54 protein-coding genes (1 of these 54 running past the window's edge) are annotated in these 57671 nt (G+C 47.0%); 20 read left to right on the top strand and 34 right to left on the bottom strand.

The features are described from left to right. From VNN20_11460 to metK, 5 genes are all read right to left on the bottom strand, one after another. On the bottom strand, window positions 1–633 hold the 5' portion of the coding sequence (locus VNN20_11460) for a segregation/condensation protein A (GenBank protein HWP92798.1). It extends 126 nt beyond the left edge of the window; only the first 633 of its 759 coding nucleotides appear in the window; its start codon is at window positions 631–633; its stop codon lies beyond the left edge, outside the window. Between the two features lie 26 nt (window positions 634–659). Further along, entirely contained in the window at window positions 660–1343 is a 684-nt protein-coding gene (locus VNN20_11455; protein HWP92797.1) for a site-2 protease family protein, read from the bottom strand. 30 nt (window positions 1344–1373) lie between these two features. After that, complete coding sequence (gene xerD / locus VNN20_11450) at window positions 1374–2261, bottom strand: site-specific tyrosine recombinase XerD (GenBank protein ID HWP92796.1); 888 nt, start codon at window positions 2259–2261, stop codon at window positions 1374–1376. 18 nt (window positions 2262–2279) lie between these two features. After that, a complete protein-coding gene (gene ahcY, locus VNN20_11445; GenBank protein HWP92795.1) occupies window positions 2280–3536 on the bottom strand; it encodes an adenosylhomocysteinase in 1257 nt (418 codons plus the stop codon). Between the two features lie 96 nt (window positions 3537–3632). Then, window positions 3633–4787, bottom strand: a complete 1155-nt coding sequence (metK, locus tag VNN20_11440; GenBank protein HWP92794.1) for a methionine adenosyltransferase — start codon at window positions 4785–4787, stop codon at window positions 3633–3635. 84 nt (window positions 4788–4871) lie between these two features. Between metK and rsmB the strand changes: the two genes are divergently transcribed. The 4 genes from rsmB to VNN20_11420 all read left to right on the top strand — a co-directional run bounded on the left by rsmB (window position 4872) and on the right by VNN20_11420 (window position 8502). After that, the gene (rsmB, locus tag VNN20_11435) at window positions 4872–6275 is read left to right on the top strand and encodes a 16S rRNA (cytosine(967)-C(5))-methyltransferase RsmB (GenBank protein HWP92793.1); all 1404 of its coding nucleotides are present in this window, start codon (window positions 4872–4874) and stop codon (window positions 6273–6275) included. A 6-nt stretch (window positions 6276–6281) separates the two neighbouring features. Beyond that, window positions 6282–6968 carry a ribulose-phosphate 3-epimerase gene (rpe, locus tag VNN20_11430; GenBank protein ID HWP92792.1) on the top strand — a complete coding sequence of 229 codons (687 nt, stop codon included), beginning with the start codon at window positions 6282–6284 and terminating at the stop codon, window positions 6966–6968. Window positions 6969–7084: 116 nt separating this feature from the next. Then, on the top strand, window positions 7085–7666 hold the full coding sequence (locus VNN20_11425; protein HWP92791.1) for a hypothetical protein: 582 nt from the start codon (window positions 7085–7087) through the stop codon (window positions 7664–7666). A gap of 11 nt (window positions 7667–7677) precedes the next feature. Next, complete coding sequence (locus VNN20_11420; protein HWP92790.1) at window positions 7678–8502, top strand: ATP-binding protein; 825 nt, start codon at window positions 7678–7680, stop codon at window positions 8500–8502. Here the strand turns inward: VNN20_11420 and VNN20_11415 are convergent. From VNN20_11415 to VNN20_11405, 3 genes are read right to left on the bottom strand one after another with little or no spacing between them, the layout of a single operon-like run. Continuing rightward, window positions 8499–9533 carry a histone deacetylase gene (locus VNN20_11415; GenBank protein HWP92789.1) on the bottom strand — a complete coding sequence of 345 codons (1035 nt, stop codon included), beginning with the start codon at window positions 9531–9533 and terminating at the stop codon, window positions 8499–8501. The two genes, VNN20_11420 and VNN20_11415, sit on opposite strands and share 4 nt — an antisense overlap. Before the next feature lie 60 nt (window positions 9534–9593). After that, window positions 9594–10847, bottom strand: coding sequence for a folylpolyglutamate synthase/dihydrofolate synthase family protein (locus VNN20_11410; GenBank protein HWP92788.1), 1254 nt, complete (start codon window positions 10845–10847; stop codon window positions 9594–9596). A gap of 39 nt (window positions 10848–10886) precedes the next feature. Then, window positions 10887–11231 carry a histidine triad nucleotide-binding protein gene (locus VNN20_11405; GenBank protein ID HWP92787.1) on the bottom strand — a complete coding sequence of 115 codons (345 nt, stop codon included), beginning with the start codon at window positions 11229–11231 and terminating at the stop codon, window positions 10887–10889. A 192-nt stretch (window positions 11232–11423) separates the two neighbouring features. Here VNN20_11405 and VNN20_11400 point away from each other — a divergent pair, with 192 nt between their 5' ends. After that, on the top strand, window positions 11424–11885 hold the full coding sequence (locus VNN20_11400) for a transcriptional repressor (GenBank protein HWP92786.1): 462 nt from the start codon (window positions 11424–11426) through the stop codon (window positions 11883–11885). 25 nt (window positions 11886–11910) lie between these two features. Here VNN20_11400 and acpS read toward each other — a convergent pair whose 3' ends face one another. From acpS to VNN20_11355, 9 genes are all read right to left on the bottom strand, one after another. After that, entirely contained in the window at window positions 11911–12309 is a 399-nt protein-coding gene (gene acpS, locus VNN20_11395) for a holo-ACP synthase (protein HWP92785.1), read from the bottom strand. Continuing rightward, a complete protein-coding gene (locus VNN20_11390) occupies window positions 12293–13006 on the bottom strand; it encodes a pyridoxine 5'-phosphate synthase (protein ID HWP92784.1) in 714 nt (237 codons plus the stop codon). The genes acpS and VNN20_11390 overlap by 17 nt, the downstream gene beginning before the upstream one ends. Before the next feature lie 3 nt (window positions 13007–13009). After that, window positions 13010–14383, bottom strand: a complete 1374-nt coding sequence (glmM, locus tag VNN20_11385) for a phosphoglucosamine mutase (protein ID HWP92783.1) — start codon at window positions 14381–14383, stop codon at window positions 13010–13012. Window positions 14384–14398: 15 nt separating this feature from the next. After that, the gene (locus VNN20_11380) at window positions 14399–15352 is read right to left on the bottom strand and encodes a CdaR family protein (GenBank protein HWP92782.1); all 954 of its coding nucleotides are present in this window, start codon (window positions 15350–15352) and stop codon (window positions 14399–14401) included. After that, on the bottom strand, window positions 15345–16178 hold the full coding sequence (gene cdaA / locus VNN20_11375) for a diadenylate cyclase CdaA (GenBank protein HWP92781.1): 834 nt from the start codon (window positions 16176–16178) through the stop codon (window positions 15345–15347). The genes VNN20_11380 and cdaA overlap by 8 nt, the downstream gene beginning before the upstream one ends. Window positions 16179–16195: 17 nt before the next feature. Further along, window positions 16196–16981, bottom strand: a complete 786-nt coding sequence (folP, locus tag VNN20_11370) for a dihydropteroate synthase (GenBank protein ID HWP92780.1) — start codon at window positions 16979–16981, stop codon at window positions 16196–16198. 215 nt (window positions 16982–17196) lie between these two features. Beyond that, window positions 17197–19071: an ATP-dependent zinc metalloprotease FtsH gene (ftsH, locus tag VNN20_11365; GenBank protein HWP92779.1), complete on the bottom strand. Its 1875-nt coding sequence runs from the start codon at window positions 19069–19071 to the stop codon at window positions 17197–17199. Between the two features lie 82 nt (window positions 19072–19153). Continuing rightward, window positions 19154–20095 (bottom strand): cysteine synthase A, encoded by a 942-nt coding sequence (gene cysK, locus VNN20_11360; protein HWP92778.1) that lies wholly within the window; start codon window positions 20093–20095, stop codon window positions 19154–19156. A 92-nt stretch (window positions 20096–20187) separates the two neighbouring features. After that, window positions 20188–20394, bottom strand: a complete 207-nt coding sequence (locus VNN20_11355; protein HWP92777.1) for a hypothetical protein — start codon at window positions 20392–20394, stop codon at window positions 20188–20190. Between the two features lie 36 nt (window positions 20395–20430). Between VNN20_11355 and VNN20_11350 the strand changes: the two genes are divergently transcribed. Beyond that, the gene (locus VNN20_11350; protein ID HWP92776.1) at window positions 20431–23070 is read left to right on the top strand and encodes a PBP1A family penicillin-binding protein; all 2640 of its coding nucleotides are present in this window, start codon (window positions 20431–20433) and stop codon (window positions 23068–23070) included. Here the strand turns inward: VNN20_11350 and VNN20_11345 are convergent. The 4 genes from VNN20_11345 to VNN20_11330 form a co-directional block, all read right to left on the bottom strand. After that, entirely contained in the window at window positions 23067–23591 is a 525-nt protein-coding gene (locus VNN20_11345) for a helix-hairpin-helix domain-containing protein (GenBank protein HWP92775.1), read from the bottom strand. The two genes, VNN20_11350 and VNN20_11345, sit on opposite strands and share 4 nt — an antisense overlap. A gap of 25 nt (window positions 23592–23616) precedes the next feature. Continuing rightward, window positions 23617–24408, bottom strand: coding sequence for an SDR family oxidoreductase (locus VNN20_11340; protein HWP92774.1), 792 nt, complete (start codon window positions 24406–24408; stop codon window positions 23617–23619). A gap of 174 nt (window positions 24409–24582) precedes the next feature. After that, on the bottom strand, window positions 24583–24930 hold the full coding sequence (locus VNN20_11335; GenBank protein HWP92773.1) for a zinc ribbon domain-containing protein: 348 nt from the start codon (window positions 24928–24930) through the stop codon (window positions 24583–24585). A gap of 97 nt (window positions 24931–25027) precedes the next feature. Then, the gene (locus VNN20_11330; protein ID HWP92772.1) at window positions 25028–25213 is read right to left on the bottom strand and encodes a hypothetical protein; all 186 of its coding nucleotides are present in this window, start codon (window positions 25211–25213) and stop codon (window positions 25028–25030) included. Window positions 25214–25581: 368 nt separating this feature from the next. On the opposite strand from VNN20_11330, the gene VNN20_11325 reads away from it, so the two are divergent. After that, window positions 25582–26307, top strand: a complete 726-nt coding sequence (locus VNN20_11325; protein HWP92771.1) for an SDR family NAD(P)-dependent oxidoreductase — start codon at window positions 25582–25584, stop codon at window positions 26305–26307. A gap of 319 nt (window positions 26308–26626) precedes the next feature. Here the strand turns inward: VNN20_11325 and VNN20_11320 are convergent, their stop codons facing one another. The 3 genes from VNN20_11320 to VNN20_11310 all read right to left on the bottom strand — a co-directional run bounded on the left by VNN20_11320 (window position 26627) and on the right by VNN20_11310 (window position 29759). Then, window positions 26627–27316: a lactate utilization protein gene (locus VNN20_11320; GenBank protein HWP92770.1), complete on the bottom strand. Its 690-nt coding sequence runs from the start codon at window positions 27314–27316 to the stop codon at window positions 26627–26629. Between the two features lie 149 nt (window positions 27317–27465). After that, window positions 27466–28899 carry a LutB/LldF family L-lactate oxidation iron-sulfur protein gene (locus tag VNN20_11315; protein ID HWP92769.1) on the bottom strand — a complete coding sequence of 478 codons (1434 nt, stop codon included), beginning with the start codon at window positions 28897–28899 and terminating at the stop codon, window positions 27466–27468. Window positions 28900–29009: 110 nt separating this feature from the next. Beyond that, window positions 29010–29759: a (Fe-S)-binding protein gene (locus VNN20_11310; protein HWP92768.1), complete on the bottom strand. Its 750-nt coding sequence runs from the start codon at window positions 29757–29759 to the stop codon at window positions 29010–29012. 180 nt (window positions 29760–29939) lie between these two features. Here VNN20_11310 and VNN20_11305 point away from each other — a divergent pair, with 180 nt between their 5' ends. Beyond that, window positions 29940–30977, top strand: a complete 1038-nt coding sequence (locus VNN20_11305; protein ID HWP92767.1) for an isochorismatase — start codon at window positions 29940–29942, stop codon at window positions 30975–30977. Between the two features lie 292 nt (window positions 30978–31269). Here VNN20_11305 and ileS read toward each other — a convergent pair whose 3' ends face one another. Continuing rightward, the gene (gene ileS, locus VNN20_11300; GenBank protein ID HWP92766.1) at window positions 31270–34065 is read right to left on the bottom strand and encodes an isoleucine--tRNA ligase; all 2796 of its coding nucleotides are present in this window, start codon (window positions 34063–34065) and stop codon (window positions 31270–31272) included. 121 nt (window positions 34066–34186) lie between these two features. After that, window positions 34187–34531 (bottom strand): hypothetical protein, encoded by a 345-nt coding sequence (locus VNN20_11295; GenBank protein HWP92765.1) that lies wholly within the window; start codon window positions 34529–34531, stop codon window positions 34187–34189. 182 nt (window positions 34532–34713) lie between these two features. Here VNN20_11295 and VNN20_11290 point away from each other — a divergent pair, with 182 nt between their 5' ends. From VNN20_11290 to VNN20_11280, 3 genes are read left to right on the top strand one after another with little or no spacing between them, the layout of a single operon-like run. Next, entirely contained in the window at window positions 34714–35772 is a 1059-nt protein-coding gene (locus VNN20_11290) for a hypothetical protein (GenBank protein HWP92764.1), read from the top strand. 43 nt (window positions 35773–35815) lie between these two features. Further along, window positions 35816–36520 carry an SDR family NAD(P)-dependent oxidoreductase gene (locus VNN20_11285; GenBank protein ID HWP92763.1) on the top strand — a complete coding sequence of 235 codons (705 nt, stop codon included), beginning with the start codon at window positions 35816–35818 and terminating at the stop codon, window positions 36518–36520. Continuing rightward, on the top strand, window positions 36507–37799 hold the full coding sequence (locus tag VNN20_11280) for an MFS transporter (GenBank protein HWP92762.1): 1293 nt from the start codon (window positions 36507–36509) through the stop codon (window positions 37797–37799). The genes VNN20_11285 and VNN20_11280 overlap by 14 nt, the downstream gene beginning before the upstream one ends. Before the next feature lie 232 nt (window positions 37800–38031). Here VNN20_11280 and VNN20_11275 read toward each other — a convergent pair whose 3' ends face one another. Beyond that, window positions 38032–38892 (bottom strand): cytochrome c, encoded by an 861-nt coding sequence (locus VNN20_11275; GenBank protein HWP92761.1) that lies wholly within the window; start codon window positions 38890–38892, stop codon window positions 38032–38034. A 113-nt stretch (window positions 38893–39005) separates the two neighbouring features. Here VNN20_11275 and VNN20_11270 point away from each other — a divergent pair, with 113 nt between their 5' ends. After that, entirely contained in the window at window positions 39006–39623 is a 618-nt protein-coding gene (locus VNN20_11270; protein HWP92760.1) for an HAD family phosphatase, read from the top strand. Here VNN20_11270 and VNN20_11265 read toward each other — a convergent pair. After that, entirely contained in the window at window positions 39613–41121 is a 1509-nt protein-coding gene (locus VNN20_11265) for an ATP-binding protein (protein ID HWP92759.1), read from the bottom strand. The two genes, VNN20_11270 and VNN20_11265, sit on opposite strands and share 11 nt — an antisense overlap. Before the next feature lie 340 nt (window positions 41122–41461). Here VNN20_11265 and VNN20_11260 point away from each other — a divergent pair, with 340 nt between their 5' ends. Beyond that, the gene (locus tag VNN20_11260; protein HWP92758.1) at window positions 41462–42139 is read left to right on the top strand and encodes an HAD family acid phosphatase; all 678 of its coding nucleotides are present in this window, start codon (window positions 41462–41464) and stop codon (window positions 42137–42139) included. Between the two features lie 51 nt (window positions 42140–42190). Here VNN20_11260 and lpdA (VNN20_11255) read toward each other — a convergent pair whose 3' ends face one another. From lpdA (VNN20_11255) to aceE, 3 genes are all read right to left on the bottom strand, one after another. Next, on the bottom strand, window positions 42191–43615 hold the full coding sequence (gene lpdA, locus VNN20_11255; GenBank protein HWP92757.1) for a dihydrolipoyl dehydrogenase: 1425 nt from the start codon (window positions 43613–43615) through the stop codon (window positions 42191–42193). A 344-nt stretch (window positions 43616–43959) separates the two neighbouring features. Continuing rightward, window positions 43960–45453 (bottom strand): 2-oxo acid dehydrogenase subunit E2, encoded by a 1494-nt coding sequence (locus VNN20_11250; GenBank protein ID HWP92756.1) that lies wholly within the window; start codon window positions 45451–45453, stop codon window positions 43960–43962. 173 nt (window positions 45454–45626) lie between these two features. After that, window positions 45627–48326, bottom strand: coding sequence for a pyruvate dehydrogenase (acetyl-transferring), homodimeric type (gene aceE, locus VNN20_11245; GenBank protein HWP92755.1), 2700 nt, complete (start codon window positions 48324–48326; stop codon window positions 45627–45629). A 276-nt stretch (window positions 48327–48602) separates the two neighbouring features. On the opposite strand from aceE, the gene lpdA (VNN20_11240) reads away from it, so the two are divergent. From lpdA (VNN20_11240) to VNN20_11230, 3 genes are all read left to right on the top strand, one after another. Next, entirely contained in the window at window positions 48603–50039 is a 1437-nt protein-coding gene (lpdA, locus tag VNN20_11240) for a dihydrolipoyl dehydrogenase (GenBank protein ID HWP92754.1), read from the top strand. A gap of 381 nt (window positions 50040–50420) precedes the next feature. Next, window positions 50421–51173 (top strand): lipoyl(octanoyl) transferase LipB, encoded by a 753-nt coding sequence (gene lipB / locus VNN20_11235; GenBank protein HWP92753.1) that lies wholly within the window; start codon window positions 50421–50423, stop codon window positions 51171–51173. A gap of 114 nt (window positions 51174–51287) precedes the next feature. Further along, complete coding sequence (locus VNN20_11230) at window positions 51288–52379, top strand: sorbosone dehydrogenase family protein (protein ID HWP92752.1); 1092 nt, start codon at window positions 51288–51290, stop codon at window positions 52377–52379. Between the two features lie 308 nt (window positions 52380–52687). Here VNN20_11230 and VNN20_11225 read toward each other — a convergent pair whose 3' ends face one another. Together VNN20_11225 and VNN20_11220 are read right to left on the bottom strand one after the other, a co-directional pair. Continuing rightward, a complete protein-coding gene (locus VNN20_11225) occupies window positions 52688–53347 on the bottom strand; it encodes a response regulator transcription factor (GenBank protein ID HWP92751.1) in 660 nt (219 codons plus the stop codon). A 96-nt stretch (window positions 53348–53443) separates the two neighbouring features. Then, complete coding sequence (locus tag VNN20_11220; protein HWP92750.1) at window positions 53444–53896, bottom strand: response regulator; 453 nt, start codon at window positions 53894–53896, stop codon at window positions 53444–53446. A 124-nt stretch (window positions 53897–54020) separates the two neighbouring features. Between VNN20_11220 and VNN20_11215 the strand changes: the two genes are divergently transcribed. Both VNN20_11215 and VNN20_11210 read left to right on the top strand, forming a co-directional pair. Further along, window positions 54021–54335, top strand: coding sequence for a tetratricopeptide repeat protein (locus VNN20_11215; GenBank protein ID HWP92749.1), 315 nt, complete (start codon window positions 54021–54023; stop codon window positions 54333–54335). A 29-nt stretch (window positions 54336–54364) separates the two neighbouring features. Further along, window positions 54365–54973 (top strand): Yip1 family protein, encoded by a 609-nt coding sequence (locus tag VNN20_11210; GenBank protein HWP92748.1) that lies wholly within the window; start codon window positions 54365–54367, stop codon window positions 54971–54973. Window positions 54974–55312: 339 nt separating this feature from the next. Here the strand turns inward: VNN20_11210 and VNN20_11205 are convergent, their stop codons facing one another. Beyond that, complete coding sequence (locus VNN20_11205; GenBank protein ID HWP92747.1) at window positions 55313–55567, bottom strand: GlsB/YeaQ/YmgE family stress response membrane protein; 255 nt, start codon at window positions 55565–55567, stop codon at window positions 55313–55315. A 199-nt stretch (window positions 55568–55766) separates the two neighbouring features. Here VNN20_11205 and VNN20_11200 point away from each other — a divergent pair, with 199 nt between their 5' ends. Both VNN20_11200 and VNN20_11195 read left to right on the top strand, forming a co-directional pair. Next, window positions 55767–56567 carry a cobalamin-binding protein gene (locus VNN20_11200; protein ID HWP92746.1) on the top strand — a complete coding sequence of 267 codons (801 nt, stop codon included), beginning with the start codon at window positions 55767–55769 and terminating at the stop codon, window positions 56565–56567. A 118-nt stretch (window positions 56568–56685) separates the two neighbouring features. Continuing rightward, window positions 56686–57384, top strand: a complete 699-nt coding sequence (locus tag VNN20_11195; GenBank protein HWP92745.1) for an ATP-binding cassette domain-containing protein — start codon at window positions 56686–56688, stop codon at window positions 57382–57384. Window positions 57385–57671 lie beyond the last annotated feature (287 nt).

Here is a 57671-nt window from a genome sequence, read left to right as displayed (position 1 = left end):
CAGGAAGGTCAATACAAAATCGTAGCTCGACGTAAGCTCGTCGAAAAGCTCCTCAAAGAGTACAGTCTTATGAGACCGGACCTTGGAGGCCAGTTCCTCTATCTTTTCGTCTATGGTCGAGGTTTCCAACTCTAACCTTATGGGTTCAGGCCATATCTCGCTCCTGCGCTTGTATATGTCACGCAAGGCATCTATGAGCGACCACAGGTCTGCTCTGATTAAGGCATTTATTTTGTCCTCCTGGTCGTCCTGGAATACCCTCACAAAAACGTCTCTCTCCAGTATCTGAAACTCCGATAACTTCAACGCCGCCTCTTTATATCTCTGGTATTCGATAAGCCTTCTTACCAACTCTGCCCGGGGGTCTGTCTCATCCTCTTTTTCCGGCTCGGGTTGAGGAAGGAGAAAATGGGACTTAATCAAGCCAAGTTCGGCGGCTACCACCAGATAATCTCCGACTATCTCCAGGTTGAGATTCCTCATCATTTCCAGGTACTCCAGATACTGCTCGGTTATGACGGCTATGGGGATATCGTAGATATCGATCTCGTTCTTCTTGATGAGATGAAGTAGAAGGTCAAGAGGGCCTTCGAATGCGTCGATTTTTACCAAGCAGGGTTCGGCCAGTTCCAAAGCTCTCCTCGGTGGTTCAGCTAAAGTTAGGCAGAAAGATGCCTGACTACACTCCATAGCTCGAAGTAACTATAGCCGGATAAAAACTCGGTTATGATGGACACAGGATACCAGAGAACGTAGGTAAACACACGGCCTCCAAAAAAGAATAGGCCAAATAGTATTATTATTCCGTATGGCTCGAAGCGGCTATAGGCGTAAGCCTGCCTTTCCGGTAAAAGCCCGTAGACAACCCTGGAGCCGTCGAGCGGGGGCAGGGGAAGCATGTTGAATACGGCAAGCGCAACGCCGAATTGGAGCGTAAGTATTACCATCACCAGTATAGTAGGCATTATTCCGGTTACGGACGGGTTTATCACGATGCCCTTAACGTCTATAATCCCGAATTTTAGAATCATTCCGGCGACAATGGCCATGGCCAGGTTTGAAATCGGCCCGGCTATGGCCACTAAGAGCATCCCTTTTCTGGGGTTCTCGAAATTAAGCGGGTTAACCGGGACCGGCTTTGCCCAACCAAACCCAGCCAGGAACATGAGGATGGTTCCAAAAACGTCGAGGTGAGCGATCGGGTTAAGCGTGAGCCGCCCCTGCCTCTTGGCAGTGTCATCACCGAGCATATCTGCAACCCAGGCATGACAGAACTCGTGAACGGTGAGGGCAAAGAGGATAACCGGAGCCTGAATTAATATGAGTTTAAGATTAAAATCCATTCCGTGTACTTTTCCTTTTCTATCGCAGTCTTAGGACCTCGGATGATATTTCCTGTGTATTTCTTTTAATCTTTCCCTCTGGATATGGGTATATATCTGCGTCGTGGAGATGTCCGAGTGTCCGAGCATAATCTGTATGGTTCTCAAATCCGCCCCCCGCTCAAGGAGGTGGGTGGCGAAGGAGTGTCTGAGTGTGTGCGGGCTTATTTTCTTGCCGATCCCGGTCCTGCCGGCATATCCCTTGATCAGCTTCCAGAATCCTTGACGGGTCATCTTTCCACCACGCCTGGTCACAAATAGGTAAACCGATTTTCTGGACTTAAGCAGGCTGGGCCTGGAGATATTCATGTATTCTTGGAGGCTGGCTATGGCCTTATCTCCGATAGGCACTATTCTTTCCTTTCCCCCTTTTCCGTAAACCATCAGGTATCCAAGCTCGAAGTTGACGCTGTTAAGTTGAAGGGAGACAAGCTCCGTCACCCTTATGCCGGTTGCGTATAAAACTTCCAGCATGGCTAGATCACGCACACCCTCGGGAGTCTTATCATCGGGAGCGGAGAGGAGCTTCTCCACGTCGTCGAGCGACAGAACGCCGGGGATAGAGGTCCTAATCTTGGGGGTGCGTATAAGAAAGGTGGGATCTTTCTCTATGATTTTTTCGGCGAGAAGAAATCTGAAAAACTGTTTTATGGAGACCAGTATCCGAGCTACGGACCGGGCATTAAGGTTCTGCTCTCTTAGATGTGTCAGAAAATCAAGAATGACCTTGTAATCGACTTCTCTGATATCAACGATCCCTCTTTCTTCTAGGTAAACTACCCACTTCGAGACATCTCTTCCATAAGACTCCAAGGTGTTCTTTGAAAGCCCTTTCACCACGGCGAGATAAGAGATAAAAGAATCCTGGAGGTTATTCATGTTCGGAAAAATATAGTATTATGTGCCAACCTCCCACGAGCTTAGATATTTACTCTGCTCGGGGGTGAGCCTGTCGATTTTTACTCCTAGCGATTTCAATTTCATCTCCGCAACCATCTTGTCCACCCTCTCCGGAACGCCATAAACCTTGTTCTCCAGTTTTTTCCTGTTCTTCACCAGGTATTCAACACAAAGGGCCTGGTTGGCAAAGCTCATGTCCATGACGCTCGAAGGATGCCCCTCGGCTGAGGCCAGGTTTATAAGCCTTCCCTCGCCGAGGACGTTGAGCCGTTTGCCGTTTTTAAGGGTAAATTCCTCGACGTACTCCCTTATCTTCCTCCTGCTCCTGGATATGTTTCGCAGGCCCTTCAGGTCAATCTCCACGTTGAAATGGCCGGAATTGCAGATAATGGCTCCATCCCTCATTCTGGAAAAATGTTCCTTTCTGATAACGTTCAGATTCCCGGTGACCGTGCAGAAAAAGTCTCCTACCTTTGCCGCCTCATCGATAGACATCACCCTGAAGCCGTCCATTACCGCTTCCAGGGCTTTCAGGGGGTCCACCTCGGTCACGATTACATTTGCACCGAGGCCTCTTGCCCTCATCGCTACACCCTTACCGCACCAGCCGTATCCGCAGACGACAAAATTGGTGCCGGCGATTAAACGGTTCGTAGCCCGGATAATACCGTCGATGGTGCTCTGGCCGGTGCCGTATCGGTTATCGAAAAAGTGCTTGGTGTCGGCGTCGTTAACCGCGATGATAGGATAGCGCAATACCCCGCGCTCGGCCATGCTTCTCAAGCGGATAACGCCGGTGGTGGTCTCTTCCGTCCCGCCTATAACATTATCAAGAAGCTTGACCCTTTCTTTATGGAGGGTAGAAACTAGGTCTGCTCCGTCATCCATGGTCACGTTTGGGGCGGAATCGAGTGTGCTGATTATGTGTTGATAATAGGTCTTGGTATCTTCGCCCTTTATGGCAAAGACGGACATCTTGTGCTCTTTGACTAGGTATGCGGCAACGGGGTCTTGGGTGCTCAACGGGTTAGAGGCGCACAGGGTTACGTCCGCACCCCCCTCTTTCAAGGTTATGGCCAGATTTCCGGTCTCCGTAGTAACGTGAAGACAGGCGGCCAATCTGATTCCCTTGAGTGGCTTCTCCTTCTTAAACCGATTGCGTATCTGAGCAAGCACCGGCATCTCCTGAGCTGACCATTCCACTCGTAAGCGGCCTTCCTTGGAAAGGGCCAAATCTTTTACGTCGTATTTCATGTTTATCCTCCGTTTATCGACTGATAATGTGGCAACACTTCGTTGCCTCTGTCATCTTCGTAGTCTAAGGGGTTAATTATCGGACTCGGTGGAAACTTATTCAATTGCCTTTCTTAGCTCTTCCACCTTGTTTACTTTCTCCCAGGTAAAATCCGGCTCGTTTCTTCCAAAATGGCCGTAGGCCGCGGTGTTTTTATAGATCGGTCTCAGCAAGTCGAGGGTTTTTACCACTCCGGCCGGCCTCAGGTCAAAAACCTCTCTTATGGCCCTGGATATCTTATCCTCCGGAAAAATACCGGTGCCGAAGGTATCGACCAATACGGACACGGGCTCCGGCACGCCTATGGCGTATGCAATCTGCACCTCACACTCTTTGGCAAACCCGGCGGCGACGATGTTCTTAGCTATATATCGTGCCATGTAGCTTGCGCTTCTATCAACCTTGGAGGGGTCTTTTCCGGAGAAAGCCCCACCCCCATGTCTTGACCATCCGCCGTACGTATCTATTATTATCTTTCTTCCGGTTAATCCGGTATCACCCTTAGGGCCGCCAATCACAAACCGACCGGTAGGGTTAATGTATACCTTAGTCTTCGGGGATAGAAGCCTCTCCGGAATAACCGGCTTTATCACCTCCTCTAAAACCCCCTCGTATATGGTGGAGTTACCGACATCAGACGAGTGTTGAGTGGAGACAACTATCACATCTATACCCACTGGCTTGTGGTCTTCATATCTCACGGTTACCTGTGTTTTTCCGTCTGGCCTTAAGAACGGGAGTGTCCCGTTTTTTCTGGTCTCGGAAAGCCGTCTTGCCAGCTTATGCGCATACATGATAGGCGTGGGCATAAGCTCCGGCGTCTCATCTATGGCATAGCCGAACATCAACCCCTGGTCCCCGGCGCCTTGTTCCTTTTCTTTAGTTGCATCCACTCCCAGGGCAATGTCCGGGGACTGCCTTCCTATAGAAATCATCACACCGCAGTTATCACAGTCAAAACCCATAGAGCTATCCGTATATCCTATTTCCCTGATTGTATCCCTCACGATCGACGAAATGCTAAAATTGGTAGTGGTCTTGAATTCACCGGCTACGACCACCAGGCCGGTGGTGAGCAGGGTTTCACAGGCCACCCTTCCATGCGGGTCCTGAGATAAAACCGCATCCAGTATAGAGTCGGAGATCTGGTCCGCCATTTTATCGGGATGGCCCTCGGTAACCGATTCCGAGGTAAAAATAAAACTGCCCAGAGCCATATATTAGTTCCCTCCTTGGGACGATTAAGAGCGAAAAAACTATATACTTTTAGCCCTGTATGTCAAGAAAAGGTGCTTATGCTCAACCTACATGTTATTTTAAACAATATAAAAATGGCCACAAAGGACACAAAAAACGTAACCGCACGCGAGGCCGCTTTGATAGTATTGAGCAGGGTGCTATTGCAATCGGCTTACCCGGACCTGGCACTGGAGGGCTTTTTTGCCAAGAATACCCATCTTTCTAAGAAGGAAATCAGCCTGGTAACGGAACTGGTATACGGTGTGATCAGGTGGCTGGGAAAATTGGATTACATTATTAATCTCTTTACTACCAGTATTAAAAAAAAAGAAGTAGAGAATTTGTTACGGTTGGGAATATACCAGATTCTATTCTTGGACAGTATTCCCGATTATGCTGCTATAAACGAAACGGTGGGTTTGGCAAAAAAGCTTTATGGTGACAGGGTCGGTAATTTTGTGAACGCCGTGTTGAGAAGGTTGGTGAGGGATAAAGACGGCATTGTCTACCCCCGAGTGGAAGATGACCCGGTTAAATACATTAGTGTCAAGCATTCATTTCCCCCTTGGCTTGTAAGAAGATGGATTGGGACAATGGGGCACGATCAAACCGAGAAACTCTGCCATGCGTATAACCAGGTACCTCCTATTACCGTCAGGACAAATACACTGAAAACTATGAGAGAGAGGCTTATCGAGGCGTTTTCTGCAAGAGACATTCGCTCGGTCCCCACCAAATACTCTCCTGACGGCATAACATTGTTTTCCAAAATTGACCCCGCCTCGATCCCGGAATTTCAACTCGGTCTATTCACGGTGCAGGACGAGGCCTCTCAACTTATCTCCTATCTTCTAAACCCGCAACCGGGGGATATCGTTCTTGATGCCTGCAGTGCTCCTGGCGGAAAATCCACACACATAGCCGAGTTGATGGGAAACGAGGGCGAGGTAATCTCCCTGGATATCAATGAGTCAAGGCTAGGACTGGTAGAGCGTCAGGCAAAGAGGTTGGGAATTGGGATAATCAGGACTGTCTGTGCAGACCTTTCCGGTGAAGGCTGTGTGAGTGAATTTCAAAATCGCTTCGATAAAGTCCTGGTAGATGCCCCTTGCTCCGGCCTCGGCACTATCAGGCGGAATCCGGATATAAAATGGAGAAGAGGGGAAAAGGACATACTTGAACTATCAGAGATTCAGTTTAAAATCTTATCCCATGCTGCGCGGATGGTTAAACCAAACGGCGTTCTGTTATACTCTGTCTGCACTCTGACCGGCGAGGAAAATGAAGAGTTGTGCGAAAGATTCCTGAAGGAGAACCAAGGATTTCAAATCGATCAAGAGCAGATATCGGCGTTACAGTCTATTTCCCATCTCTTCGAGGAAAAGGGATTCTTTAGAACCAGCCCTCTAATCCCGGACATGGATGGATTCTTCTCAGCCAGATTCAGGAAGGTAAGCTGACCAAATATGAGAAAACTAATAGTTCCTTCTATACTTTCCGCGGATTTTACCAGACTGGGTGAAGAGATAAGAGCAGTCCAGGAAGGTGGCGCTGACTGGATACATGTAGACGTCATGGACGGGCATTTCGTGCCCAATATCAGCATCGGGATTCCGGTTGTAGAAGCGATAAAGAAGATAGAGCCGCCGCCCATGGATATACATTTGATGATAGATAGGCCAGATGAGTTTGCCGAGGTGTTTATAGAAGCGGGAAAGCCGTTTGTTAAATCGGTCACTATTCAGGTGGAGAGTTGCAAGCTCCTCTACAGCACCATAGCTAAAATCAGGTCGCATGGGGTGATGGCCGGCGTGGCCCTCAATCCGGCGACACCGCTTTCCACTGTAGAGGAAATCATTCCTTATGTGGATTTGATACTGGTAATGACTGTGGAGCCCGGCTTCGCTGGACAGGAGTTCATCCGGTCTTCCATCCCCAAGATAAGGCACTTGAGGAGTATAATCGATAGGCTGGATACTAAGCCTCTTATCGAGGTTGACGGGGGAATTAAATTGAACAACATCCGGGAAGCGGCGAGTGCCGGAGCCGACGTTTTTGTCTCCGGGTCGGGTATCTTCAAGACCAAAAATTACGCTGAAACCATCCAGGGGATGAGGAATCAAATAAGGGATTCTGGGGTAGCAGGTCTTTAGTTAAATCCTAGGTTAAGACTGGGTTTGTCCCAATCCTCTTGCTTGATATGGCCTACAAAACCTCCTATTTGAAAGAAATAGAGGGTTATTTTCTTTCGTTGATGGGAAAAGGTATCATGCTCTCATCCAAGGATTACGACCTGATTCTTAATTGGAGAAAGAGAAAAATCCCTAAAGAGATAGTGTTCAAGGGGATAAGAAACGCTTTTAGTGCCGGTTTAATGGAAAAAAAGGGCGGCGACCGGGCTCTCAGTCTCAGCCGGTTAGCCTCCTATGTCGAGGAAGAAATAAGGAATTATCGAATCACCGCCGGCGACGAATCCTCTGAAGAAATGGAACCGGGGCATAAGAGGGTTTCAGGAATAATCGAAAGACTGAATAAGACAATTAAATCGGAGAAGAGAGAAACAGTGCGAGGCCATTACCTCAAAGCTCGAAATAAACTTCTAGAGCTTCTCCACTCAAAAAGAGACGATATCTATGAAGTTCTTGAAGAAATAGAAGAAGATTTTTATAATGATTTTTACGAGGCTTTGCCGGAGAAGGAACAGGATAAGATAAATACGGAAGCCGAACGCCGGGTCAGTGGTAGGGCAAGGCAGATGACTGAAAAAGCCCGCCGGGATAGCTTACTATCGTTCAGGAACGAATTGCTGAAAAGGCATTATGGGTTGTCGAATATACTCGGAGATGATTGAGAAGTAGGGTAATGCTAAAACAATCTTCCATCGGCTGTGAAAAATGCTTTGGTAATGGATATCTAGTCGAAAAGCAACGCGACTTTGCCCTGGCCAGGTTGTGTGAATGTATGAACAATTGCCCGGAGTGTAACGGATCCGGGTCGATTATCTCCAAAAATGAAAAGGGATACAATTATGTCCGCTCATGTGGGCTATGTGGGGCGGTGAGGAGAAACATAAAGCTTTATAATCTTGCCGGTATTCCGGCCAGGTATGCGGACGTACTGCAGGTAGACGCCCACTTCAAGCCGAAATATCCAACACAGCAAACCGCCCTCAAGCATGCAAAGGATTTCGTGAAGCGGTATCCGCCCGACTCGGATAAGAAGAAAGGATTTCTCCTGATGGGAAAGGCCGGTCTGGGCAAGACTCATCTAGCTATCGGAGCCATATCCGAACTCACCCTCCAGCGCGGTGTGAGATGTTTGTTCAAGGACTTCTTCTATCTTCTGTCCGACCTTAAGGAGGGTTATTCCCAGGGCAAACCGGAGAATGAGGTATTGTCCCCGCTCATAGAGACCGAAGTCCTGGTGATAGATGAGCTGGGGAAGGGCAAAAGCAACGAATGGGAGCTGAACATACTAGACCAGCTTATTTCAAAACGCTACAATGCGTCCAGGTCTACCTTAATCACTACTAATTACGTTTCCGAGGATTACAAGACAAAACTTAACCTGGAAGACAGGGAAATACTAGAATATAGAGTTGGAGAAAGGATCGCATCCAGGTTATATGAAATGTGTGATTTTATCTATTTAAAGGGGGAAGACCTTAGAAGGCCAAAAAAAATCTAGAATTCCCAGTATGGCGATTGCACTTTCTTCACGGTCTCGATAATCGCATCTGCTTTTGTTCTTTCGCTCATGTCTCCGTAGTCTGTCTTTTTCTTCTCCAGCAGTTCTTCGATTACTTCCTTGGTGGATAGCCAAAGCCCGTCCAAGTTGTATCCGCCTTCCAGTATGTAGACTACCTTTCCTCCGCAGTGTTTTTTAGCCGCTTCCCTCAAAAACCTGGTCATTTGGGCAAACCCCTTTGGAGTGACCTTCATTCCCCCGAGAGGGTCTTCAAAGTATGTATCGAATCCGGCGGAGACAAGGATAAATTCCGGTTTGTACTGGTCTATGACCGGCCCGAGTATGCTCGAGAAGATTCTCATGTACTCTCCGTCTCCCATGCCCGCCGGCAAGGGGACATTGATGGTATATCCGACTCCGCCTCCTATGCCTGTCTCGTTTATCCCGCCGGTGCCCGGGTAGTAAGGATACTGATGCGTGGAGAAGTAAAGTACCTGGGGGGAATGGTAAAACATATTTTGTGTTCCATTGCCGTGATGGAGGTCCCAGTCCACGATTAATATGCGATTGAACTGGTACGATTTAAGGAGGTACGCTGCGCCGACGGCCACGTTATTGAATAGACAAAAACCCATAGCCCGGTTTTTTTCGGCGTGATGACCGGGAGGTCGGACAAGGGGAAAGGCGGTATCAACCTCTCCCCGTAACACGCTTTCGACCGCCGAAAGCATTCCCCCGGCTGCGCGCAATGCAGCGTCGAACGAGACCGGGCAGGTAGAGGTGTCCGGGTCTAGAAATACCCTCGGTCTTCCCTTAGTCGATAGGACAAAATCGTAATACTTGGGCTCATGGACGAGCGTTATCTCCTCCTTTGTGGCATCACGAGGCTCGATTCTCACCACCTCTTCCCAGAGTTTGGTGTGCCTGAGCATATCGATAATGGCCAGCAGCCGCTCCTGAGATTCGGGGTGCCCCATTCCGTTATCGTGGTCAACGTAGAGCTTATCTATAACTATTCCCAGTTTTTCCATCTTGATTTATTCCATCGGGTGAAAAAGATGTTAGCACAATATAGAGTACCATACAAAGATTTAGTCACTGTTTATAAGGGATTTGATAGCCCCGATAAGATATAGAGAGCCGGTGGCGCATGAATGGGTTGAGAGATTTTTTACCTTGCTAAAAGCCTGCTGGAAATCCTCTATGACCTCGATTTCCCGAGCGTGTCCCCTGGCTATCTCCGCTAATCTTTCTGCTTTAACCCCTCTTTTGGAGGGAAGGCCGGTTATTATGATTCTCTCCGCAACTTCAGAGATCTCTTCAAGGTACTTCTCATGGTCCTTATCGTTAAGCATACCTATTAGAAAAGTAAATTGGGCGTCAGGGTACATGGAACGGAGCGATAACCTCAATGCACGAGCACCGTCTTGATTATGAGCGCCGTCGAGAATAAACGGAGGATAGTGTCTTATAAACTCCATTCTCCCCTCCCACTTCACCGAGGAAAGGCCCTTCCTCAGTGCTTTTTGGTCTAGCTTTATTCCGTGGGATTCGGATATATTCTCCAGGGTAGCAATGGCAATGGAGGCATTCTCCAGCTGATGTATGCCCCGGAGGCTGAAATTCAGGTGCTCTAATTGCCACTTTTTTCCGTAATAGTCGAACCCTTCTGTGGTTTCACCCTGGAAGTAAAAGTCTCTTCCCATTACCCTAAGCGGTGAAGAGAACTCTTTGGCCGTGGTATGAATTACCTCTAGAGCTTCTCCTTTCGCCCCGGTTATTGCCGGAATTCCGGGTTTTATTACCCCGGCTTTTTCATGAGCTATTTCCTCGACGCTCTCCCCTAGAAATTGGGTGTGGTCCCTGGAAACGTTGGTTATGACCGAGCAAAGCGGTAATACCAGGTTGGTTGCATCCCACCGCCCTCCCATACCCACTTCCAGTACCGCGAAATCTGCTTCACTTAATGCGAAGTACATAAAAGCGGCCGCGGTCAAGACCTCGAAATAGCTGGGCTCGATAAACAAATGCTCCGAAACCCTTTTTACCTCTGATATAAGGGAAGACAACTCATCGACGGCAATTTCCTGACCGTTTACTTTTATCCTCTCGGTAACCCTTACTAGATGGGGTGAAGTATAAAGACCGGCCCGGTATCCCTGGGCCTCGAGCACCGAGGCAATCGCTGCGGCGACGGAGCCCTTACCGTTTGTCCCGGCGATTAATAGGCTAGGTATTTTATCCTGCGGATTGCCCAAGTGTTGGGCGATCTTCTTTATTCTATCTAGCCCGGGTTTCACTCGAAAAAGGCCAAGCGACTGGAGATAGGCAATTCCTTCATTCATATGATTAAAAATTAAAGATTCTTGGGCATCGTCCGATTTTTAACCGGGGGGCCAGGTCATCTTTCTTCCCCCTAAGACGTGTAAATGAATGTGCCAGACGGACTGCCCACTTTCCAGCCCGCTATTGATTACCAGCCTATACCCCTTGTTGCTGATGTTCTCTTTACGGGCGACTTCATTTGCTATGTGTATAAGATGGCCGAGGAGGGGAGCGTCCTCTTTTTCTGCTTCCACTAACGACCTTATGTGCTTCTTGGGAATGACCAGTATATGTACCGGCGCTTTAGGGTTTATGTCCCGAAAGGCAACCGACAAATTATCTTCGTGGACGATAGTAGCAGGTAACTCTCTTCTGGCTATCTGACAGAATATACACTCCTCCATTTTACTTCCCTCCTACTCATTCAAAGACGACCTTTATTATATCACAGCCTATCAACATTACGGCTAGCCGGAAAATGGCCGCCAAAATTTTCAGTGGTAATAATTTCCATCTGGTATTTGTTGTTGATATTGACCGAATCTTAGTGTAAATTTGATATTGATACTCAATTAAGCCAAATGAGGTGTGATACATTGACTCCGAAAATAAAACAAAAATCAGAGAGGAAAAAGGCTCTAGAAGAATTCATCTCCAAAAAAAGGCTCAAGTCCACCAAGCAGCGAGACGTGATATTTGATGAATTCTTCAACTATCTGGGACAACACGTGACGGTCGAAGACCTTTACGAAAAGATAAAAAAGCAACACCCGCGAATCGGATACGCCACCATTTATCGAACCCTGAAGCTCTTCAAGGAATGTGGCCTGGCCTTCGAGAGAAACTTTGGCGATGGAAGAACGAGGTATGAACCGGTAAAATTCGAGGGTGAACACCACGACCACTTGATTTGTCTTGGCTGCGGAAAAATAATCGAATTTGCCAATAATCAAATCGAATCGTGCTCCAATCAGGTAGCCAGGCTAAACGGCTTTGAGGTAGTTAACCACAAGCTCGAGCTCTATGGCTACTGCCCCTCCTGCCAAATTGACCATTGAGGTCATCTGAGTAATTATCCTTTCCCTATCGCTCCAGCACCACAACGGCCATAGAGTACTCGCCGTCATGGGTTATAGAGGTATGAATAATTCTTATTTCATTTCTCTCTGCGCATGCTTTAGCCCGGCCGTGAAGATTTATGTAGGGTTTCCCATGCTCATCTCTCAGGATTTCGATGTCGAGAAAGCGTACCTGCTCCTTCCCCAGGGCTTTGACAAAAGACTCTTTGACGGCGAAGTTCCCGGCAAAGTGCTGTTCATATCGGGCATGGCTCTCCGAATAGGCTATTTCCCGACCGGTGAACACCCTCTGCTTAAACCGCATCCCCCACTTTTTTAGAAGCTTCTCCATCCGGGGTATATGCACTAGGTCAATTCCTATTCCTGAAATCATATCAATATCGACGTCATCGACAAATTTCAATCATCTCTCTAACCGCTTTTTCCATCCCCACGATTAACGAACGGGCTATGATGCTGAAGCCTATGTTCAGCTCCTCTATATCGCTTATAGAAGCAATCATCCTCACGTTCTTGTAATCCAGGCCATGCCCTGCGGAGATCCTTAAATCATGGTCCAGAGCGATCTTCACTGAGTATTCGATCTTCTTGAACTCCTCCTTTCTTATTTGCTCATTTTTTGCCTCGGCGTAGTGCCCGGTGTGAAGCTCGACCATATCGGCATCGGTGTTCCTCGATGCCTTGATCTGTTCCTGGTCCGGGTCTATGAAAAGACTGACGAACAATCCACCCTCCTTGAGCCTTTTCACCACCTCGGACACCACCCGATGATTATCTATCACGTTTAATCCGCCTTCGGTGGTTATCTCCTCTCTCTTCTCCGGCACCAGCGTCACCATATTCGGCTTCACATCCAGTGCAATCCCCACCATCTCACTGGTGGGGGCCATCTCCAAATTTAGTTTTGTCTTCACCGTTTGTCTGAGTATATGTAGGTCTCTAATTTGTATGTGTCTCCGGTCCTCGCGTAGGTGCACCACAATACCGTCCGCACCAGCTATCTCCGCTAGGTAGGCTGCTAGAACCGGGTCCGGGTCCGTACCCCTTCTGGCTTGCCTCAAGGTAGCCACATGGTCTATATTCACGTTCAGTCTAGGCATGACTTAATCCCCTATCTCCTTTCTCAGTACAGACGCGATTTGTTCGGCAATTTCCCCTATGAGCGATTCACTCTCACCCTCCACCATGACCCGGGCTAGAGGTTCGGTCCCGGAGTACCGAAGATTTATTCTTCCGCGGGCCTTGAGCCTTTCTTCACACACCTTTATGAGCTTATCGAGCCCGTCTATGTTCTGGAAGGGTTTTTTCTCGGCCACTCGGACATTGATTAAGATCTGTGGGTATAGCTCTATTATCCTGGAAAGCTCGGAGAGCCTAGCCTGCTTTCTTCTCATGATAGCTAATATTTGCAGGGCGGCCAGCGTCCCATCCCCGGTGGTAGTGTGGTCCATGCATACTATATGTCCGGATTTTTCGCCGCCAAAGTTGCATCCCCTTTTCCTCATCTCTTCGACCACGTATCTATCTCCAACCGGCGTCCTGACCAGACTACCCCCTTTCTCTTCTAAAAAGGTTTCTAGAGCCATATTGCTCATTACCGTCGCCACTACGGTGTTTTTGCCCAGTCGTCCCTGCTCCATCAACTCATCCGCACAAATGGCCATTATTTTATCTCCATCTACTTCCTCTCCCATCTCATCGCATAAAATAATCCTGTCCGCATCTCCATCCAAGGCTATGCCCAGGTCGGCGCCGGTTTCGAGAACCCACTTTTTGAGTAAGCCCGGGTTTATGGCCCCGCATTCGGTGTTTATGTTTCTGCCATCGGGGTTAACCCCGATGGTGATAACATCTGCCCCTAGCTCCTGGAACACTATAGGGGAAACTTTATAGGCGGCGCCGTTGGCACAATCGAGGACGATTCTAACCCCTTCGAGTGTTAAGTCCTTGGGGAAGGTGTTCTTCACAAAAACTACATATCTACCAGCGGCGTCATCGATTCTGGTAACCTTTCCAATCTCTCCGGACGGAACACTCAGCTTGTTCACCCTTTTGCTCAGGATGAGCTCTTCTATCTCCAGTTCCTTTTCATCGGGCAGTTTGAACCCGAATCGGTCGAAGAACTTTATTCCGTTGTCCTCAAACGGGTTATGAGAGGCCGAAATTACCACCCCGGCGTCGGCGCGCATGCTCACCGTCAGGAATGCTATTGCCGGCGTGGGAAGCGGTCCCACCAGAAGCACGTCGGCACCCATAGAGGCAATACCGGCGGAGATTGCCTGCTCAAACATATAGCCGGAAAGCCGGGTATCCTTCCCGATCACCACTTTCGGTTTCTTGGAGTCCGACTTCTGCTCCTTCAGTATATGGGTAAGAGCCTTACCCAATTTGAGGCTCATCTCCGCAGTCATGGGCTCCAGGTTTGCTACGCCCCGCACCCCATCTGTCCCGAATAGGTGTTTGTATCGCTCTTTCAACCCTCCTTCCTCCATTCAGTTGAGTTTAACCTCTACCACTTTCGGTGTCTTTTTCTTCAACGTAATAAGCTCCGGATGCGGATAGATTACGTCTATCTGTAACTCTACCCGCTTCTGCTGACTGTTTTTTAGATTATGGCCATCGACATAAACGTTTATATCATCACTGTTCAGGTCCCGGATTATACTGTAGGGGCCTTCAAATTCCAATTCCGCTTTCATAGGACCCAACGGCTCCACTTCCCGGTCATCAAAGTTAACCAGTTTTATATCTATGTTTTTAAACTGCTTCTCCACTATCTGTTCCTGTATGTCCACCGTGACCCTTACAATCTCATCTTTGACGACGTCGACGAGCGGATTTACTGGCTTTAGAGGAACTTGGATGGTAAATTTCGACCTCACTCCGACCACCGATATCGAGTCGGTGTTCAAGCGCTCGACCTTGGACACGATGCTTCTTGGCCCCCTGATCTCCACCTTGCTGGGGTCTACGGTAGGCACACCGACCACCTCATATCCGGTATCGGCAGGACCCTCGATTACCGGCCTCACATCGACTTCTTTGACCATCAATTTGTCTATATCCACCTTGATCTCAGCCGGGGTTATTCCGGTGACGAGCACTCCCCGGGGCGTCTTGATTTGGTCTGTTTGCACCTCGAACTTAGAGAGACCGGGGGATGCGTTGGCCAGGTCGACGGTGAAGGCTATATTACGCGGAGAAATGGAGGATAGCTGGGTGCGGGAACCGCGAATCCTGATGTTGAGTTTCTCCGGGGGTTTGTTCACGATAACCAGGTCAGAGGGTAAGTTTACGTAATTCACATTTATGGACAAACTCTTCTCGATATCATGTTCAACGTTGGCTATAAACCAAAGAAATACGGCAATGGTGATGGCTAAGATTTTCTTACCAACATTCTTGAAAAATATATTTCGGGATATCTCATCGAGCTTTTTAAGCACTGTTTTTTTCTACTCGCTTTCCTTTAACGATGCGGTCAAAAATACCATAGTTTTCAGATTGCTGTCTTCCTATTACCAGAAGGTCGAGGAGACGATTATAGAGTGAAGTTGCATCCAACCCCCTGGTCAAGTTGCCCTCGGAGGCGAGAGATATTGTTCCGGTCTCTTCCGAGACCACAACCACGATTGCATCTGTCTCTCTGGATAGCCCTATAGCCGCTCTATGCCTTGTTCCCAGCTCCCTTTCCAGGTCCGGGTCTGTAGCCAACGGGAAAAAAGAACCGGCGGACAGGATCTTGTTACTACCGATGATCATTCCTCCGTCGTGAAGTGGGGAGGATGTGTTGAATATGCTTATGATAAGCTCTCTGGATACCCAGGCGTCTATTTTCATGCCGATTTCGACAAAGTCCGCCAGGCTGTTCGTTTTCTCGATGGCAATAAGGGCGCCGATTCGGCGATTAGCCAGGAAGCTGGTTGCTTTCACCACTTCATCAACGACCAACTCTTCCGATTTCCCACGGGAGATTTTTAGGAGAAGAGGATTCCTACCCAGTGCGGCCAGGGCCCTGCGTATATCGTTCTGGAATAGGATCACCGCAATTATAATGATGGAGCCCAGAAAATGTCCCAAGATCCAGTTGAGGGTAAATAATTCCCATCTCTGGGATGCGAAATAAAGTGCAAACAAAGCGATGAGCCCGGAAAGAATTTGGACGGCACGCGTTCCCTCGATCAGGCTGAGGAGGTAATAGATGATTCCGGCCACTAATAATATATCTACTGCATCCCAGAGGTATCTAAAATTAAAAATAGCGTCGAACATGGTTCGTTCCTGAGGTTTTAATTAGCGTTAATAACCGCATCCGTAATTTCCGCCACCCTTTTCATATAAAGCACATCGTGGACCCGAACAACCGAAGCCGAATTCATAATTCCGATGGCTATTGTTGCGGCGGTTCCCTCAAGCCTATCTTCCGGCAGGTCATGGCCCAGTACCCTACCGATAAAGGATTTTCTCGAAGTGCCGATTAATATGGGCTTGCCCAGGCCGAGAAACCGGCTTAGATGTTTTAGGAGCACCAGGTTCTGTTCGGCTGTTTTTCCGAACCCGAATCCAGGGTCGATTAAAATGCTCTCCGGATGTACTCCTTTATCCTCAGCCAACTCTATTGACCGTCTCAGGGAATTCATCACGTCATCGATAAGTGAACTATACCCTGTTTTATTCTGCATATCCCTGGGGCGGGAGGAGGTATGCATTAGAATTAGGCCGGCGCCATATTTTGCGGCTACCTCCGCAACTCTGGGGTCAAACAGTAGCCCGCTTATATCGTTCACTATAGATACACCCTCTTCCAAGGCTTCCTCGGCCACCTTTGCTTTAGTTGTATCGATCGATAAAGTAAGGTCAAATCTTTTTGTGACCTCTCTTATAACCGGGATTACTCGCTTTAGCTCTTCTTCCTCCGATACCCCCGTCGACCCGGGCCTCGTTGATTCTCCGCCAATATCTATTATGTCTGCTCCCTCATCTATCATCCTCTCGGCCTGCCTTAGCGCATCATCCGGCTTGAAGTGCCTTCCGCCATCATAAAAAGAGTCGGGGGTTACATTAAGTATGCCCATAATATATGTCCTCAGCCCCAAAACCACTTTTCTATCCCTGAAAATGAAGTCCTTTACGCAGCGCGGAGCAGGGGAGATTGGCTCAACTTGGTTTAAATATTTATCCTCGGGTCGAGGTTTGTATCCTGGGTTCATTCTTCTAAAGACTTTGAATTCAGTCTTTTCAGGAGTACGTAATGATTATGATACAGATCGGTTGATTAGAGTATTAGCTTTTACAGCTCGTCAACAGTTTTTGTCCTGAGTGCGACTGCGCCTTTTTGACTAAGCCCGCTTTCCCAAGATGGATACTCCGGTCTGATCTTTTTTACGATGTCGTCCAGTTCTTTTCCGTCGACTACTTCCTTATCCAGCAGGACTTCGGCCAGTGTGTGGAGTAGTTCTATATTCTTTTCGAGAACGGCCTTGGCCCTTTGATAGTTCTCGGTCACTATTTTCTTTATCTCGTTATCGATTTCTACAGCGGTTGCTTCGCTGTAGTCTTTATGTCTTGACAACTCCTTGCCCAAAAATATCTGCTCTTCCCCTTTGCCGAATGTCACCGGCCCCACCTTGTCGCTCATTCCCCATTCGCAGACCATCTTTCTGGCGATCTCCGTGGCTCTCTCCAGGTCGTTGCCCGCTCCACTGGTTTGCTCCTCGAATATTATCTCTTCCGCTGCTCTTCCACCAAGGAGAACCATTATAGTATTATTCAAATAAGCCTTAGAAAGGGTGTACTTATCCTCTATGGGCAGTTGCTGTGTGACCCCTAGGGCCAGCCCCCGGGGAATGATGGTTACTTTATGTATCGGGTCTGTTCCGGGTGTGAGTTTTGCCACAAGCGCATGGCCACCCTCGTGATACGCAGTTATCTTTTTTTCTTTGTCGCTGATGATGAGGCTCTTTCTCTCCACGCCCATGATCACCTTGTCTTTAGCGTATTCGAAATCCTCCATGTTGATCTGCGTCCTGCCCAGGCGTGCGGCATGAAGAGCGGACTCGTTCACCAGGTTCTGGAGGTCGGCACCGGAGAAACCAGGGGTGGAACGGGCAATAAGGGAGAGGTTAACGTCTTCGTTTAAAGGGGTATTTTTCGTGTGCACCTTCAGTATTTCTTCCCTTCCCCTGACATCAGGCCTGGGGACAACCACCTGACGATCGAACCTCCCCGGACGGAGAAGCGCCGGGTCAAGCACGTCCGGACGGTTGGTGGCGGCAATAACTATTATTCCCTCGTTGGCTTCAAAACCATCCATCTCCACCAGAAGCTGGTTTAGGGTCTGCTCTCTTTCGTCGTGCCCGCCCCCCAAGCCCGCTCCTCGGTGTCTTCCTACCGCATCCAGTTCATCGACGAATATGATACAGGGGGCATGACGCTTTGCTTGCACAAAAAGGTCTCTCACCCTCGATGCACCCACGCCCACGAACATTTCTACGAAGTCGCTTCCGCTTATGATGAAAAACGGCACACCGGCCTCTCCGGCTATAGCCTTGGCCAGTAGTGTCTTCCCGGTACCGGGAGGTCCTACCAGCAAAACTCCTTTTGGTATCCGTCCGCCGAGGCGGGTGAATTTCTTGGGGTTCTTCAGGAATTCAACTATCTCTTGTACTTCCTCTTTAGCCTCATCTATACCCGCTACATCCTTAAACGTGGTCTTATTTTGGTTTTCGTTGAGCATCCTGGCGCGGCTTTTTCCAAAAGACATAGCCTTGGTGCCGCCTGTCTGTATCTGCCGCATGAATAAAACCATTATTACTATCAATAAAATCAGGGGGGCCCAATTAAGTAGTATGTGCGTCAGCGAACCTTCTCTATTTTCGGAGAAGCTGAACGCAATGTCTTTTTCCTTCAGAGTTTTGATCAGGTCGTCGCTAGCCGGCCCGGTAGTCTTGAACCCGTTTTGAATTTCACCTTTGTATGTGCCCTTTATTTCCTCGCCCTTAAATTCAACCTTATCTATCTCTCCCTGGTCGAGGCTTTTGAGGAACTGGCTATAAGGTATATCTTTGTAGTTGCTCTGAGGGGTATTTATTAGTTGATATAAGGCAATTATAGCTATAAAAATAACTAACCATAAAAGCAGATTTTTAAAAAGCTGGCTGCTCAATTCTCCCTCGTTTCATTGGTAAATTTTAATTCAAAAAAAATGATAGCATACATACTAGACTTTTCAACATAAGATACAGTTTTTATTGAATTTCCTTGAATACCTCGGTGCTTAAATACCTTTCACCGGTGTCACAGAATATGGTCACAACCTGTTTACTCGGCCCGAGCCTTTCCGCTATTCTTACTGCCGCTAACCCGGCCGCTCCGGCAGATATACCCACCAGTAGTCCCTCTTCCTTGGCTAATAGTTTAGTGAACGCCCTGGCCTCTCGACCGCTTATGGTCATTATCTCGTCGTAGATTTTCGTGTTGAGGATGTCAGGAACGAAGCCTGCTCCTATTCCCTGTATATCGTGTACGTGTGGCTCCTTCCCGGACAAGACGGCGGATTCGGCCGGCTCTACCGCCACTATGTGTATTTGGGGAAAGTGTTTCCTCAGTATTTCTCCAACACCGGTGATTGTCCCACCGGTCCCGACGCCGCTGACGAAGGCGTGAATCTCCCCAGGGACCTGCTCCAGTATCTCCGGCCCGGTGGTTAATCTGTGCGCTTCCGGGTTGGCCTGGTTTTTAAACTGTTGTGGCATGAAGGCGTTCGGGTCCTCCTTTACTATATTCTCGGCTGCCCTTACCGCTCCCTCCATTTTCTCCTCGGCCGGGGTTAAGACCAGTTCCGCTCCGTAGGCTGCCAAGAGAAGCCTTCTCTCTAGACTCATATCATCGGGCATGGTCAGGATTAATCTATATCCCTTCACCGCGCAAAGGAGTGCAAGCCCGATTCCGGTGTTACCGCTCGTAGGCTCGACGATTACGCTCTTTCCCGGTCTGATCTTTCCCTCTCTCTCCGCCACTTCGATCATTTTCAAGCATATTCTTTCCTTAACGCTCCCCGCCGGGTTCAGGTTCTCCAGTTTTGCCCAGACCGTTGCCGCCATCTCCGGTACTGTTTTTTTGAGCCTTATCACCGGGGTATTTCCGATCAGGTCTAAGACGCTGTTTACACTGCGAAGGGTATTCACCATGTGTCACTAAGAGTGTTTGTTGTATTAATAATAATGGTAGGAATGTATAAAAACAACTGAGTTTGAATTTTTTTAGCCAGTAAATTTTACAGTTACTTTAATATAAGTAGAGCTACCTCTTTGAGAACTTCTTTGTCCTTATCCATCAAGGACTGCAGAATTTTCTTTATCGTCTCCCAGGGAACATCCGGCTTTCGCATCTCGTTTTTTAGCTTAAGCAGGATTCCTTTTAATTCCTGGTCTTCTATGCTGCGAATATAAGCATCGAAGGACACCTGGTTGTTTTTTATTTCTGCCATATTTAGTTATAATAACTGATTACAAATTGAGTTAACATGAGAAGAAAACAAAAAATCAACCTCAAGCGAAGGGGAAAAAGGGTTAAGCCTTATTTCCTGGGTTTTATCTTTCTCACTGTGCTGGTGCTATTATCGACCTACATTCTCTTTTGGTACTTTACTTACGACCTCCCTGACCTCACCAAAATCACCGGCTATAAGCCCCGCCTTATTAGCGAAGTTTACTCGGTCGACGGCCAGTTAATAGGAGAATTCACCACTGAAAAGAGAAAACTCATCCCACTTGAGCAAATACCCACCCATGTCCGAAATGCCTTTATCGCCGTGGAAGATAAGCGCTTTTTCAAGCACGAGGGTGTTGACTTCAAACGGATAATAGGCGCCCTGGTTAAGAACATTCAGGAAAGAGATATAGTCCAGGGAGGGAGCACCATAACCCAGCAGGTGGCAAAGAATCTGGTTCTATCCCCGGAAAGGAGCTTTACCCGAAAAATAAAAGAGGCGATACTGGCCTACCGAATGGAGAAGAATCTTTCCAAAGACGAAATTCTCTACATATATCTTAATCACATTTACTTGGGCGACGGCACATACGGGATCGAAGCCGCCAGCAGAAACTACTTTCACAAATCGGCACGGGACATAAACCTGGCCGAGGCGGCACTCCTAGCTGGGCTTCCCAAGAGACCGGAATACTATTCTCCACGCAAATATCCGGACAGGGCGATAGACCGTCAAAGATTAGTACTTAGAATCATGGAAGAAGAGAATCTTATAACCAAAGAGCAGAGAAAGGAGGCGGAAAACTACAAGATTAAGATTCTACCCTCCCGAACCCCCAATCTCCAGGTCGCCCCGTATCTGGTAGAGCTGGTCAGACAACACATAGAGAGAAGGTTTGGGACTAAGGCACTGATAAACGGGGGATACACGGTATTTACCACAGTAGACGTAGATTTAAGCCTGGCTGCACAATGGTCTCTGAGACGGGGAATACTGGAGCTCGAATCGCGGCGGGGTAGGGGCACCGTGGTGAGACATTTAAACAGCCAGAAGGAGATAAGCGATTTTTTAGAATCGCAGAAAATCGATGAAATTAAACCAGGAAACTCATACCAGGCGGTTGTTACCGAGGTATCCAACACTGGGATTTCTCCGAGTGTTTTTAAAGCCAGCTTAGCTATGGGGAAATGGCCGGACGAGCTTAGATTCGCGGTAAGCACACCGCTGGGCAAGCCGGTGGACGGGCTTTCCTTTCCACTTTCGAAGAACTACGCGCCCCTTAATGGCTACGGGGGTATTTCCCTGGTGCAGACCAAACTGAGGGTCGGCGACGTGGTCAAGGTAAGAGTGACAAGAGAGGTAGAAGGCATATACGAGGCGTCCCTCTATTATGAGCCGGAGACTCAGGGGGCAATATTAGCCATGGATACAAATGGCTACATCAAGGCTTTGGTTGGAGGGTTTGATTTTCGTGATTCTCAGTTTAACCGGTCAACTCAGGCTTTGAGACAACCGGGTTCTTCGTTCAAGCCTTTGGTATATTCTGCGGCCATAGATAAAGGGTATACAGAAACCACTATCGTTTACGATATTCCGGTGAGCGTTAAAAACTGGGAACCGCAAAACTATGACGGCGGGTACCTGGGGCCAATCCTGCTTAGGGAGGCGCTGGCAAAATCCAGAAATTTGGCCAGCGTGAGACTTTTGCTGGAAATAGACCCCAATTACGCCTTGGGCTACATAAAGCAGTTCGGCTTTACCTCAACCCTAAACCCTTATCCATCCCTGGTCCTCGGTGGGTCCGAGGTTTCGTTGATAGAGATGGTAAGAGCTTTTAACGTCTTTGCCACCGGGGGTAAACTAGTCGAGCCCAAGTTTATACTTCGAATATACGACCGTGACGGTAAGCTGGTCGAGGATACAACGAATAATCAATTTCTCTCTACCGAGGAGGCAGAGAGGGAGGACCGGGAAACAAAGAGACTGCAAATAATAAAAGAGATTGCCAGAAGGATAGGTAGAGATGTACGGACCGAGGATGAGTATGTGAAAGAAGATGTTCTCGCTCCGGACGAAGATTTTAATACCACTAGGGATAAAGTATTTCTGACCCCCCAGGAATTTTTAAAACGCTTGCGGAGTAATTCCATAAGTTTTCATTACGACAGTGGAAAGCGAGCCATTAGACCGGAAACGGCGTTCATCATGACCGACTTGCTCCAGGCAGTGGTCAGAGAGGGCACCGGGAGGAGGGCTTTTGAGCTTACCTCCCTAGCTCCGATTGCCGGAAAGACTGGCACGACGAATGATTTTACCGATGCATGGTTTATTGGTTTTAGCCCGAGGATAGTTACAGGCGTATGGGTGGGTAAAGATAACCACACTACGCTCGGGAAAGGCGAGGCTGGGGGAAGGGCTGCGCTTCCCATATGGACGGACTTCATGAGAGAGGCCTTGAAGAAGTTCCCCGGGGGAGAATTTCAAACCCCGGACGGGATACGTTTTGTCAATACTCCTTACGGCTTGATTCCGTATAACGTGGACACCATGGGTGACGACTTGTATTCGGAGGAGATACGGCAGGAGGTCCACGGATATCAAAGCACGACTGAACAAAGGGAATGGGAGGAAGAAGACAGCGTAAGTGAGATAGATTTCCTCATAAGGCGCTAATCCAAACTCACTAGAGGCCTTATGGCCTCCATTTTTTTCTTGCCGATTCCATCTACTTCCTCAAGTTCCTCAATACTCTTGAAGCCGTTATTTGAGTTTCTCCAATCCACAATCCTCTCTGCCAGCTTGATACCGATTCCGGGAAGTGACTGCAGGTCATCTGTGCTAGCGGAGTTTATTCCTACGGGGACACCGAGCGCCAGGCTCTTTATTCCACTCATTCGGGAGAACTCATATCTGCCGTCGCTATGAAGTATGATTCTATCTCCGTTTCTCGGTTTTTCGTATAGGCTTAACGAGCGAGCAATGTGCTCAAGCCCTGAGTCATTATCAAACCTGAGCACAACAGTAGGGCGATCAACTTCGGCTAGTTCAACATAGGTGTAACCGGAAGAGCGGTCCTGGCCGGTTTCGTGTTCGTCGTGTAAATGGTATTGCCTTATCAGATAAAAGATTAGACAGACAAAAGCCAAGCATAGAACCTGACGCTTCTGGTAAATATATGATACGTTTCTCATCATATATTTTATTTTCTTACTTGACACGTCAAAAAATGCTTTTAACCAACCCGCCATCAACCTGGATTGTCGTACCGGTAATATAGCTTGCCCTTTCCGAAGCCAGAAATACGACCAGGTCGGAAAGCTCTTTTGGCTTTCCGATCCGGCCAATCGGCACGTCCAGCTCCATAGAATTTATCACATCTTCGATGCTTTTATTATCTCTCTTTGCCCTTTCCTCCGCAAGATGGATTATGCGGTCGGTAAGTATTCGACCGGGGCAGACGCAATTGACCAGTATATTATCCCGGGCAAATTCATTCGAGACCGATTTAGCAAATCCTATTACTCCAGCCCTGGCCGTATTCGATAGTATTAGGCCGTCTATGGGTTGTTTTACGGCTATGGAGGTGATGTTGATAATCCTTCCCCATTTCTGTTTTCTCATATAAGGTATGACTTCGTTCGTCATCTGAACGGTGCTGAGGAGGTTGAGTTCAAGCGCCTTTTTCCAATTATCCAGTGTGAAGTCAAAAAGATTGCCGGGAGGGGGACCACCGGCATTATTCACCAATATGTGAACGGTGGAGTAAGAGCTTATGGTCTCATTGATTATCCTCTTAATGTCTCCCGTCTGGGAAACATCAGCCTCTAATGCCAGAACATCGACTCCGGTTTTATCTCTGATTTCATCCGCCGTTTTTTCTAGAGCCTCTTTCCCCCTGGCACATATAGTCAAATTCACTCCTTCCTCGGCTAACCCTATCGCTACTGCTTTTCCCAGCCCTTTACTCGAGGCCAGCACGATAGCCACTTTATCTTTGATGCCTAAATCCATTTTGTTTTCCCCTTCGATTAAGAATGCAAATATTATATGCCCGGGAAAGATTTAACAATATTCATCGTACAATTAAAAATGCGAGAAGAGGGGAGGGCGGTAAAAATTTCGGTTAATAAATACAGGTTTATTGCCGCCTTGTATGAATATTATAATGATTATAATAAGTTACGTTTAGACTTTGACGTCGTTCTTGCTCATGTTTGGCATACCGGACTTTTTGATTTTCTTTGGATCTGTAGTAATTGTTTCGGAAGCCTTTTCCGATGAGCCGTTGCCGTTTGAAGAGTCGGATGAAAGTGCCGGGTTGTTTTGCTCGGCAGCCTTAGACGGAATCCCGGGGTTTTTTGCATAGTCAGTAGCATACCAGCCGGTTCCGTTTAGCTGGAATGAAGAAAGGGATATTAAGCGATGCACTTTCCCTTTGCAGTACTTACACTTTCTCAAGGGGGGATCGCTGAAGCCCTGGAGTTCTTCCATCACCCGACCGCATTTTTCACATTCGTACTCGTATATAGGCATGATACTATCTCCTTGGATTTTCTAGCTTTAATTGGAGTGGAATTAATATAATAACTAAATTTAAGTTATGCAAGGGTAGGCAGGTTTTCTTCTATTGTTATAAAGTTAGCTTTAATTGGTTATTTTGACCGACATAATCGGCAATGGCCTTAAAACGTTCGTACTTTCTGGTGAGGTACATACCCTCAGGAACCCCATCATATAATACGTGATATAACTTAGCACAGTCCACACCTGTATGCCTGAAATAAAAAGCCCTACGCTTATCGGTATTGAGGGACATCTGTTGTACCTCGTATAGAAACTTTAATTCATGTATAGTGATTTCCTTCTCTAGTTTCCGCGACTTTCTATTAATATGAGATTTTTGTTTCTTTTCGAGGTTGTTGTTATAACAACGAGAACATAGTCCCCTAGACCTATGAGGATATTCTTGAGTTTCACATTTTAGGCATTTATCATGCTTTCTCGACCAGCTAGTTTTTTTAATATTTGTAGCGGATTGCATGGTAAGGGGAATTAAATCAACAAAAATTGCTTGGTAAAAGTATTCCTTTAATAGTTTACATAAGATTTCTTATCAGACTCTGTATACTGATAATGGGTCAACTCTAACCTGGTTATAGCCGCTTTTCTGGTATAATTTGCCCCATGAGGCTAAAGAATAAAAAAGCTGTTGTTACCGGAGGGGGCAAAGGGATCGGGAAAGCCATAGCAAATGCCTATGTAAAGGAAGGAGCTTCCGTAATAGTCTGTGGACGAGATGAGGTTACCCTCAAAAGATCGTGTCAGGAGATTAAGAAGTACGGCGAGATAGAATATGTGACAGCCGATATCTCGGAGAAACGGGATGCCGGAAAGATTGCTGGCCGGGTTCGGGATAAATGGGACAGCCTGGATATACTTGTCAATAATGCCAGTATCCTGGGTGTACGCTCAACCATTCTGGAGTATCCCGAAGATGTTTGGGATGAGGTAATTCAAGTCAATTTAAATGCTCAATTCTACGTAACTAAGTTCCTCCTTCCTTTTCTTCTCAAATCGGAGAGCGCTTCAATAATAAACATTAGTTCGAGCGTGGGAAGGCGCGGCAAGGCTCTTTGGGGAGCCTACGCTGCATCCAAATTCGGGCTTGAAGGTTTGACCCAGGTTCTTGCCGATGAATTGAGGTCTTCAAAAGTCAGAGTTAATTCCGTCAATCCCGGAGGAACCAGGACCGATATGAGAGCGGAGGCCTATCCGGATGAGGACCCAACGACCCTACCGACGCCGGAAGATATAGTCCCTGTATTTTTGTATCTGGCATCGGATGAGTCAATCGGTGTTAACGGAAAGGAGTTTGACGCAAGGGATTGGATTAACAAGACTGATTTCTAAAATCAGTCAAACCTGTCTAAAATAAGAGATTGCTTCGCGGGGATCCGAGTTAGTAATTCGCTGCAGTCAGTGTAAATACTAGCGCGGTAATAAACTCTATGAAGGGTCTCTACAATGACAGTTTTTTTACGTTTTTCCAGCGGATGTACATCCGCTCATTCCTTCGATGAACTCAGGACAGGCTCTGAGTCTAATCGAAGGATGTGGTTCTTAATGAGCGATCTTAAACTTCCAGTTCCCGGAGAAGCCTGAAACATGTTTCAAATAGTATATATAAATTAGGTTTCCAGTAAAGAAATATACAGTACAGACAGCAATCTTATTGTGCTAGAATCAGCACAAACAACTCCCTCGGCCCGTGCACACCTAGAGTCAGGTTAAGCTCGATATCCGCCGTTCTGCTGGGGCCGGTGATAAAGGTCAGACAGCTCGTACTCTCTTCGGTTGAATTTTTCTCTGAAATTAAATTTACCAGCATAGCAAATAAATCGTTTATGTTTCTCAGGATTAAGCTTGATTTGACGATTGCCAGGTGAATTGGAGGAATCAGAGAAACGGTTCGAGGCTGTTTCTCACCTGCGATTAAAACGATTGTGCCAGTATCAGCTATAGCAAAGTCGGCCTCGGTAATCCCGATACCTGCATTTGACATTTCCTCTTTTTTATCTGGGTGAGCTAGTTTCAGACCCTTGCTCTGAAGGTCATCACCAATTTCAAGTCTTTGTATTAACTCAGATTTCCAGATAGCGAATGAGCTTATGCCTCGCTCCTCCACAAAGCTCATGATAAAATCCTTAACCGCATCCTCGCTCTCTACTATTTTTGCATTCCCGCTTACTTTGGTAAGTTCCTCTACGAACTGATTTACTAAAATCGATTTCTCCATCGTAGGCTCTGCAGAAATGCCAGTTGATTTGCGTGTTATTTCTTTTTGTTGATGCACGCCAGTAGAACCGTAAAGCCCGGTTCTTATCCGTGTTAATATTTTTTCCCTAGAGCTTTTGTTCATTTTCATTCTCTAGGTAGAGACGGCATTAATGCCGTCTCTACATCAATCATGAATAATGTAGGGAACGCATATATGCGTTCCCTACAAAACGCATTTTATTCACATTGTTTCATACCATCTGAACTCGTTGCCTACCATTGCGTTGTTAACTAAATTTTACTAATTTCTTTCCATCTTTTTCTAAAAGGTATTTTTGCCACCGCCGGAAAGTCACGATCATTTGTCCATTCAGAGAATGGATATGGCAGCGAACTTAGTTTTCTATTTTTGGAGAGCCAAGGAAACTGCAGGAAATAGGACAAAGTGGAGAGTAAACTGTAGGCCGTTTTACTCTCCATAGAGATCCGCCACAATCTCACTAAAAGACGTTCTAATAATCCTGCCTCCCCTCCCCTTCCATCTTTATTCTCTCCTTCCACCACTCTCTTTCTAAGCTCGAGTAAAACTTTGGGGAAGTCAATTTTCACCGGACAGACATCCTTGCACGCTCCACATAGAGACGACGCAAATGGAAGCTCGGGCGCTTTTTCCGCGCCGAGAAGCTGAGGGGTAATAATTGCTCCTATCGGCCCTGAATAGACCCATCCGTAGGAATGACCCCCTACCTGCCTGTATACCGGGCATATATTAAGACAGGCTCCGCATCTTATGCAGTAAAGCGATTCCCTCGTCTCCTCTGATGCCAGTATTTTCGCCCTCCCGTTATCCACGATAACCAGATGAAACTCCTCCGGGCCATCCATATCGCTCTTTCTTTTAGGACCGGTTATGAAGGAAACATAAGTGGATATCTTTTGCCCGGTGGCGCTGCGGACAAGGACGGGCAGAAAAATGGACAAGTCTCCATAACGGGGAATCACCTTTTCAATTCCCATAACTGCCACGTGAACTCTGGGGACGGTGGTGGAGAGTCTAGCATTTCCCTCATTCTCTACCACGACGATAGTCCCGGTCTCGGCTACGGCGAAGTTAACACCGGAGACGCCCATATCGGCGCTCAAGAACTCGCTTCTTAATCTTTCTCTTGCCACCCTGGTTAACTGCTCCGGTTCGGTATAGTAAGGAATGCTAAGCTTCTCTGAAAAGAGTCTAGAAATATCATCCTTGCTCTTGTGTATAGCCGGGGCGATTATATGCGAGGGGCGCTCCTTTGCCAGTTGAATAATGTATTCCCCCAGGTCGGTCTCGACCGCTTTAATTCCGGCTTCTTCGAGAGCGTGATTAAGTTCTATCTCTTCAGTGGCCATGGACTTGCTTTTAACGACGGACCTGACTCCGTTTTCTCTGGCTATTTCTACGATAATTCTACAAGCCTCTTCCCCGTCTTGAGCCCAGTGAACTTTTCCGCCGGTTTTAATCACATTGCCTTCGAGCATCCCCAGATAAATTGGCAGATTTTCGATCGTCTCCTTTTTTATTTCTCTCGCCCGATTTCTAAGGTCTTCAAACCCTTCAAGCTCGTCGTATGCCCTCTTTCTCGAAGCCCTGAAACGATCGGTGGTGTTTCTCAGAGCTTTTCTTAGATTCTGGTCGGTCAGTGCGGTTGATGACTGCTTCTTAAATTCTAATTTCTTAATTTCCATAAGAGGACATCCTTAACTAATTATCGGCCACGAATATACACGAATGGACACTAATGAAAAGAGGACAGAAACATTAAGATTAAATATAATCTATTCGTGTAAATTAGCGTCTAAAGCTCCGAAGCCAAAAGTTCGGCTATGTGCATCACCTTGACCGGAATTTTTCTTCTGCTCATAGCTCCTTCTATATGCATCAGACAACCCATGTCGGTTGATACTATGGTATCAGCCCCGCTTTCGACGATGCTAATTATTTTTTCTTCAAGCATGGAAATCGAAACCCCGGGGAACATTATGGAGAATGTCCCTCCAAATCCGCAGCAGGCATCATGCAGGTTCATTTCAACGAAATCAATTCCTTTGACCGATTTTATTAATTTTCTCGGCTCGTCTCTAATCCTAAGTTCTCTAAGAAGATGACAGGAATCGTGATAGGTAACTTTTCCACTGTAACTCGCACCCACATCTTCCACATGCAGTACGTTCGTCAAGAACGCGGAGAACTCATAAGTTCGCGATGCCAATCTATCAGCCAGTTCCAGTCCTCTAGACTCTTCTTTTAGTAACTCTCGGTAAAAAATCTTGACCATGGTCGTGCATGAACCGGAAGGGCAAACCACATAGCAATTATCATCTTGAAAGATAGATAGAAATCTCTTTGCCAGCGCTTTGGCATCATGCTGAAAACCGCTGTTAAACGCCGGCTGTCCGCAGCAAGTTTGGTCGACGGGAAAGTCAACTTCCACCCCCAGTTTTCTCAGAACCTTAACCATACTCTCTCCCACTTGCGGAAAAAAATTATCTACCAAGCAGGTAATGAAGAGGGAAACCTTTTTCTTTGACTGGTTTTGCTGGCGCAATCCCGTACCTCCGAGCTTTGATTATTTCTACATGTCGAAGTAATGTCAAGGTTGCTGCGCTAATTGATAACCGTAAATAACACATACACTCGTTCTTTATGGTTTGAAGTCGTGTTTAGTTATCGTAAAATAGATTAAGTATTCCAGCATCGTTAATTCATAGTACGAGGTCTGTTATTCATGCCACAAAAATTGCCCATACCACCACACTTTGCGCCCAATAAAGTCGGCGAAGTGTGGAAAGTACCTTACCAGGAAATCGCTGAAAAAGCCTCACTGTGGGCAGAAGAGCACAACATTGAACCTGCAGTTAATGACCGGTTTAAGATTTGTCTCATTTTGGTGGATGTTCAGAACACCTTTTGCATACCCGGTTTTGAATTGTATGTGGGTGGTCGCTCGGGGATGGGAGCGGTCGATGACAACAGGCGTCTTTGTGAATTTATTTATCGAAACCTGGGTAAAATCACTCAGATCGTGCCGACCATGGATACACACCAGGCTATGCAGATCTTTCACGGTATCTTTTTAGTCGATGACCAGGGCAAGCATCCGTCGCCATTTACTCTAGTTAGCTACGAAGATATAATGACGGGCCGTTGGCGCTTCAACCCGGCTTTGAGCCATAGTCTTGGCCGTGGGAGGGATTATGTGCAGGAGCATTTATTACACTACACGAAAGAGCTCAAGAGAACCGGCAAATACGACTTAACCATCTGGCCATACCACGCCATGCTTGGCGGTATTGGCCATGCCCTAGTATCGGCTGTAGAGGAAGCTATCTTCTTTCATACTATTGCCCGTTATAGCCAGCCGGATATTCATACCAAAGGCGATCATCCCTTGACCGAGCATTACTCTGTCCTGGGGCCGGAGGTATCGACCGATCCATACGGAGAACAGTTAGCTCCGAAAAGCGATAAGTTCATGCGTAAGCTCCTGGAATTCGATGCTGTCTTCATTGCCGGCCAAGCGAAAAGTCACTGCGTGGCCTGGACTATAGCCGATTTGCTAAGCGATATACAGGCCCATCCTTCTCATAAAAAATTAGTGGAGAAGGTATACATCCTGGAAGATTGTACCTCTCCGGTGGTAATCCCCGGGGTTATAGACTATACAGAGGAAGCCATTAAGGCTTTTAAAATGTTCGATGAAGCGGGTATTCATCTAGTACAGTCAACTGATGAAATCGAGTCCTGTCTATCTAATAATAAATGAAATAGATTGTTATATCACGAATGTAATAATTCACTTTAATAATATAGAGAGAACTTAATGAAACGATTAATATTCTAGCACTTATTATATCATAATAACTAATAATCACAGGATATTATAAACCACATTTATTGTTTAACTTTAATCTTCTCCTCTCATTTAATATTTAACTTAGAATTATTTAAACCAAGATATAATAATAATTTGTACATTACATTAAATAATATTTAGTAATAGTTTAATAATATCGTGTAATTATCTTGGAAAACTAATAATTTAGGTATTTGCCCTGCTATGATCCCCTGTGCTTTAGGTTCTCTACGCATCGGTCGCAAATAAAAGGATAATCAGGGTCGACTCCCACGGTAGTTCTATAATTCCAGCATCTCTCGCATTTTTCCCCGGGGGCTTTTGTGACTGCGAGAATGACTCCGGGAATATCCGCACTCTCAAAATTATAGCTAGCATCCTCTGGTGACTCATCGAGTAATTCCATATGCGATACAATCGCCAGGGTTTTAAGCAACTCCAGGTTTTCAGCTATAAACTCTCTTGTATCTCCCTTTGCATAGATTCCCACACCGGCATCTAACGAGCTTCCGATAAACTTATTCTTTCGAGGGATTTCTAGCGCCTTCAAGATGTCATCCCGCAAGAGAAGTAGCTTGTTCCATTTCTCTTCGATTGCACTATCCATGAATTCCGGTTTAGGGAATGTGGTCAGATGAACGCTCTCCGTCTTCTCGCCCGGAGTATAGCGCCAAACCTCGTCCGCAGTGAACGAGAGTACCGGGGCAGAAAGCCTTGCCAGAGAGTCCAAGATTATATATATGGCTGTCTGGGCGGACCTTCTTTTCCCGGAATTTGGAGCATAGGTGTAAAGCACATCCTTTTGCACATCCAGGTATATCGAGCTTAAATCTACTATGCAAAACCTCTGAAGCTCATGATATACGATATGAAACTCATAATTCTGGTAAGACCGGAGTATCTTTTCCGAGGAAACCCCGAGCCGATGCAGGATCCACCTGTCGATCTCTTCTAGGTCTTTGTATGCCCGCTGGTGCTTGAGCGGGTTGAAATCGTATATGTTTCCCAAAAGATATCTGAAGGTGTTTCTTATCTTCCGGTAGGATTCGGCAAGCCTGTCCAGGATTTCGGTGGAGATTCTAATGTCATTACGGTATTCTTCAGCCGTAACCCAGAGTCGCAAAATCTCCGCGCCGTATTTCTTTATAGTATCCTGAGGGGCAATGACGTTGCCCTTCGATTTTGACATCTTTTCCCCTTCTTTATCTACCACAAACCCGTGGGTTAGGACTGACTTATATGGAGCTGTCCCCCTAGTTCCTACCGAAACCAGAAGACTGGAATGAAACCATCCCCGGTGCTGGTCGCTTCCCTCAAGGTACATATCCGCGGGCATGGAGAGTTCCGGGCTTTTCTCAAGCACGGAAGCAAAACTGACCCCGGAATCAAACCATACGTCCAATATATCCTTATCTTTCACGAAGTTCTTTCCTCCACACTCCGGGCACTTGAATCCTGAGGGCAGCAATCGGTCGGCCTCGTGAGTGAACCAGGCGTCTGCTCCCTCTTTCTCGAAGATATCAGCAACATGATTGACAATTTCCGGGTCCATGATGACATGGTCGCAAGTGTGGCAGTAGAAGACAACTATGGGTACCCCCCATGCCCTCTGCCGGGATACGCACCAGTCCGGACGGTTCTCGATCATGTTGTAGATCCGGTCCCTCCCCCACTCCGGTATCCACCTTACGCGCTCTATTTCTTCGAGGGCCTTCGACCTCAGCCCGTTCTTCTCCATGGAAATAAACCATTGGGGTGTGGCCCGGAAAATGATCGGATTCTTACACCGCCAACAGTGAGGATAGGAGTGAACAAGCTTTTCCTCTCTTAAAAGATTGTTTTTCTCCTTTAGTTTTTCTATTATCTCCCGGTTTGCATCATATACGAACATACCGGCGAAGAACTCGACCTCTTTGGTAAAACGACCCTTATCGTCTACCGGGGCATAGATGTCCAGATTGTACTTTATCCCGATTTCATAGTCTTCCTGGCCATGCCCCGGGGCGATGTGGACAATTCCCGTTCCGGTGTCCAGAGTTACAAAGTCGGCTAGGGTAACGATGGACTCCCTTTCATAAAGCGGGTGGTTAAACTTCAATCCCTCTACTTCTTTTCCAGGAAACCGATGTAAAGTCTTTGTTCCCGGCCCGAATACATTTTCCAGAAGCGCCTGGGCGAGTATATACACCTCTCCATCTACTTCCGTCGCTACGTAAGTGTGGTCGGGATGAAAGGCCAGGGCTAAATTCCCGGGAAGAGTCCACGGTGTAGTAGTCCAGATCAGGGCATAAACCCTTTTCCCGGTGAGGAAAGGAAACCGATGGAATAGCTCATTTGACGATAGAGGAAACTTAACATATACGGACGGAGAGGTCTTATCCTCGTACTCTACTTCGGCCTCGGCTAGTGCGGTCTGGTCGAAATAACACCAATAAACCGGCTTCTTTCCCCGGTATAAACCTCCTCCCTGGATAAACTTTCCGAGTTCCCGGGCTATGGTAGCCTCGTAATCGAAGCTCATGGTCAGGTAAGGACGCTCCCAATCCCCGAAAACGCCGAGGCGTTTGAATTCTTCCCGCTGGATTTCTACAAACTTCTCCGCGTACTTTCTGCAGAGCCTTCGTATTTCTATCTTGGAGGCAGTTTCCTTTTTCGGCCCCAGGTCTTTTGTGACCTGAAATTCTATGGGTAGCCCGTGACAATCCCATCCCGGAACATAGTAGGAATCAAATCCAGACATGGTCTTTGATTTTACGATCAGGTCCTTGAGAATCTTGTTCAGGGAGTGACCTATGTGGATGTGGCCGTTTGCATAAGGAGGTCCGTCGTGGAGAATAAATTTCTGTCTCCCTTTGGAAGACCTACGTATTTTCTGGTATAGGTTAATTTCCTCCCAGGTCTTGAGCATCTCCGGTTCCTTCTGGCTCAAATTTGCCTTCATCGAGAAATCGGTGCGCGGCAGGTTGAGGGTGTTTTTATAGTCCAATTCTTTACTCATATAGGGTTAGGCTTCCTCCTGGTACTGGGGTCAAATATTTTAGTTAAGATGGCAGTGGAAAAAGTATTAGCCAAGATAACTCGAAAAGCAAGTTATGGCTTTGACGGTCTTACTCACGGCATTAGCCGGTATGGTCATCTATAAAATCGGATAGCTCTTCATAAAGATGCCTGGAAAAGCCCACCCACTTCTCCCAAGCCTCGCTGTACTCAATATCCTGGTCAACCCTTTTTTTTAGTATGAATCCGAAGCGGGTATGTTCAACCCGGAATTCGCTGTTCCCGGTCAATTTGTCCTCGAGAATTTTAGCGTAGTCCTGGAGAAGTTTGAGTTTGTCCTCATCCGCTTCCCTGATCTCGGCGATGAAATACCCACCTGTTTGCGCGGTGGGCATCTGCATTATATTGCAGCCGAGTTCTAGCCCCTTGAGAATAGTCTCTGCCTTCATCGAGATTAGGAGGTCCATTCCTGGCCTTGTAGAAGTTTTTTGCACATTAATTTTAGAATTATCCAATTTCCTATGTCAAGATGTTTTCACACAGATGTTTTCACACAGTGCCTTTTGAAGTATGCGGGGATATAGACAAGAAAATCTCCTTTACAACCCGGTTACTAATCCGATGGTTTTAGTGTTATAGTAGATGTTCGATGAAATTCTTGTCGAGGAAAAAATACCCATTAGCTTTCCTAACTGCATTTGGACTATTACTTGTCCTGATAAATTATGCCGAACCGGCATACCGCACCGGTTATATCATTTCGCAGGTTGTACCGAATGCTCCCAATTGGTTTGAATGGGGGAAGTACGATGTCAGTGTAGAGAAGGTCGAGCTTGATGTCTCCAACAATAATAATCATGGCCGGAGTAGTGAAGTTCAGAGGGGGTTAATTTATATTTACCTCCCGATGGGTGTAATCCGTCCCGGATTCGTAATCCTCCTGCCCGGGTTTACACCGGATGGGGCGCTCGATGCACGCTTGGTTAACCTAGCCCGGTCTTTTGCCGGAGCCGGGATCGGAGTGGCAGTGCCTGATTCCAGTACAATTCGTAAGAGAATATTCTCCAGAGACGATATCGAGCTTATCAAACTTACTTTTTACTTCCTTCAAGACCAAGATTATGTGGACAAAGAACGTATAGGCATCTGCGGCTTTTCGGTGGCTGGCTCTTATGCCCTGAGAGCGGCTTCCGAGCTGGGAAGCGGTCCCCTCTTTGTTCTCTCCCTCGGCGGCTATTTTGACCTGGGTGAATTGATTGCCCAGGTAATCTCGAAATCTGCCATTTACAATCGGTCAACCCGTCTCTGGAAGCCGAACCCAATGCCTGAAGAGGTTATTAGCAATAATTTCATAAGGCATATAGGAGTAGAAAGCATAAAACAAATCAACCAAGAGAGTCTCTCATTTGAAGATGCAAAAAAATATATCCAGATGTTGCCAGAAGCAGTTTTGATAAACTTAAGTGCACTTTCCCCGTCTCCTACCCTTCCCGCTATAAAGACGCGTGTCTTTCTGATACACGACAAGAACGACGACGTAATTCCAGTCGAGGATTCCTACAAGATCCGGGATTTGCTTCCCCGGGATATTCCAGTACATCTAACCGAGCTTTCTAGCTTCGACCATGTAACGCCCGAAAACTTCTTCAGCTTGGATACTCTAAAACTTTCATGGCAGGTACTTAATATAGTCAAGATGTTGATATAACCCAGTAGATGTTCAAAACTGTATGTCTGCAAAGGAGGTGGAAATGGAACTCGAAGAAAGAGTGGCAATAATTACGGGTGGCACCGGTGCTTTGGGCAAAGCGGTGGTATCGGAATTCTTGCGAGAAGGAGCGAAAGTAATTTCTACCTACATCATCGACCAGGAGTTGAGAGGACTTCGGTCAACATTAAAAAATCAAAACCTCACCCTTATAAAGGCAGATGTCACCAGAGAGAAACAGGTGGCACAAGTCGTTAAGAGAACGCTTAAAAGATTCGGCAGGATTGATATCCTGGTGAACATCGTGGGCGGGTTTACCTATGCCAAGATTCAGGATACAGACGAGAAAACGTGGGACCGGATGATGAATATGAACCTAAAGTCCGTATTCCTATGCTCAAAAGCGGTACTGCCCCAGATGATCAAGCAGAACTATGGAAAGATAATCAATATCTCCTCCCGTCCGGCTTTAAAGGGAGTAGCGGGCGTGGGGGCATACTCCGCCTCGAAGGCCGGAGTATTAAACCTGACTGAGACAATAGCGGACGAAGTAAGAGACTACGACATAAACGTGAATGCTATACTTCCGAGCACTATAGACACTCCAGCAAACAGGAGAGACATGCCCGAGGCTGATTTCTCCAAATGGGTAAAGCCTGAGGAGATCGCCAGGGTGATGGTATTCCTGGCCTCCGACGATTCAAGACCGGTTAGCGGCGCAGGTATTCCTGTCTATGGAAAGGCTTAGCCAGGTCGAGTCATCCAAAAAGAATCAGAAGAGAGCCCTTCTTGCTGGCTCTGCGGCGAACGTATTGGAGTGGTATGATTTCGCCCTCTATGGTTACTTTGCACCGGTATTCGCTCAATTATTCTTCCCGATGGATGACCGGCTAACCGCGCAGATCTCTGCATTCGGTGTCTTTGCAGCCGGTTACCTGATGCGCCCGCTGGGAGCGGTTATTTTCGGGCACGTGGGAGACAAACTGGGAAGAAAGAATGCCCTGATGCTTTCGGCTATTCTAATGGCTATTCCCACTACGCTGATCGGAGTGTTGCCCACTCACGCCCAGGTCGGGGTTATCGCACCCGTTCTTTTAACCATACTGAGACTCATACAAGGTATTTCCGTAGGCGGCGAATTTACCGGCTCCATATCATTCATCGTCGAGCATGCCCCTCAATCCCGGCGCGGTTTCTTCGGCAGCTTTACCACATTCAGCCTGCTCGGCGGCATCCTCATCGGTTCGGGAATGGGGGCAATAATAAATTCAGTACTTGGTTATGATGACGTTCTTAACTGGGGGTGGCGGATCCCTTTCTTCTTCGGGATTCTGCTCGGAGTAGTCGCTCTATACCTGAGGACACAAATAGACGAATCTCCCATCTTTAAAGATTTGGAGGGCAAGGGGAAAGTATCCCGGCGGCCTGTTCTAGAGGCGTTGACACAGAACTGGAAAGAAATACTGACCACGATCATGGCAACCTGGGGTGGCTCGGTCACCTTCTACATGATTTTCGTTTATATGACGACCTATCTGTCGAGTGAGATTAACCTGCCTCAATCCACGGCTCTTAGTATCAATACAATCAGCATGGTTATCATGATGTCTGTGGTTCCCTTAATGGGAGCGATTTCCGACCGCATCGGCAGGAAGCCGGTGCTGGCTGCCGGTTCCCTATTGATCGCCGTATCATCCTACCCCATGTTTCTCCTGATATTACCGGGTAACACGCTATTCATACTGGGGGCACAAGCCGTTTTTGCTCTAGGATTGGCCATGGTCTTCGCACCTTTTGGAGCGATGCTTGTAGAGCTATTTCCCTCACGCGTGCGGATGACTGCAATGTCTCTGGGATATAACGTGGGGTTTTCCGTGTTTGGAGGCACTGCCCCGCTGGTATCCACTTACTTAATCAGGGAAACCGGAAACATCCTGGCGCCAAGCATATATCTAGGGCTGAGCTCTCTGATCTCACTCCTGGTTTTTCTAAGAATAAGGGAGAGGTATCGGGATGCACTTAGATGACCGACATCGCTACTGTAGAGACGCAAGATTTTGCGTCTCTACACTTATTTTAAAATCGCAAGAGGTCAAGGTTGTCATGCTGAACGCAATGAAGCATCGAAAAATTAGATTCTTCGCTTCGCTCAGAATGACAGCGTCGAAAGTTACTTCCAGATATATAGTAACTTATGCTAACATGCCCGAAATCTCAAATTCTGACTATTACATCTAAACACATATACCTTGAATATTATTATTTCGTTTCGGATACAGGTTTAATCTTATTACTTTTCATAGCCTTCAGATAAGCAATGATATCTTTTATTAATCTGTCCCGATCTTTTGTCTGAGGGTTCAATGCAGGCATCGTAGTGTTGTATCTAATGCTCTGCGGGTTATCTATCCATCGGTAGAGCCATTTCTCCTTCATGTATTCGGTTACGCTGACCGGGTAGTTAAGTTCTACCGACTTAGTTCCCCCCTCTCCGTTGATGCTATGGCAGGTCATACAGTATTGACGGAACGCCCTGAAGCCGTTTTTCACTTCATCCGGGCTATTTTTGGGTGGAGCGGTATTTGGGAAACGGTCCGAGAAATTTATCAAGTCAACCCAAACGACCTGGTAGGGCCAGCCCGAGCCTCCTTCCGCTTTAAGCTCGGGGTTATGGATGTTGTCCCAAACCAGGTAGAATGGGCCGAGCTCGACAAGCTCGTTGTTTTGAAGCCTGTTAATGAGGGTAAACTCCTTCCTGCCCGGAATGGCATAAACCAGGTAGCTAGAATATTTTCGGAATTGCGAGGAAGGGATGGTCGCCTCGTAGCCGTCGGAGCAGGTAAACAATATTTCCTCGGTTTTAATCCAGTCGTCGCCGTACACCGCTGTGAAAAGTTTATCGACCGGAAATCCTCTATATTGTCTATTTTCCGATTCGTGCGGTTCAAAAACGGTTACAGTTTTGGGTGCAATGATCTTTTCTATCTGGTCGAGTGATAGTTTTTTTACCACTTCACCGCGTTTTTTGAAGACTAGCTCCTGGGATGAAATGATGTTCGGAGATAAAAGAAGAAAGGATGTAAAGATGACCAGATTAATCGACGCTCTTATCCATATCATGGCAAATTATATTAAATTAGATCACACCAAGAATCCCTTAAAAGGCTAACCCCGATGATATTACCCCTGGTCAATCATGTACAAAATGGATATTTCCCTTAAACTTTATCACCATGCCCCGCTTAATCAAGGCGATAATTTTCGACTGGGGAGGGGTTTTAGTCGAAGACCCTATTCCTCGGATGATAGAGCATTTCTCTAAAATATTGCAAGTGGAAAAAGAGGAATTGGTAAAAGCTCTGCCGGAATGCAGGCCCGATTTCGAGAGGGGAACGATTTCGGAGGAAGTATTCTGGAAAAGAATGTGCAGGTCTCTCAGCATACCGGACCGGAGCATGAATTCGTTATGGAGTCATTCTTTCAAAAACGCCTACAAAGAAAACCGGGAAATGTTCTCCCTGGCCTCTTCTTTGAGACAAAACGGATATAAAATCGGACTTTTATCCAATACCGAAGTCCCGGCGGTTGAATATTTTCGAGAGAGAGGATATGAGATTTTTGACGCCACTGTTTTTTCCTGCGTAGAGGGAATGAGAAAACCGGAAAAGGGAATTTACCATGTAGCCTTGAATAAATTGGGCGTGCAACCGGAAGAGGCCATTTTCATCGATGATAAGGAGGCCAACGTCAAAGGCGCGGAGAGAGCGGGCATAAACGCAATCCTTTTCCGGGACCCGGGACAGGTAAAAAGAGAACTCAGCGCTTTCATGGTAAAAACGGTCAGCTCATAACCTCTGACTTATCCTGAAGTATCATATCCAGAAGTGCCCGCCCGAAATCCGAGGCAACGGCGATATCCTCGGGGGCAACTTCGACGTTGTTCAAGTATTGTAGCCTGAGTATATCCCCGCCTCTCAATTCCGGGATTATTCCGCCGAAGAAGAAGCCAAGATTCCTAAGATCGTTTGCCAGCGAACCACTCTCCACTTGCCATATGGGAAGGTCTACATAAATGCAATCTATGTGATGAAGGATAAGTTGCTTCAGGTGAAATCGAATCTCACCGAGAGTATTCTCACCTGGTGTTTCTACCACCAGGAGTGCTTGATTATGGTCTGGTCGGAGGGACACGTTCAGGCGGCCTCTCTCCGAAATTACGCTTCCTCCGGCGCTTGATTTCATGCTAATCTCTCTCTTCATTCCACACGCATCGTAAATGCTTTTTACTATAGTATGGTAAACCTCAGGCAGATAGACGGAAGACGGAGCGCTATCGAGAACGGGAGTATACATTAACGCTACCGACTGACGCCTGGGCTTTTCTTGATTAGTTATGCCATGAAATGAAACGCTTCCCGGACTATAGGCCAGGAGGAATCCGACTTCATGCCCGCCTAAGGCTAGGCTCCCTTTTTGGCTATACGGATGGACGGTTACTGCTTCACTATAGAACCCAACAATCCGATTCTGAGCTGCGTGCTCCCGCAAATACTGCTTCATCCGCTCAAAGAGCTTGTGGCCCCGATAGCGTGGGTCTACCACTGCTATTCCCGATTCTGCAATCTTTGCATCGGCCCGGTCAAAGCTTAACGCCAGATGGCCGACTATGTCGTCTCGGCTGTTGTATGCGCCGCAGGATTTCATCAGGCCGGATTTCAGCCGGGCCTCCACCTGCTCCGGGTAGTACATGAATTCGTTGGGGTAGGTATAACCGTAGCAGCGATAAACAAGACGAGCCAGTTCCACCGCCTCGTCCGGCCTGACCATTCGGATAGAAAGGGATTCTTCAGGGTGCGCTTCTTCGGCTTTTATTGCCGCCTGATGCTCCTCCGGGTCTAATTGATCCCGTATGTCCTTAGCAGGGAGGTCCCGGACAAGCTCGACACGGTTTCCGGAAGTCCCGAGATTCACGAAGTGAACCTGGTCTGCATAACCTAACGAAAGAAACGACGAGAACCTCGGGTCTTTTCCTTGTTCCAATTTTTGATAATCGAAAGGAAGCCCTTTGTCCTCGACGGCAACGACGAGCGAATGGGAGCGTCGGGATAGGACAACATCAACAGACTGCTTGGTGTCTCCCTCGTATCCGTATTCCAGAACCTTTCGTAAAACCTCCAGCAAGACCTCATCCAGTTTACGTGCAGCTTCTTCACTTAGCCCCAGGGCCTTAGCAACATCAGCCACCATATCCGCCACTGCGTCAAAATAACGTGTATCTACTAAAACGGTTAGCCGGGCTATTTGAGTTTCGGTAATGTTAGATAATTCGGGCTCCTTATTATCAGACATTTTACCTCTTCATTAGTATTTCGGGTTTCAGAAAAAATATAAACAAACACAGCTTAGGTCAATAGGGAAGAGGAAAAAGGGTCAGATCTTGAAATGACAGGTTTTTTCCTTCTATATGCCTAACATTCGGATGCAGTATTCAGCTAACTCTAATACTTTGACATTCCACCATCCAAGGATGTGAGATAAGTCTCGCAAAAAAGTGAAAACGTAACCAAAACCAGAGGCGACTAAGAATGGCAGGTGTTCATCGGGTTTAGTTTGTTGGATATTGGCAGCTTATTTTACATCAGGACATTCACAAATTAACGGGTGATAAGAGATGCAAGGGGTCAATGATATGACCAGACGATTACCAGGGTTATTTCTCCTAATATCTACTTCTCTGATATTGGTATCCGGTATCTCGTCCGCAAATGAACCGGAAAATCTTCATCTGGCAAAACAGGCGGCTATCTTCTATCACGACTCAGGAGAGTATGACTATGATCTTGGGGTAGTGGCTCAAAAGGCGCAAGACTATTTAGAAAAGAGAATCTCTGAAAATAACAAGCTAAAAAACAAAAAGAGGCTGGCGGTCGTATTGGATATAGATGAAACCTCGCTATCCAATTACAGGCACCTTCTTGCCCTGGACTTTGGGATAATCCCGGAAATCTACAAAGAGACCATCATGGAAGCTGTAGACCCGGTTATTCCGGGGACCTTAGAGCTTTACAAATACGCAAAGCTAAACGGTGTGGCCGTGTTTTTTATCACCGGGAGAACCGAGGACCTCAAAGTGGCCACCATAAAAAACCTGAATAATGCGGGATACAAGGATTGGAATGGCCTATTTTTCAAGCCTAGCAGCTATCAACAGACGTCCATTATTCCATACAAAAGCAGTATCAGAAAACGCATTCAAGAGAGCGGCTATGACATCGTCCTTAACATCGGCGACCAGTACAGCGACCTGGCCGGCGGGTATTCAGAAAGGTCGTTCAAGCTGCCGAATCCTTACTACTATATTCCATAAGGAGAAGGAATCTTTTCTTTGGCACACGCCCACACTCTTTTACGTTTGGCTTCATGCCTTCTTCGGCCTGTAAATATGGGTGCCGGTGCCGAAAAATACTTCGGCGGCCTCCATGATAGTTTCGGAAAGAGTGGGATGAGGATGAATACTCAGGCTTAGGTCCGAGGCTAAGGCCGCCATCTCCACAGCCAGTACTCCCTCTGCAATTAACTCCCCAGCTCCGGTTCCCACTATCCCCATTCCCAGCACCCGCTCGGTCTCCGGGTCGAGTATGAGCTTAGTTACACCGTCATTCCTGTCCAAAGTCGTAGCTCTACCCGAGGCTCCCCAGGGGAAGCGGGCAACCTTAACCGGTCGCTTCTGCCCCTTGGCCTCGGTCTCGGTAAGGCCGCACCAGGCTATCTCCGGGTCGGTAAACACCACGGCGGGTATTGCTTGAGGCTCGAAGGCAACCTTGTGTCCGGCGATAACCTCTGCTGCCACCCGTCCCTCGTGCGTAGCCTTATGCGCCAGCATAGGTTCGCCGGCAACGTCTCCAATTGCGTATATAGTAGGTTCTTCGGTTCGGCGTTGCACATCCACCTTTATAAACCCGGAGGAGTCGATACTCACCTTGGTATTTTTTAGCCCCAGATTCTCTGAGTTTGGTTTTCTGCCCACGGAAACGAGCACCTTTTCAAACACCTGCTCCGGCTCCTTGACCTCGCTTCCTTCAAATTTGACTCTAATTCCCTCCTTCTCCTCCTTCATACCAACCACTTTAGTATTCAGCATGATCGAGTCAAAAATGCCTTCTAGTCTCTTTGCCAGTACGGATACCAGGTCTCGATCCACGCCCGGCATAAGACCGGATGTCATCTCTACGACGGTTACTCTCGTCCCCAAGGCAGCATATACCGTTCCAAGTTCGAGGCCTATGTAGCCTCCGCCAATCACCAGCATGTTTTTGGGAATATCGGGCAAGTCGAGGGCGCTGGTCGAGTCCAGGATTCTGGGGCTCTCGATCGAAAGGCCGGGGATTGCCGCCGGACTGGAACCGGTGGCCAGGATTGCATGGCTAAATTTTAGTAGTTCTACGCCGTTCTTGTTTTGAATCCGGAGGGTTTGAGCATTCTCAAAGCTGGCCCGTCCCTGGATGTAACCTATTTTTCTTTGCTTGGTGAGCTGTCCTAAACCGCCGGTGAGTTTCTTTACTACACCGTCTTTCCATTCACGAAGCCTGTCCAGGTCGATAGTGGGCTTTGAGAATTCCACCCCCCAGTTGGATGCGTGCTGGGATTCCGTGATCACCTTGGCTACGTGAAGAAGAGCCTTCGAAGGAATACAACCACGGTATAGACATACCCCTCCCGGGTTAATTTCCTCGTCTATCAGCGTAACCTCCATCCCTAGGTCGGCTGCCAGAAACGCCGCCGGATATCCGCCCGGTCCTCCACCGATAACCGCAACATGAGTTGATTTAGCTTTTTCGCTCATTGCTGAACCCTCAAATCTTTTTGCCACAAATGAGCACGAATTTTCACGAATCAAAAATTGATTATTAGGTTTTTATATTAAGCTAACAAAACAACCTATGATCTCTTATGCCATCATTAGAAAGCATATTAGGTTGTCTTATGCTTCAATAGAAAACAGTACTGCCACAATTTGGTATGTTGTCATAGTGAACCTTAAACAAGGGATTGCTTCACAGAGCTCACACCGGCCAGAGAAAACATGCTCTTAACGACAACTGCAATAGCTCATTCCAATATTTAATCCCTTTCTTTTTATTCGTGTCCATTTTTGTGTAAATTCGTGGCTAAGTAATTTCTCTCCCATCACCCTTCCAGTATCAGCTTGAACGGCTGTTCCAGCGCCTCCGCCACCCAGCGTAGAAAGCGGGCGGCGTCTGCCCCATCTATGACCCGATGGTCGTAGGATAGGGAAAGGGGCAACATCAGTCGCGGTTCAAATTGTCCATCGATAAAAACCGGCTCGACACTAGAACGGGAGACGCCCAGTATGGCTACCTCGGGGAAATTAATGATAGGGGTAAAATAGGTGCCCCCTATGCCTCCCAGATTACTTATCGTAAAAGTTCCCCCTCTCATTTCCTCTATGGTAAGCTTTTTATTCCTAGCTTTCTCCGAGATCTCATTCAACTCTACGGACAATTCGATGATATTCTTCTTATCTACGTCTCTTATCACCGGAACCAGTAATCCCCTGTCAGTATCCACTGCTATACCTATGTGGTAGTACTTTTTGTAGATAATTTCGCCGCCAGCCATGTCCACGCTGGTATTGAACTCTGGAAAAACCTTGAGCGCCGAAGCCGTCACTTTCAGTATGATTGCAGTGACGGTCAACTTCCCTCCGGCCTCTTCCGCCTTTTTGCCGTATTCTTTACGCAATTCTTCTAGGTTGGTTATGTCCGCCTTGTCATGCTGAGTTACATGCGGAGAAACCCAGCCATAGCTCACATGCTCGGCAGTTTTACGGCGTACGTTGGTCATGGGTTTGCGTTCTATCTCGCCCCATTCGGCAAAATCCGGCAGCCGGGGAATAACAATTGACTCCACCATGCTTATCATGTGGGTCGCCGATGTATCCTCTTTAACCTGTCGGCCAGGAGGCCTCGTGTCAGGAGCGCCTGAGGCGAGCACCTGACGGGCATAGTTTTTTACGTCCTCTTCAGAAATCCGTCCTCCCGGGCCGGAGCCGGGAACCTCGTTTATGTCAACCCCGATCTCCCGGGCCAGCCGGCGAACCGACGGTGAAGCTGGAGCTTGCTGAGAGGAGGGCTTAGCCTTGGCAGCAGTTTTAGTCGGGCGGGTGAACTCAACCACTTCACCCTGCTCTCTTTCTGCCGATACGGTTTTCTCGACAGGCTCTTTCTTTTCTTCTGCCTCCCTCACTTCCTCCGGCTCTTCTTCGGCTTTCTCTTCAGCGCTGACTTTTTCTTTTTCTCTTTCTTCTTTTACCTCAACTTTAGGTTCCTTTTTCTTTTCTTCCTTCTTCTTCTCTTTCTTTTCTTCTTTGACCTCTTCCTTTGGCTTGGTCTCGGCCTTCTCTTCCTTTTCTGCGGCCTCTGCATCTTCGTCAATGGTTATGAGAAGCTGTCCTATCTTTACTTGCTCTCCCTCGCTGACATGGATTCCCTTAACCACCCCACCGACCGGGGCAGGGACCTCTATCAACGCCTTTTCCGTCTCTATTTCCATTATCGGCTGGTCCTGGGTTACCCTGTCTCCCACGGACACCAGGATTTTGAGCAAGTCGCCTGTTTGTATATCTTCACCAAGCTCCGGTAGTTTGAATTCTGTTACCATATCGCCCTCTCAATCTATTTGATTCAACCACGAAGGCACTAAGCCTGCACTGAGCGAAGTCGAAGTGACACAAAGTTAGAATCAAGAATATAAGCGTTATTTTTCATTTCTAGTATAAACCTAATATCTTTTCCTTAGTGTCGTCGTGTCTTTGTGGTTTATATTATTTGTCTTCACGAGATCACCGGATTTGGCTTTGCCGGGTCGATGTGCTTTTCTTTTATTGCATGCTCGACCACTTCTATGCCAATCTTTTTCTGACGGGCCAGCTCTGACAGTACAGCTAACGTGATAAATCTAGCGTCTACTTCGAAGAATTCCCGTAACGCCCGTCGGCTATCACTTCTCCCGAATCCGTCCGTGCCCAGTGTTACAAGCGGCCTCGGAAACCATTTTGAGATTGAGTCGGGCACTGCTTTTATATAATCGGTGGCGGCGACGAAAACGCTGTCGTCGGGAACATCCTCAAGGCACTCTTTGATGTAGGGAACCCTTTGAATCTCAGATGGGTGCAGCATATTCCAGCGGTCGACATCGTGGCCGTCCCGATATAACTCTTTATAACTGGTCACGCTCCACACGTCCGCAGCCACATCATACTTCTCTTCTAGAATCTTCTGGGCTTTTAGAACCTCATTCAATATTGCACCGCTGCCGAAAAGCTGGGCGTGGAGTTTTGTGTTCTTATGTTCAGAGGTTTTAAGCTTGTACATACCCTTTAAAATCCCTTCTTTGACGCCGTCGGGCATCGGGGGTTGCACATAGGGTTCATTCATAACGGTCAGATAATAGAACACATCTTGCTGTTGTTCGAACATACGGCGGATGCCGTCCTGAATAATCACCGCCAGTTCATAAGCAAAGGCCGGGTCGTAAGCTTTAAGGTTGGGGACGGGATAGGCAAGAATGTGGCTGTTTCCGTCCTGATGCTGCAAACCCTCACCGGCGAGTGTAGTACGACCGGAAGTACCACCGACCAGAAAGCCGCGGCAACGCATGTCGCCCGCCGCCCATATCAGGTCGCCTATTCTTTGAAACCCGAACATGGAATAGAAGGTAAAAAATGGAATGGTGCTGATCCCATGGGTGGCATAAGCCGTTCCAGCGGCAATGAACGAGGACATGGAACCTGCTTCCGTGATCCCCTCTTCAAGAATTTGCCCATCCTTGGCCTCTTTGTAAAAGAGCAATGTCTCTTTGTCCACCGGTTCGTAAAGCTGACCGACATGAGAGTATATACCGAATTGACGAAATAGACCCTCCATACCGAATGTCCTAGCCTCGTCGGGGACGATAGGAACGATTAGCTTTCCGATTTCTTTATTTCTAAGGAGCTTCACCAGGAGGCGGACGTAGGCCATTGTCGTGGATACTTCTCGGCCGTCTGAGCCCTTATAAAACTCCTCGAACAACTCGTCCGGGGGTGTTTTAACCGGCTCACACTTAACTACCCTTTGAGGAATATAACCTCCCAATTCCCGTCTTCGGGCATGCAGGTACTGCATTTCCGGGCTGTCATCCGAAGGCTTGTAAAATGGGGCTTTAGCCACGTCATCATCGGATATGGGAATCCCGAAACGGCTTCGAAATTCGCGAAGCTCTTCTTCGTTGAGCTTCTTCTGCTGGTGGGTGATGTTTTTACCCTCCCCGCTTTCACCGAGACCGTAACCTTTTACGGTCTTAGCAAGTATCACGGTGGGAGAGCCTTTGTGTTCCACAGCGGCCTTGTAAGCGGCATATACCTTCTCCGGGTCGTGGCCGCCTCGATTCAGCTTCTGCAGTTGTTCATCCGAGTAGTTTTTCACCATCTCTAATAAACGCGGGTCGACACCGAAAAAGTGTTCACGTATATACTTGCCGGATGACACACTATACTTCTGATATTGTCCATCAACTGTCTCTTCCATTTGTTTAAGCAGGACGCCATCGTGGTCCCTGGCTAAAAGCGGGTCCCAGTCACTGCCCCACACAACTTTAATCACATTCCACCCGGCGCCTCGGAAAATGGCTTCAAGCTCCTGAATGATCTTGCCGTTTCCCCTGACCGGGCCATCGAGCCTTTGTAAATTACAATTGATGACAAAGATCAGGTTGTCCAAGTGTTCTCTGGATGCCAGGGTGATTGCCCCAAGGGATTCCGGTTCGTCTACCTCTCCGTCTCCTACAAAGGCCCATACCTTTGCCTCGGACGGCTTCTTCAGCCCGCGGTCTTCGAGATAACGGTTAAAGCGTGCCTGATAGATGGCCATGATTGGGCTCAGGCCCATCGATACCGTAGGAAACTGCCAGAAGTGCGGCATGAGCCAGGGATGGGGGTATGATGAGAGCCCTCCGCCGGGTCTTAGCTCGTTTCGAAAATTTTTTAATTGTTCCACGCTCAGGCGGCCTTCTAAAAAGGCTCTGGCATATATACCAGGAGAGGCGTGACCCTGGAAATAGATTATATCACCCTCCTGATTCTCCGTCCGGGCACGGAAAAAATAATTGAATCCGATTTCATACAAAGTGGCTGCCGATGCATAAGTGGAAATATGCCCGCCTATCCCCTCCTCCAGACGGTTTGCCCGAACCACCATGGCCATAGCGTTCCAGCGAATGATACTCTTTATTCGCCTTTCGATCTCCCGGCTACCGGGAAAGGGAGGTTGTTCCTCGACCGGTATGGTGTTTATATAAGGGGTATTGGCGGTGAAAGGTAATTTAACCCCGGATTCCTGGGCATGCACTTGTAGTTGTCTGAGAAGGTCTGTAACCCGCCTTGCTCCCCCACGCTGTAATACATGGTCCAAGGAATCAATCCATTCTTTAGTTTCTATCGCTTCTAATTCAGAAATCTTTTCCTTATCCTTAATCCCTTTGTCTGTTACACTCATTTTTCCCCTCTCTCTAAGTCAAAAAGAAAGCGGCCAAAAGGCTCTTATCATCTTCAAGGCAGTCTCATCTTAGTTAAACCAGGAAGCATATATATTCCTTACTGCAAAGTATCTTGAATTAGACTATTCGCTTCGCTCAGAATAACAGCGGAAACCTTCTGGCGAGCCCCGATGAATTCTCGAGTTAAAAGGTTTTTATTTAATTGTACTATATTGAAACAATCGAGGTCAAGAAAATATTTGACCGCATGATGAATGTAGCTATACTAATAGCCCATGGAAAAATTTAACTTAACGGTAATCGGTTCAGGACCCGGCGGTTATATCGGTGCAATTCGCGCGGCGCAGCTCGGAATGAAGGTGGCCATCATAGAGAGGGATAAACCGGGCGGAGTCTGCCTCAACTGGGGCTGTATTCCTTCAAAGGCAATACTTAAATGTGCGGAAATCTACGAGACCTTTAAGCGTTCCGAGGATTACGGAATCAAAACAAAGGGACTCTCTTTCGATTACTCAAAGGTGATAGAGAAAAGCCGAAGGGCCTCGAATACGCTGACGAAAGGGGTAGAGTTCCTGTTCAAAAAAAACAAAATAACCCTTTTTCGTGGAGTAGGTAAATTGATCTCCAATAACAAGGTCGGTGTGATAGGTGAAAATAGTCAGCAAGAGATCGATACCGAGAGGATTTTAATCGCCACCGGCTCGGTACCTAGAACGTTCCCTGGGCTAGAGATCGACGGCAAGATGGTGATGACCAGCGACGAGGCGATCATGTCCACCGAATTCCCCAACTCCATCATCGTAATCGGTGGAGGTTATATCGGGGCCGAATTTGCCTATGTGTATAACTCCTTCGGCAGCAAGGTAACTATAGTGGAGATGGAGAATCATCTCCTACCCGGAGCGGACAGGGAAGTAGCCGAGGAATTGGAGAGGGTTTTTAAAAAGTCGGGCATGAGCGTGCTTACGGGCATGAAGTTCAAAGAACTCAAGAAATCTAAGAAATCAGTCGAGGTGACCTTGGAAGATACCGGGGGAAAAGGGGAAGAGAAGAAAATTTCTGCAGCAAAGGTTTTGGTGGCAGTTGGGAGAAGAGCGGTGGCAAACGTTGCCCCTTCATCCTTGAGCTACTATGGGAATTCAGATGATTTAGGACTCAAAGAGCTAAACATAGAGCTTACCAAGCAGGGCTTCATAAAAACAGACGATTCTTACATGACAAGCGCAAGCGGCGTTTATGCTATAGGCGATGTAATAGGTCCTCCTCTTTTGGCGCACAAGGCCTCGGAAGAGGGCGTTGTCGCCGTGGAGAAAATGTCCGGTTTGAGGAGCAAGGTTCACTATGACAACATACCAAGCTGTGTTTATTGCCAGCCGGAAATAGCATCTGTCGGTTTGACCGAAGAGCAGGTCAAAGAGAGGGGACTAAAGTACGATATCGGCAAATTCCCGTTCAGGGCCAGTGGAAAAGCAGTAGGCGTAGGGGATACCGAGGGATTTGTGAAGATACTCTCCGACTCTAAAACCGGAGAAATCCTGGGCGCACATATCATAGGACACGGGGCGACCGAGCTGATTGCCGAGATTGGAGTGGCAAAAACCCTTGAGTCCACTCCGCTAGAAATCGGTATTACCGTACACGCCCACCCCACCCTATCCGAAGCAGTAATGGAAGCAGCGCTTGCTGCTCTGGGCAGGGCCAGGAATTTTTGAAGCTGGTCTTCGTCAAACAATAGTCAATAAGCCGGCAGAAAATTGAAGTTTAGCCTTATAACGATAACGCTCCTAAAGTCAACATTACTGCTATCTTTGTTACTCGACCCCCTCTAGTTTTGTCATTTCGAAGGGAGAAACCTAAAGAAAGATTCCTCATATTCATTCCGAATGACAGACCGGTGGATTCCCGTCCCCCGATCGAGGTCAAGGACAAGCTCCGCGAGAATGACAGCCCCTAAATTGGTCATCCCCGAATGTATTAATCGGGGATCCATGATTAAAAACTGGATTCCCGCTTGCGCGGGAATGACAGGTCAGTGTAATCTCGCTTTGGCTAAAAATGCAGCCTGCTCCAGACAATGGGTATAATATAAAGACATGGACGGGTTCAATGTTTACAGACTAGGAATAGTCGACTATCAAAAGGCGCTTGAGCTTCAGCTTTGCCTGCTCGAAAAGAGAATGAATCAAGAGATAGAGGATGTGCTCTTGCTTCTCCAGCACCCTCACACTTTTACGGTCGGAAGAAATAGGAAGTCAGAGCATCTTTTAATAACCCAGGAAGAATTGAAGGAAAAGGGCATCCACTTCGAAGTAATAAGCCGGGGCGGCGACATAACCTATCATGGCCCGGGACAATTAGTGGGATACCCAATCTTGGATTTAAATAAACTTAACCGCGACGTTCATAAGTATCTCCGTAATCTCGAAGAGATGATTATCCTCACACTTCAAGATTTTGATATATCTGCGGAAAGGAGGAAGGGCCTCGCTGGAGTTTGGATATCGGAAAAAAAAATCGCCTCGATAGGAGTGGGCATTAAAAGATGGATTACCTATCACGGGTTCGCATTGAACGTGAATACCGATTTATCCTATTTTCAAATGATAGTCCCCTGTGGGATTGAGGGGGTGAGTGTAACCTCTATTAAAGAAATAACCGGAGAAAAAGAAGACTTAGACATTATGAAAGTTGAGACCAGCGTCATAAATGCCTTCAGTAGAGTATTTAATAGAGAGATTCACGGCGTCTTTTCTAATGATGCTAACATGCTAAATGGAGCATTCGATGCCGAGTTCATGATGGGTATAGAAAGAAAGGTCCTTAAACAATCCGATTTGTTCGCTTAAAAAGGATGCAAAAGCCAAAAATTTTAGTTTGTAATTAATCGTCTTAGAATCTTTGTGACTTTATTTGCCCATACATACTAAAAAAATAATATAGGCTTTGGAGGTCAGTTAATTATGCGAGTCTTGATGCTCTTTACACTACAGATTTTCTCTTTTTATTTCTATACCGAAAAAACCTTTTCCTCGGTCGATAATGTTAATCTGCCGGAGGGATTTAAGATAGAGATTTTTGCCTCAGGATTAGAAGCGCCGAGATTCATGGCTCTAAGCCCCGATGGCGTGTTATTCGTGACAACACTAGGTAGTGGAAAGGTGATGGCGCTTCCGGACAGGGATGAGGACGGAAAGGCGGATAAGGTAATAACGTTTGTCAAGGGGCTGAAGAGGCCGCACGGTATAGACTTTCATGAAGGCTATCTCTACGTAGGTGAGACGCACCAAATCGCGCGCTTTAAGTATGATCGATTTAACACCGCACCAGGTGAAAAAGAGATAATCGTCCCTAACCTTCCCACCGGTGGCCATTTTACCAGGACAATGAGGGTTGGCCCCGACGGAAAAATGTACGTTTCCGTCGGCTCGTCCTGTAATGTCTGCCTGGAAAAAGACGAAAGACGGGCGGCTATACTTCAATTTAACCCGGATGGAAGTGACGGGAAAATCTATGCCCGGGGGTTGAGAAACTCGGTGGGTATCACCTGGCATCCGGAGAGCAAAAAGATGTGGGCTACGGACAACGGAAGAGACTGGCTTGGGGATAACCTGCCACCCGAAGAGATAAACATAGTTGAAGAGGGGGGAAACTACGGCTGGCCCCAGTGCTACGGCAACAAAATTCCTGACCCGGAGTACGGAAGTGGGGAATTCTGTAAAAGAACCATACCGCCCGTCTTCGAGATGCAGGCGCATTCAGCGCCGCTCGGTCTGGCATTCTACACCGGTAATATGTTACCCCAAGAATACCGGGGAGATTTGTTCGTGGTATTTCACGGTTCGTGGAACCGTTCTGTACCGACCGGATATAAGGTGGTACGGGTTAAAATAGAAGACGGTAAGCCGGCCGGTATAGAGGATTTTGCCACCGGATGGCTCAGGGGACAAAAGGCAGATGGGCGCCCTGTAGATGTAATAGTCGGCACCGACGGAAGCCTTTACCTATCCGATGATCGGGGTGGAATGATCTATCGGATAACTTATGGAAGTTAATAAAATATATAAGCCTTAAGAGATTATTCAGCAACTTTGAGGCTGGTCTAAACCTTATACGTTATTATCTGTGATAGTCAAAACTGTTATATCGAATAATGTTATCAAGTTACACATTGTTAAGAAACCTCTAGAATTGTCATTCTGAACCGAAGGTGAAGAATCTAAACAAAAGACGAAATCCTTCGCTTGCTCAGGATGACAAGAAGAGGGAAGCGTTCCAGTGTTGATTGCGACTTATCTGAAGAGTCTCTGCCAGACCAAATCTTGGTTCTTACAATTTTTATTTGATTAGCCTATTATTGCGGTTAAACGGCCAAACTCAGATATCGTCTGATATCTTTTCTTGTTTTCACGTTAAGTTTTCGAAAGATTCTGGCTACGTAATGCTTGACCGTTTTCTCACTAATAGATAGCTTCTCCGCTATCTCTTTATTCCGGTAATTCCTCCCGACCATGATAAACACATCCATCTCCCTCCTGCTGAAACTGGGTAGGGATGGTGCATGCGAATAGTCTTTCCTGGACAAGTTCAGCATTATCGACAGATGCTCTATGTACTTCTCCAGTAGTTTTCGCCTGACCCACAACTCACCACGCTTTACAGCTCTGATGCACTTTATAAAATCGGCGTTGCCGGTGTTTGCAGTCAAGAAACCTTTCACCCCGGCCTTGAGCCAGGCCAGTTCCTTGTCCTCATCATAAGCCTTTATTATCAACAAGAACTTGGTTTGGACGGCTTTTTGAAGTACCAGTCGCATAATTTCTGAACCGTGGGAGTCAAGCAAATCGGTCTCGCTCAAGATTACAATATCGGGATTATAAGTGTAAACACACTCGAGTAACTCCAGCCTGTCTTTGGGAACGTCGAAAATTTGCATATCCTCGACGTTGCTCAGTATGCTCTTTATTCCTGCTCTCAACAGGGCGTTATTACTGCTTATTAGCACTGTTGTTTGTCTTTCCATCGAGGTAGACCCTAATATAGTCCTGTAGAAATCTCTCCACGATTTTCGGGAATGTTCCTTCATTTATTATAACAGGTTTTATACTGGGTGTGATTATTAGCTGCCGACTTTTTTCAATAACTGGTCTATCAGCTTTTGCATAACCCTTCTTCTTACCCACATCTCTCCCGTGTTTATAGCCTTTATGCACTTGATTAGGTCGGCTTTAGCTACGCTCTTAGGCAGAAAACCTCTTACCCCCATCTTGAGTGCGGTCAGTTCTAGGTCTTCATCATAATCGTTGATCAGGAATAATATCTTGGTAAGGTCATTAATCTTCTTATTTAGAAGGTTTATGGCTTCGAGCCTGCCGATTCCCTTGCCCTGGTCGTTCACAATCACGATATTCGGGGTTAATTTATCGATATAGTCCTCTAGTTCAGAGAGATTGGAGGCATGGCCTTCGATGTTTATTTCATCCTCCCCGGCTAGGGCATCAATTATACCCTTCCTGGCAAAATCATCGGAGCCAACAATCAACACTCTTATATGGTTGTCTTTTCTGCGCAAGGCCGGTTTCCTATTATTGTTGGATAAGGCCATTATCTCACGGAGGGTTATACGATGTCAATAAAAAAGTTTGTCTTTCCTAACTGTCTGAATCTAGTATAAAATCACTAGGGACGAGGTTGATATGAGCAAATCTATGTTAGAGACATTAAAGGAGTTAACTAGAAAAGACCCTAATAACCCCCTGGGGCGGTACGGACTGGCAAATGAATACCTGAAATTGGGAATGTATGAGCATGCCGTTGCCGAGATCAGCGCATACCTGAAACTCAAGGAAGATGAAGGTGCAGCCTACCGTATACTGGGTGAGTCTCTACTCAAGCTGGGGAGAAAGGACGAAGCTAGAGAGGCTTATCGGAAGGGAATGGAAGTGGCGGAGAGATACGGCCACATGGATATGGTCTTTGAATTCCAGGATGCGCTGGAATCGCTCGACTGAGTGAGGTGGGTTAATTGAATCGCTCTTCTATGACGGAAGTAACAACGGGGCTATTAAAAAGCTTATTTGAGCGAGCCAAGGGTATCCTACTTAACCCAAGGTTTGAATGGGAGCTAATAGACGTAGAGATAATCAGCATAAGGGATTTGTATAAGTACTACATAATGCCCATGGCGGCCATCGAACCGGTAGCATCGATAATAGGGGCATCATTTGTCGGGTTTAATGTACCCTTTTTGGGCCATTACTATATGCCGCTCTCTTACTCGGTGTTACGGGCGATATTGTGTTATGTAGTTTTCCTGGTTGGGATATACCTCGTAGCCCGAATAATAGCATATACCGCCAGGCGTTTTGATGGAGAGGCCGAGCCCGTTCAGGCATTAAAGTTAACGGCGTATTCAAGCACTCCGGTTTGGATACTTGGGGTTTTCAGCCTGGTTCCCGACCTCCGTTATGTAAGTTTCCTAGGCTTTTTTTATACCGTCTATCTCTTGTATCTGGGCTTGCCGGTTTTGATGAGGTCCTCTTTAGAGAAGAGATTTTCGTGTTTGTTTGTAGCAGTGGTATTTTTCTTGTTGCTTTTTCTTGTCGTATCTTTTGTAGGGAATTTCTTTTTTATCCTTTCTAGTCCTTAAGTTATAGGTGGTGTTTAGATTTTTAGTTGCGTGGATATATATAATTTGTTACTCCTATTTGTTCAAATTGTTTTTTCTATTTGTGTATTCGTGTTTTAGGGTTTTTATTCTTGATGGGTGTGAAGGGAGATAAGTTTTTACCTTTATTTACTGGTGGGGTCTGTTGGTTTTTGTTATTTTGGTTTGATAGTGATTTTTACTAGTTGTTTAGGTTAGTAATTGGAGGTGGTTTTGATTAGCAATAGCGGAACTTAAATTAGTTAGTAAAAATGTCACTTACCTGAACCAGGAATAACAAACGACGAGCCCTACAAATTAGGGGATGAAGAGACGAACCACCTAAGTAGGCTTCTTTACCATACGATATATGAGCAATAGCACGATAGAGCCGATAACAGCTATGATCAAGCTTCCTATGTTAAACCCGGTAACGCTTCCCAATCCCAGAAGCGTGGCAATATACCCGCCAATAATAGCCCCCACTATCCCTATCACTATCGTTACGATGATCCCGCCGGGGTCTTTTCCGGGTAATATGAGCTTAGCTATTGCCCCAGCAATTAATCCTAATATAATCCAGGATAATATTCCCATTGGTTCCTCCTCACTCTTCTTTTTGTAACTGACTCAATTTTTGCATGAAGCCTGTGTATTTGTCAATGGGGATGCGATCACACCCTACCCTACCGTGATAATCACCCTAAATATATTTAGGATTAAATTGTTAGGCAATAGCGGTATTAAACCGTTTCAAGGCCATTCATCTCAGCCCCGATTCGTTTATAATATCAGCATGATGAGACCGTCCAGGATTGTATCTCTATGTCCTAGCAACACAGAAATACTCTTTGCCATAGGCGCCGGGGAATACGTCGTAGGTGTGGATAGCTATTCCGATTACCCACCCTCGGTAAGAAACCTTCCCCGGGTCGGCCCCGACCTCCGGGTCAACATCGACAAGGTCAAAGCCCTCGAACCGGACCTGGTGATAGCCTCCCTGACCGTGCCCGGAATGGAGAGAAACATAGAAGGGCTTGAGAAAGAAGGTATTCCCTACATAGTCTTAAACCCTTCGAGCATAGAGGAAACCCTGGAGGATATCGTCACACTGGGAGAGGTCACTGAGCGGCCGGAAGAAGCTCAAGAACTGGTTGATGAGATCAGAGAGACAATTCACCTCATAGAATCGGGGAGAAAAGAATCCCCGCATAGACCCAGGCTATATTGGGAATGGTGGCCCGACCCGACGATTGCCGCATGCCGGCAAAGCTGGGTCAACGATATGAGCGAGGTCGTCGGTGGCGTCAACATTTTTTCGCACATCCAGAAAACAAGCAGCGTGGTGGAGCTTTCCGATATCCTATCCCAAGACCCCGATATCCTCCTAATCTGCTGGTGCGGGACCAAGATGCAGGAGAAGATGAGTGAGAACAAAATACTATCGAGAAGAGGATGGGAAAACATAAAAGGCATAAGAGAAAAAAGGGTTTTTTGCATACCGGAGCCGTTATTCGGCCGCCCCGGCCCGAGAATTGCGGAGGGGCTTAAAATGCTCTCAAAGATCGTTCACCCGGAGATATTCGGCAGATTGTAGCGTCTATGAGGCATTTATACTAACACTTTTATAGCATAACCACCAAGTCACTAAGACACGAAGAAAAAATGTTTTTCTAACTTAGTGACTTAGTGCCTTGGTGACTTAGTGGTAAAAAATGAATCATCCAAAGATCGAGCTCAAAAACATCGGAAAGACCAGGAACGGAACGGTAGTTTTAACAGACATAAACCTCAAGTTTATGCCAGAGGGAAGGCACATCATCGTCGGGCCTTCCGGGGCAGGCAAGACAACGCTCTTGAGGCTACTCAACCGAATGGACGACCCGACCACCGGAGACATAACATTCGATGGAGGTAGATTAAAGGATATTCCAGTCCTCGACCTTAGAAAGAAAGTGGGGATGGTGTTTCAGATACCGGTGATCTTCGAGGGTACGGTCAAAGACAACCTGCTGGTTCCCTACCGTCTTCGAACTGCTACCGGTTCCATTGATGATAATGAACTGATTAAAGTGCTCGAATTAAACGGGCTTCAGGCTGAGTTTCTAGGTCGTAACGCCTCCGAGCTTTCCGTCGGAGAAAAACAGCGTTTGAACGTAGCCCGTGCGTTGATAAATAAACCGGAGGTGCTTCTTCTCGACGAGCCGACTTCCGCCCTCGACTCCGAATCTGCAAATAAACTCCTCCAGTCGGTAAAGGAATTAAACGAGGTTTTGGGACTCACCGTTATAATGGTTACGCACCAGATGGACCAGGCCCGATTCTTTGGAGGCACCGTTATACATCTAGCCAACGGAACTGTGGTAAGAGTAGAAGAATTCTTACAGGATAAGAAAGCCTTTACCGTTAATTGACATGGGTTCGATACAAAAGAATTAATTGTGTTTAGCTTTTCTCCTTCCCCCTTGACGGGAGGTCAGGATGGGAGGTGAAATGCCTCCCACCTTAATCCTCGCTCACTATGGGGATAGGAAAAGGGAGGGTTAGCTTTTCATTTTCGTGAGTCGCAAAAATCATGGAAGGCACAAATTACACCCTTATTGACCTAAGCTATATTGATCTAGCCATAGGATTAGGTCTCATGCTCATAATAGCCGGTCTTTCCCGGTGGGAGCAGCTTAAGTTAGAGGGAGATATAGCC

The sequence above is a fragment of the Thermodesulfobacteriota bacterium genome (assembly GCA_035559815.1).
GTDB lineage: Bacteria > Desulfobacterota_D > UBA1144 > Nemesobacterales > CSP1-2 > DATMAT01.
This window is presented reverse-complemented; position numbering and strand designations above follow the sequence as displayed.

Bases quoted from the DNA above. Each gene is read 5' to 3' on its own strand.
- VNN20_11455 (HWP92797.1), bottom strand. From the start codon at position 1,343: ATGGATTTTAATCTTAAACTCATATTAATTCAGGCTCCGGTTATCCTC.
- xerD (HWP92796.1), bottom strand. From the start codon at position 2,261: ATGAATAACCTCCAGGATTCTTTTATCTCTTATCTCGCCGTGGTGAAA.
- ahcY (HWP92795.1), bottom strand. From the start codon at position 3,536: ATGAAATACGACGTAAAAGATTTGGCCCTTTCCAAGGAAGGCCGCTTA.
- rsmB (HWP92793.1), top strand. From the start codon at position 4,872: ATGCTCAACCTACATGTTATTTTAAACAATATAAAAATGGCCACAAAG.
- rpe (HWP92792.1), top strand. From the start codon at position 6,282: ATGAGAAAACTAATAGTTCCTTCTATACTTTCCGCGGATTTTACCAGA.
- VNN20_11425 (HWP92791.1), top strand. From the start codon at position 7,085: ATGCTCTCATCCAAGGATTACGACCTGATTCTTAATTGGAGAAAGAGA.
- VNN20_11420 (HWP92790.1), top strand. From the start codon at position 7,678: ATGCTAAAACAATCTTCCATCGGCTGTGAAAAATGCTTTGGTAATGGA.
- VNN20_11415 (HWP92789.1), bottom strand. From the start codon at position 9,533: ATGGAAAAACTGGGAATAGTTATAGATAAGCTCTACGTTGACCACGAT.
- VNN20_11410 (HWP92788.1), bottom strand. From the start codon at position 10,847: ATGAATGAAGGAATTGCCTATCTCCAGTCGCTTGGCCTTTTTCGAGTG.
- VNN20_11405 (HWP92787.1), bottom strand. From the start codon at position 11,231: ATGGAGGAGTGTATATTCTGTCAGATAGCCAGAAGAGAGTTACCTGCT.
- VNN20_11390 (HWP92784.1), bottom strand. From the start codon at position 13,006: ATGCCTAGACTGAACGTGAATATAGACCATGTGGCTACCTTGAGGCAA.
- cdaA (HWP92781.1), bottom strand. From the start codon at position 16,178: ATGTTCGACGCTATTTTTAATTTTAGATACCTCTGGGATGCAGTAGAT.
- folP (HWP92780.1), bottom strand. From the start codon at position 16,981: ATGGGCATACTTAATGTAACCCCCGACTCTTTTTATGATGGCGGAAGG.
- cysK (HWP92778.1), bottom strand. From the start codon at position 20,095: ATGGTGAATACCCTTCGCAGTGTAAACAGCGTCTTAGACCTGATCGGA.
- VNN20_11355 (HWP92777.1), bottom strand. From the start codon at position 20,394: ATGGCAGAAATAAAAAACAACCAGGTGTCCTTCGATGCTTATATTCGC.
- VNN20_11350 (HWP92776.1), top strand. From the start codon at position 20,431: ATGAGAAGAAAACAAAAAATCAACCTCAAGCGAAGGGGAAAAAGGGTT.
- VNN20_11345 (HWP92775.1), bottom strand. From the start codon at position 23,591: ATGATGAGAAACGTATCATATATTTACCAGAAGCGTCAGGTTCTATGC.
- VNN20_11340 (HWP92774.1), bottom strand. From the start codon at position 24,408: ATGGATTTAGGCATCAAAGATAAAGTGGCTATCGTGCTGGCCTCGAGT.
- VNN20_11335 (HWP92773.1), bottom strand. From the start codon at position 24,930: ATGCCTATATACGAGTACGAATGTGAAAAATGCGGTCGGGTGATGGAA.
- VNN20_11330 (HWP92772.1), bottom strand. From the start codon at position 25,213: ATGTCCCTCAATACCGATAAGCGTAGGGCTTTTTATTTCAGGCATACA.
- VNN20_11325 (HWP92771.1), top strand. From the start codon at position 25,582: ATGAGGCTAAAGAATAAAAAAGCTGTTGTTACCGGAGGGGGCAAAGGG.
- VNN20_11320 (HWP92770.1), bottom strand. From the start codon at position 27,316: ATGAACAAAAGCTCTAGGGAAAAAATATTAACACGGATAAGAACCGGG.
- VNN20_11315 (HWP92769.1), bottom strand. From the start codon at position 28,899: ATGGAAATTAAGAAATTAGAATTTAAGAAGCAGTCATCAACCGCACTG.
- VNN20_11305 (HWP92767.1), top strand. From the start codon at position 29,940: ATGCCACAAAAATTGCCCATACCACCACACTTTGCGCCCAATAAAGTC.
- ileS (HWP92766.1), bottom strand. From the start codon at position 34,065: ATGAGTAAAGAATTGGACTATAAAAACACCCTCAACCTGCCGCGCACC.
- VNN20_11295 (HWP92765.1), bottom strand. From the start codon at position 34,531: ATGGACCTCCTAATCTCGATGAAGGCAGAGACTATTCTCAAGGGGCTA.
- VNN20_11290 (HWP92764.1), top strand. From the start codon at position 34,714: ATGAAATTCTTGTCGAGGAAAAAATACCCATTAGCTTTCCTAACTGCA.
- VNN20_11285 (HWP92763.1), top strand. From the start codon at position 35,816: ATGGAACTCGAAGAAAGAGTGGCAATAATTACGGGTGGCACCGGTGCT.
- VNN20_11280 (HWP92762.1), top strand. From the start codon at position 36,507: ATGGAAAGGCTTAGCCAGGTCGAGTCATCCAAAAAGAATCAGAAGAGA.
- VNN20_11275 (HWP92761.1), bottom strand. From the start codon at position 38,892: ATGATATGGATAAGAGCGTCGATTAATCTGGTCATCTTTACATCCTTT.
- VNN20_11270 (HWP92760.1), top strand. From the start codon at position 39,006: ATGCCCCGCTTAATCAAGGCGATAATTTTCGACTGGGGAGGGGTTTTA.
- VNN20_11265 (HWP92759.1), bottom strand. From the start codon at position 41,121: ATGTCTGATAATAAGGAGCCCGAATTATCTAACATTACCGAAACTCAA.
- VNN20_11260 (HWP92758.1), top strand. From the start codon at position 41,462: ATGACCAGACGATTACCAGGGTTATTTCTCCTAATATCTACTTCTCTG.
- lpdA (HWP92757.1), bottom strand. From the start codon at position 43,615: ATGAGCGAAAAAGCTAAATCAACTCATGTTGCGGTTATCGGTGGAGGA.
- VNN20_11250 (HWP92756.1), bottom strand. From the start codon at position 45,453: ATGGTAACAGAATTCAAACTACCGGAGCTTGGTGAAGATATACAAACA.
- aceE (HWP92755.1), bottom strand. From the start codon at position 48,326: ATGAGTGTAACAGACAAAGGGATTAAGGATAAGGAAAAGATTTCTGAA.
- lpdA (HWP92754.1), top strand. From the start codon at position 48,603: ATGGAAAAATTTAACTTAACGGTAATCGGTTCAGGACCCGGCGGTTAT.
- lipB (HWP92753.1), top strand. From the start codon at position 50,421: ATGGACGGGTTCAATGTTTACAGACTAGGAATAGTCGACTATCAAAAG.
- VNN20_11230 (HWP92752.1), top strand. From the start codon at position 51,288: ATGCGAGTCTTGATGCTCTTTACACTACAGATTTTCTCTTTTTATTTC.
- VNN20_11225 (HWP92751.1), bottom strand. From the start codon at position 53,347: ATGGAAAGACAAACAACAGTGCTAATAAGCAGTAATAACGCCCTGTTG.
- VNN20_11215 (HWP92749.1), top strand. From the start codon at position 54,021: ATGAGCAAATCTATGTTAGAGACATTAAAGGAGTTAACTAGAAAAGAC.
- VNN20_11210 (HWP92748.1), top strand. From the start codon at position 54,365: ATGACGGAAGTAACAACGGGGCTATTAAAAAGCTTATTTGAGCGAGCC.
- VNN20_11205 (HWP92747.1), bottom strand. From the start codon at position 55,567: ATGGGAATATTATCCTGGATTATATTAGGATTAATTGCTGGGGCAATA.
- VNN20_11200 (HWP92746.1), top strand. From the start codon at position 55,767: ATGATGAGACCGTCCAGGATTGTATCTCTATGTCCTAGCAACACAGAA.
- VNN20_11195 (HWP92745.1), top strand. From the start codon at position 56,686: ATGAATCATCCAAAGATCGAGCTCAAAAACATCGGAAAGACCAGGAAC.